Genomic DNA, 43705 nt, shown 5'->3' on the forward strand with positions numbered 1-43705 from the left:
GGCAATCCGCGTCTCGGCGTGATGTTGCCGACGAGCCCGCTGCATCACCTGCTGCTCGCGGCGGTGGATTTTCCCCTGGTGGCGACGAGCGGCAACCTCTCCGGCGAGCCGATCGCGATCGACGACGACGAAGCGCTGGATCGGCTCGGCGGCGAGAGCGGCATCGCCGATCTCTTCCTGCTGCACGACCGGCCGATCGCCCGCCATGTCGACGACAGCGTCGCGTGGCTCCTCGACGGCGGGCCGCAACTGCTGCGCCGGGCCCGCGGCTACGCACCACTGCCGGTTCTCGCGGCGGAGGAGCTCCCCTGCCTCGTCGCCACCGGCGCGCATCAGAAGACGACCGCCGCGGTGAGCGTCGGCAAGCAGATCTTCCTGTCGCAGCACCTGGGCGACATGGAGACGCCCGAGGCCCATGCCGCCTTCGAGCGCGTGATCCTCGACTTTCTCGACCTCTACGGGGCGACGCCGACGGCGATCGTGCACGATCTGCATCCCGACTATCCGACCACCCACTGGGCGGCGCTCGCCTGCCGCGCCGAGGGTGGTCTGCTCGAGCGCGCCGGGAGAGAGCCGCGCGCGCTGCGACGGATCGCGGTGCAGCATCATCACGCCCATCTCGCCGCCTGCCTCGCCGAGCACCGCGCCGACAGCAGAGTGCTCGGACCGGCGCTCGGACTCTGCTTCGACGGCACCGGCTACGGACCCGACGGCACCGTATGGGGCGGCGAGGCCCTGGTCACTGCCCTGGCCGCCACGCAGGTACCCCGGGAGGCCCGCGCGGAGGGCTCCGTCCCGGCGCCGGCCGGGGAGTTCTTCCGCCTCGCCCGCCTGCGCCCGTTCCGCTTGCCCGGCGGCGAGGCGGCGGTGCGCGAGCCGCGGCGTATCGCACTCGCCCTGCTGCACCAGCTCGAAGGTGACGCGGCCATCGAGCGGCGCGACATTCCGGCCCTCGCCACGTTTTCGGCGACCGAGCGGGCGGTGATGCACCGGATGCTCGTGACCGGATGGAACTCCCCCTGGACCTCCTCCATGGGCCGGCTTTTCGATGGCGTCGCGGCGCTGGTCGGCGTCGGCGGGATCGACGGGCTCGGAGCCCGTGTCTCCTTCGAGGCCGAGGCGGCGATGGCGCTCGAGTTCGCCGCGTCGACGGAGGATGGCGGCGGCTACCCGCTGCCGCTCGTCGAAGGCGTCTCGCCCGCCGGCCTCGCGCCCGGCGAGGTCGCCCGCGCCACGCTCCACGAGCTCGACTGGCGACCGCTGGTCGCGGCCCTGCTCGCCGACCGTGCCCGCGGCGAGTCGACCGCCCGGATCGCCGCGCGCTTCCACCAGGCGGTGGCCGACGGCGCCCTCGCCGTCGCCCGCCTCGCCGGAGAGAGGCGGGGAGGGGGCGTCACTCAGGTGGCGCTCTCCGGCGGCTGCTTCCAGAATCGTCGCCTCAGCGAGAGTCTCGCGGCGGCCCTGCGCGCCGCCGACTTCACCGTCCTCCTGCAGCGCGCCGTGCCGCCCAATGACGGCGGCATTGCGCTCGGACAGATCGCGGTCGCCGCAGCGCGGCTCGCGGCACACTGAACTCGGAAAGACCAGAGGAGAGAAGCCCATGTGTCTCGGAGTTCCAGGTCAGGTCATCGAAGTGATACCGAACGAGATCGGCATTCCGATGGGCAGAGTCGACTTCTCCGGTGTCGTGAAGGAGGTCTGCCTCGCCTACACGCCCGAAGTCGAGGCCGGGCAGTGGGTGGTCGTCCATGTCGGCTTCGCGATCAGCCGGATCGACGAAGCGGAGGCCCGGAAGGTCTTCCAGTATCTCGAGGAGATCGGCGAGCTGCTCGAGATCCAGGACGAAGCCGCCGCGAAAGCCAGAGGGAACTGAGACCATGCGCTTCGTCGACGAGTACCGCGGCGAGCCCGAGGCCCAGGCGCTCTTCGCCGCCCTGCGCCGCGATACCCACCAGAGCTGGAAGCTCATGGAGGTCTGCGGCGGGCAGACCCACACGCTCATGCGTTCGGGCATCGATCGCATGCTTCCCGGGTCGGTCGGGCTGATTCACGGCCCCGGCTGTCCGGTCTGCGTCACCCCGCTCGAGCTCATCGACCAGGCGCTCGCTGTCGCGCGGCGCCCCGAGGTCATCTTCACCTCGTTCGGCGACATGCTGCGGGTGCCCGGCTCGACCACCGACCTGCTGGCCGTCAAGTCCGCCGGCGGCGACGTGCGCATGGTCTATTCGCCGCTCGACGCGGTGAAGCTGGCGCGCGACAACCCCGACCGCGAGGTGGTCTTTTTCGCGGTCGGCTTCGAGACCACGGCGCCGCCGAACGCCATGGCGGTATGGCAGGCGAAGCGGCTCGGCCTGGGCAACTTCTCGATCCTCACCTCGCATGTGCTCGTACCTCCGGCAATGGAAGCGATCCTCTCCTCGCCGGACTGCCGGGTGAACGGTTTCCTCGCCGCCGGCCATGTCTGTGCGGTGATGGGCTATTGGGAATACGAGCCGATCGCCGAGAAGTACCGCGTACCGATCGTCGTCACCGGCTTCGAGCCGCTCGACCTGCTGCAGGGGATCCACATGGCCGTCAAGGCGCTGGAGGCCGGGCGCTGGGGGGTGGAGAACCAGTACGTGCGCGCCGTCACGCGCGACGGCAACCCGGCAGCACAGAAGCTGGTGACGGAGGTCTTCGAGGTCTGCGATCGCAAGTGGCGCGGCATCGGGACGATTCCGCGCAGCGGCCTCCGCCTGCGCGAGGCGTTTCGGGATCACGACGCCGAGAGGAAGTTCGGCGTCTCCGGGATCGTCGCCGAGGAGTCGCCGCTGTGTATCGCCGGCGAGGTGCTGCAGGGGATCCGCAAGCCTTCCGAGTGCCCGGCGTTCGGAAAGCAGTGCAACCCGGAGCGGCCGCTCGGGGCGCCGATGGTCTCCTCCGAGGGGGCCTGCTCCGCCTACTACCGCTACGCGAGGCTCGCGTGAGCGGGCCGCGCCGCGGGGCGCCCGAAGCCGCCGGCGATCTCTCCCTGGGCCCCGTCTGTCCGGTGCCGATCTCCGACTACCCCACCGTGCAGATGGCGCACGGCGGCGGCGGTCGCCTGACCCAGCAGCTCATCGAGCGCATGTTCGTCCCCAGCTTCTCGAATCCCGAGCTCGAGCGGATGCACGACGGCGCGGTGCTTGCGGGCGGCAGTGAGCGCCTCGCGTTCTCGACCGATTCCTACGTCGTGCGGCCGCTCTTCTTTCCCGGCGGCGACATCGGCTCGCTCGCCGTCCACGGCACGGTCAACGATCTCGCGATGTGCGGTGCGCGGCCGGTGGCGCTCACCTGCGCCCTGATTCTCGAAGAGGGCCTGCCGATGGCGACCCTCTGGCGGATCGTCTCTTCGATGAAGGAGGCCGCGGCTGTGGTCGGCGTTCCGATCGTGACCGGCGACACCAAGGTGGTCGATCGCGGCAAGGGCGACGGGGTGTACATCAACACCGCCGGCATCGGGAGGATCCCGGACGGCATCGACATCTCCCCCCGGCGCGCCCGCCCCGGCGACAAGGTCCTGCTCTCGGGTGCGATCGCCGAGCACGGCATCGCGATTCTCTCGGTGCGCGAGGGCCTGGCGTTCGAAGCCCCGATCGTGAGCGACTCGGCGGCGCTGCACGGGCTCGTCGGCCCTCTGCTCGCGGCGCTCGGCGAGCGGGTCCATGTCCTGCGCGATCCGACGCGCGGCGGCGTCGCTTCGGCGCTCAACGAGATCGCCAGTGCCGCCGGCGTCGCCATCCGTCTCGACGAAGCGACGCTGCCCGTGGCTCCTGCGGTGCGTGGTGCCTGCGAGATCCTCGGCCTCGATCCGCTCTACGTGGCGAACGAAGGCAAGGCGATCGCCATCGTCGCCCGCGAAGCGGCGGACGAGGCCCTCGCCATCTGGCGCCGGCACCCGTTGGGACGCCAGGCGGTCGTGATCGGCGAGGTGGGCGAGGGACCGGCCGGGCTGGTCACGCTGCGGAGCTCGATCGGCGGCAGCCGCATCGTCGACCTGCTCACCGGCGAGCAGCTGCCACGGATCTGCTGAAATTCACTCCGGCGGGTCGTCCGGGACCGGCGACGCCTCGGGGATCGTCACCGACGGCGTCATCAACAACTGCAGCTTGGCGCGGCGCGGCAGCGCCTTGATGCGGGCCTCTTCGACGAGGGCGGCGCTCCAGGTCGCGACTTCGCAGACCCAGGCGAGCTCCACCGGCAGGCGCGATCGCGTATAGCGCGATGCCTTGCCGGCCAGGTGCTCGCGAAGGCGACGTTCGATATCGACCGCAGCGCCGGTGTAGAGCGAACCGTCGCGGCAGCGCAGGAGGTAGACGTAGGGCATGTGGACGACCGCGTGCGCCGGGCCGCCGGCGCACGCGCCGGCCGTCAGTTCGTAGAGGGCGTGACCTCGTTCGAGGCCTTCGAGGCGACGCTCGTGCCAACGAGGTTCGTCGCCGTCACGGTGAAGGTGTAGGGGGTGCCGTTGACGAGTCCGGAGATGTTATGGATGAGCCCGGTCGTGCCGGCGTCGTCATCGATGCCGCCGGCGGGATCCGAGGTCACGGTATAGCCGGTGATCGGGCTGCCCCCGTCGGAGAGCGGGGCCACGAACGTCACCGTCGCCGAGGTGTCGCCGCCTACGGCGACGGGCGCGAGCGGCGCGGTCGGCACGGTCGGCAGTGCGACGCTGTTCGACGGCGCCGAGGCCGGACCCGTCCCGAAGGAGTTGGCCGCCGTCACCGTGAAGGTGTAGGGGGTGCCGCTCGCGAGACCCGTGATGACGTGCGAGAGCGCGAGGCTGCCGGCATCGCTGTCCACTCCACCCGCCGGCAGCGAGGTCACCGTGTAGCCGGTGATGGCACTGCCGCCGCTGTCCGTCGGCGCCACGAAGGTCACGATCACCGTGGAGATGCCGGCGCTCGCCGCGGCGCCCGTGGGCGCGCCCGGCGGGTTGGCCGTGAGGCTCCAGCTCGTTGTGTCGCTCGACTCGACCCCGTCGCAGAAGACGTTCGCGGAGACCTCGGTCTCGCAGCCCGGCACGACCGAGGTCGAGGGCACCGAGGCCAGGCTCGATCCGACATTGTTCACGGCCACGACCGTAAAGGTATATCCGACGCCGTTGGTCAGGCCCGAGACGAGGTGATTCAGGCTGAGGGTGCCCTGCTCGAGATCGATACCTCCGGGCGGATTGGAGACCACCGTGTAACCGGTGATCGCGTTGCCGCCGTCGCTCGCCGGGGCGGTGAATGCGACGTCTGCGGAGTGGTTGCGTGGAATCGCGACGGCCCCGGTCGGCGCGCCCGGCACGGTCGCCGGCGTCACGCTGGGAGACGGCGCCGAGGGCGCGCTCGTACCGAAGGAGTTCGTGGCGGTGACGGTGAACGTGTAGGGCGTGCCGTTCACCAGTCCGGTCACGACATGCGCGAGCCCGGTACTGCCGGCGTTGGAGTCGGTGCCCCCCGGCGGATTCGAGGTCACCGTGTAACCGAGGATGGGGCTGCCGCCGGTGGAGGTGGGCGGCGCGAAGCTGACCGTCGCCTGGGCGTTGCCGGCCGCGGCGACGACCGCCGTCGGCGGGTTCGGCGTACCGGCGATGCTCGCGGTGTAGAGCTCGATCTGGTCGTTCGTGGTCTCGTCGGCGGGATAGAGCACGTCGAGGCCGTTCGAAGAGATGTCGAAGAGCACGGTCTGCACGAACTTGAGCGAAACGTCGCCCCCGATGACCAGCGGACCGTTCAGATCCTGGACCGCGCCACCGGTGATCTGCACGGCGAGCAACTCGTCGAGGGTGTCGGCGTCCTGGTCGGCGCCGTAGACCACCCAGGCGCTGTTCGGGCTGATCTTGAAGGCCTGCACGTCGCCGCCGACGGTCAGCGTCCGGTTGAGCTTCGAAACCAGGCCGCCGGCGATCGGAACGCTCCAGAGCTCGTTCAACGTGTCGACCGCCTGGTCGGCCATGTAGACGACGCGGGCACTGTCGGCGCTGATCACTGGGTCCTGACTGAGCGGTGCGAGGCTCGCGCCGAGAACGTCGCCGCCGGCGACCAGCGCGCTGTTGAGCCGGGTCGGTGTGCCACCGGCAAGCGGCACGCTCCAGAGGTCGATGACGTCGTCCACGTCTTCGTCCGAGCGGTAGACGACCCGGCTGCCGTTGGGGCTGATCGAGAAGCCCGGCTCGACATCCTCGTTGGTCCCGAGGGTGCCGTTCAGGCGAACGACTGTGCCGCCGGCGACCGGGACGCTGAAGAGCTCGAACTTCTGGCTCGTCGGCGTCGCGCCGCGGAAGACGACCCGCGAGCCCCCGGGGCTGATCAGAAAGCTCGGCTCGATCGAATAGTTGGCGGCAATACCCGTGCTGATCTTCATCAGTTCGGTCCCGTCGAGCTTCACGGAGAAGAGGTCGAAGCTCCCGGGGAACGTCGCATCGTCCAGCAGGAGCACGCGGCTGCTGTCCGGGGTGATCTGGAAGTAGATCTTGGCGCCGTCGCCGCTGATGATGAACGGCTCACCGCCGGTCGCCGGCACGCTCCAGAGCCGCCAGAGTCCGGTCGTGTTTCGCCCCTGACGGTAGATCACGGTCTCGCCGTCCGGGCTGACCTGGAAGCCGTCGACGTCGTGCTCTCCCGGCAACGGATCGTTCAGCTGTACCGAGGCGCTGCCGGGGCCGTCGATGGGAACGCTGTAGAGGTCGTACTCCGTCCAGTCGAAGTCGTCGGAGTAGTAGAAGACCCGGTCGCTCGTCGGCGAAATCTTGAAGCCGATGACGTCGCGGTCGGCGCCCATGTTCGTGCTGATCCGGGTCACCGGGCCGCCGTCGATCGGCACGCTGTAGAGCTCCGTCTTGCCGGTCGTATCCTGGTCGACGGCGTAGACGACACGGGAGCTGTCGGGGCTGATCTCGAAGGTCAGGAACTGGCCTTGCGTCGCGGTCAGCGGATCCGAGAGGCGCACCGGCGCGCTGCTGCCGTCCATCCGGACGCTCCAGAGGTCGAAGGCGCCATCGGTCACCGCGTCCTGCCGGTAGACGGCGAACTGGCCGTCGGGACTGATCTGGGGACGCGTGGTCGTGAAGCTGACGTCGCTGAACGGCAACCCCTCGCTCAGCTGCGTCGAGGCCTGCGTCTCGGCCAGGGCGGGAGCGGCCAGGAGGCCGAGAGCCAGCGCACCGAGGGTGAGGCCTCTCTTCCAGACACGACCCGCGGTCGACCGGGTCGCTGCAACAGTTCGAGTGCTCAGAGCGGGGGAGAGACGAGTCACAGATGGGCTCTTGAAGCATTGCAGCATGTCTGGATCCTTTCGTTGCCGGGCGCAGTGCTCGCTCGCCCGCGGAATTACCCACTTCGACCCGCCAGCCCCCTCTCGGAGCAGGCAGGCCGCCTGGTCGAAACAGCCGTCATGAAAAACGGTTCAATTCGCCCGTTCTATCTGATTATAAAGCGTATCCCGCTCGACCGGTGTGAAACCTGCTGCTCGGACCACCCGTTCGAGCTCGCTCGTCGGCATCATCTGTGCCGTTTCGGCACCCGCCATGTGGTAGATGGTCTCCCGCACCACCGTTCCGTCGAGATCGTCTGCACCGAACGAAAGGGCCACCTGCGCCAGTTTGGGCGTCACCATGACCCAGTAGGCCTTGACGTGCGCGATGTTGTCTAGCACGAGGCGTGCCGTCGCAATATGGCGCAGGTCGTCGAGCCCGGTCGTGTGGTACTTCAACCCCAGGTAGTTGTTCTCGGGGTGGTAGGCGAGGGGTATGAAGGCGTTGAACCCGCCGTTCTCGTCCTGCAGGGCCCGCAGACGCAGCAGGTGGTCCACCTTGTGGTGGCTCTTCTCGACGTGGCCGTAGAGCATGGTGCAGTTGCTCTTGATCCCCATGCGATGGGCGACCCGGTGAACTTCGATCCACTCGTCGGCGTCGAGCTTGCCGTCACAGATGATCTCGCGCACCTCGGGGTGGAAGATCTCGGCCCCCCCTCCCGGCAGCGAACCCAGGCCGGCGGCGGTCAGACGCGCCAGGACCTCCTCGATCGTGAGCTTCTCGCGCCGGGCGAACCAGCCGATCTCGATGGCGGTGAAGGCCTTGAGGTGCGCCTTCGGGAAGCGCGCCTTGAGACCGCGCAGCATCTCTTCGTACCAGGCCATGTCGATGTCGGGATGCAGCCCCCCGACGATATGGAACTCGGTGACGTCGTTGCCCCCCTGGTCGGCCGCCTGGCGGTAGATCTCGTCGTGGGACATCTGCCAGGCGTGGGGCTCGCCTTTCATCGCCGCGTAGCTGCAGAACTTGCAGTTGTAGGTGTAGACGCAGACGTTGGTCGGGTTGATGTGGCGGTTGATGTTGTAGAACACGGTCGTGCCATGCATCCGGCGCCGCACGGCGTTCGCCAGCCGGCCGAGAGCCAGGACATGGGGAGTCTCGAAGCAGAGCAGGGCGTCCTCGGCGGAGAGCCGCACGCCGTCTCGGACTTTGGCCGCCAGCGAGCGCAATTCGGGCGGAAAGGACTCGGGGGAAAGGGTCGTCGTCACCGCCGAATCCTAACACCCCGGGCCGGACCGCCCCAATGCCGACCGGGGCCACGCCGCACTCGATCCCCCGCGGTCCGGCGAGCTCTCGTCCGGATTCAGCCACTCGATGATCGCCGCATGTCCCTGGCTCTCCTCGTCGTTGCGCAGGTAGCCGGCGACCACTGCCAGCACCCGGAACCCCTCGCTCAACTGGAACGAGAGCGTCGGGTCGCGAATCTCGCCCCGGACCACGCGCTCGACGTACCCCTCGGGCGAGAGCTCCGCAGCCCGGGCGCCGTAGCCCCGCAGCCTTGCGGCGGCCCGGATGCGCCGCAGGCCGAGCCGGCGAGCCAGGTCGGCGCGCGCCCGGTAGAGGAGCCTACCGACCCCCTGGCGTTGCCGCGCCGGAGCGACCATGACCTCGGCACCGTAGAGCGTCCTGCCGCCGGCGGGATCGTGGTTCGTGAAGTACCCGCCGGCCGTCCACTCGCGCCACTCGGCATCGAAGGCGTAGTCGTCCCAGCGCACGATGAGCGACGAGGCGAAGCCGAGCAGCTCGCCGGACTCGCGGTCCTCAGCGACCAGCTGTCCTTCGGGAAAAACCCGGAGGTGGCTCGCCAGCTGTTCTTCGAGCCACGGCCTGGAAGTCGGATAGACGCGCCGGCAGACCGCAATCATGGTCTCGAAGTCGGTCGCTTCGAGGCACCGCACCACGAGTCTCGACTCTCCGGCGGGGGCCCCTCCCCCAAATGCGGATCGACGCGCCTCCGGCATCAGGACGACATGATCCAGAACAGGGCGCCGGCCGCGAGGACTGCGATCAGGAGGAACATGAGCATCTTCTGCCGCCGCTCGCGCGCGACGGAGGCTTGGGCCTGCGGGTCGGTTCCGAACATGGCGCCGCTCCAAGAGAGGCCACCGGGAACGGGCGCCGAACGGGCCGTGGCTGCACTGCCGCGGCCGCAGGCGTCGAGTTCGACGCGGCGGCGGATTCCAGGTGGCGGCCCGACCACCCGTCTGCCCCTTCAGCGATCCCCCCGGATCCCTGAACCCTTGGAACTCGTGCGTTACGCCGGTCTTCTTCCGGCTCCCGCGCGGCGGTTGGCGGCACCGCCGATTCCGAGAATTGCCGATTCGCGTTCGGCTGTCAATCCTCGCGAGCGCCTATAGCCGACCCTCGCTACACGCCGGCGAGGGCGAGTGTGATCGACTTCCCCACCGGAGGCCGTCTTCATGAGCGAGCGCCTGCGTGTCGGAGCCCTGCAGTACTTCATCCGCCCGGTCACGGGCTTCGAGCAGTTCGCCGATCAGGTCGAGGGCCTCGTCGCCACGGCGGCCGACTACGGCGTGCACCTTCTGGTCTTTCCCGAATACTTCACGCTGCAACTCCTGACTCTCGGGAATACCCGCCGGCCGCTCCCCGAGCAGGCGCTCGACCTCGCCCACCAGGTGCCACGGTTCCAGGAGCTCATGCGGGAGCTCGCGGTGCGTTACGGTCTCCACGTCGTCGCCGGCTCCATTCCGTCGGTGGGCGATTCCGGCGCGCTCCACAACGACTGCTTCATCTTCGGACCCGACGGCCGCACCTCCTGGCAGGGGAAGCTCCACATGACCCGCTGGGAGCGCGAGGAGTGGGGGATCCAGCCGCGACGGCGGCTGCGGATCTTCTCGGCGCCGTTCGGGCGGTTCGCGGTCTCGATCTGCTACGACGCCGAGTTTCCCGAACTGGCGCGGGCCGCGGCGCGGCGCGGCGCGGATATCCTGGTCGTTCCCAGCTGCACGGACGACCGCCAGGGCTTTCTCCGGGTGCGCTACTGCGCGCAGGCGCGGGCGATCGAAAACCAGATGTTCGTCGTTCATGCCTGTACCGTGGGGTCGCTTCCCATGGTTCCGGCGGTGTCGCTCAACTATGGCCAGGCGTCGGTGCTGACTCCGAGCGACTTCGCCTTTGCCCGCGACGGCATCCGCGCCGAGGGCGCCGTCAACCAGGAGATGATGGTCGTCGCCGAGCTCGACCTCGACGACCTTCGCCGGTCGCGGGAGAGCGGAACGGTGTTGCCCCTGCGCGACAGCGCGACCACCAGCGAGGTCCTCGCCGACCTCGAGGAGATCTCGATCTAAGACCGCTTCCGAAGCCTCTCGGAAGCGCCACGCAGGACCGGAACCCGGGGTGAGCTCCATGCGTCGCGCGATCGCCTTGCTCCTCATGTTCTCCCTCGCCTTCCCGCTGGCGCCGACGCTCGCCGCCCAGGAAGACGGCCCGGCCGATCCGCTCGTCGAGCTGCTGGACGCCCGCGAGCTCAAGAACACGAAGAACCCGGTGGTGGCGAGCTTCCTCGCTGGCGAAGGTGCCGCGCTCCTGCCCGAGGAGCTCCGCGAACGCGCCCTGCAGCAGTTGCGCGGCGCGCTCAAGGGGCAGACCAGCTTCATGGGCCTCATGCTCGCCGGCATGGGCGGCGTGATGGGCAGCGACGCGATGAAGAAGCAGCAGCAGGCTGCAAACCAGCTCTCGCCGGGGAAGCTCATGGCGGGGGCCGCTCTCGGGATCTCTCCCGTCACCGGCCCGGCACCTTCGGGCGACGAGATGCAGCGCGCGATGCAGCAGGCGCTGACCGATCCCTGGGTGCGCGGTATCGAGGCCGCCGCGGCGCTCGATCGTCTGGGCGATGGCAACGCCGCGGCGCGCTTCTACGTCCAGTGTCTCGCCTTTCTGCCTCAGGACTGGGTGCCTGCCGCGTGCCTCGAAGGGATCCTGGACCTGGGTCCCGAGCGCGCCGAGAGGCTCCTCTCCTGGATGCTCGCCGAGGCCGAGTCGATCACCGAGTCGTCACCCGGCGAAGCCGGCGCCGGCCTCGGGCCTGGCGGAGTCCCGAGCCTCGAGTCGGGGTCGGCCGGCAAGAAGGCGCGCAAGGGGGATCCGCTGCCGGGAACCGTCCAGGTCCGCAACGCTGCGCTCGCCGGCCTCGGCTTCCTGATCGGCGGCGGCGGCCTCGCAGCCGAGCCCGCCGGCGCCGCCTTCCAGTCGCTGCTCTCGTACAGCCAGGGGAAGTCGAACGAGCCGTACTATCGGGGCGCGGCGGCCGGGCTCGGGCGGTCGCGCGACGCGCGCGCCGTGGAGCCGCTGCGGCGGCTCGCCAAATGGCGCAGAGACCCGGACACCAAACAGACCGCCCTGCGTGCGCTCGCCGTCGGGTTCGCCGACGAGGCGGCGAAGCGCCAGCTGCGCCAGGAGTTGGACGACGCCGACCCGGAGGAGCAGCTGCGCGCCGCACAGGCGCTCTACGAGACCGGCGACGCAGCGGCTTTCGCCTGGGCGGTCGACGTCATCACGCAGCGACGCTCGACCGATACCAGGAAGCAGGACATCCGCGCCCAGGTGGTGCGCGACCTCGTCGAGCTCGGCGGCGCGCCGGCGAGAGCGGCGCTCGCCCGCGCCCTCGCCGAAGGCCCGGGGAACGACTGGCTCGTCGCCTGGACGCAGGTGGCTCTCCTCGAGCTCGGCGATCTCTCGCGGCTGCCGGACGTCGAGGCGGCCCTCGCCAGGGACGATTGGCGCCTCGACCCGCGCGGCTTCCGCTCCATCTGGCGGGCGATCTCGCCGTTCGTGCAGGCGGCGGCCGGCATCCTGCTCTCCGGCGGCCTCGGGGCGATGACCGCCGTGCAGCAGATCCAGAAGGCGGTGCAGCTCGTCGGCAACTTCGCCGCCGGCGAACGCGGCCGCTTCCTGGCCAGGTCCGACGCGCAGCAGGGGGCGACCGCCCAACTGCGCTGGCAGGCGGCCGAGGCGTTCGCGGCCGCGCAACCCAGGAACGCCCTACCCCTGCTCGAGAGGCTCCTCGAGGACGACGCCGCGCCGGTGCGGATGAGTGCTGCGCTCGCCCTCGCCCAACTCTCCGAGCCGAAGGCGCTCGACAGCCTGGTGCGCGCCTTCGCCCTCGACTTCGGCACCGAGAACGGCGTCTCCCGCTCTCCCGAAGTGCGCGCCGCATTGCTGCGCGCCGCCTGGCTTCGCGATGCGCGCGCCCCGGCGACCCGTGAAATGGCTCGCCTCGCCTCGACCGACCCCGACGGCGCCCTGCGTTTCATCGGCATCGCCATTCTCCGCCCGACGGTCTGAAGCGAGAGACTCCCGCGCCGTCTTCACGGCGGCACCCGGGAGGGTGTGGCCCCTGCCGGGACGCCGACCTGGCCCTCGTCTTCGCTGCTCTGCGCATCCAACTGAGAGGACCCGCCGTCGGGATCCTCTTCGAACGCGGAGAGAACCATGGCCAGCATCGGCAGCAAGAGAACCTGGAAGCGCTTTTCGACCACGCTCGCCCTCCTGCTGCTCGGCACGCTCCCCGCGGAGGCGGTCAAACGGCGCGCCTTCGTGACGTCGGTGTCGGGGACCGGCGACCTCGGCAGCTGGCCCGATGCCGGCAGCGCCACCGGGCTCGCCGCCGGCAACGCGATCTGCCGGGCGCGCGCCACGGCCGCGGGGCTCCCCAACGCCAACACCTACCGCGCCTGGCTCTCGACCGAGACCACCGACGCCTACTGTCATCTGCGCGGCCAGACCGGAGAGAAGTTCTCCTGCGCAGGTGGCTCGCCGCTCGCCGCCGGTCCCTGGTTTCTGGTCAACGGAGTCACGAACTTCACCGGCACTCTCGATGAGCTCGTCTCCAACAGTCCGAAGATCTATCGCCCCGTGCTCCTCGACGAGTTCGGCGACGATCTCCCCGAGGCGATCGAGGACCGGACCTACTGGACCGGCACGGGCACGGACGGCAAGCAGTTCAACGGCGGACCGTTCCATTGCTCCGGCTGGACGTCGGGAGTCGACGGCAGCTCGGCAGCACGCGGCGACGGGCTCGCCACCTCGGCGGTCTGGACCCAGGGCGGCTTTGCGCCCTCCTGCTCGACCTCGATGCGGTTGCTCTGCTTCGAGCCGGGCGAGAGCGAGACCACGACGCTGCGCTGGGGCGCCGGCAGCCCGGTCTTCATCACCTCGGCGATCGGTTCCGGCGATCTCTCGACCTGGGCCGGGGCGGCCGGCGAGAGCGGGCTCGAGGCCGGCGACGCGATCTGCGCGAGCGCCGCCGCGGCAGCCCATCTGCCCGACCCGGACTCGTTCGTCGCCTGGCTCTCGACCTCGAGTCTCGACGCCCGCGACCGCGTCACTTCGGACGGCCCGTTTCGCCGCCTCGACGCCTACATCGTCGCCAACAACGAGGCCGACCTGACCGACGGCTCGCTCGATACGAGCATTCACGTGGACGAGCACGGCAACTACCTGAACGGCACGCCGGAGGTCGCGACCGGAACGCTCGCCGACGGCACCGCCTCGGGAATCGACTGCCTGAACTGGACGAGCGCCGCCATCAGTGAAGACCACACCGGCGGTCGCCCGAACTTCGCCCGCCTCCCGGAGTGGACCGAGTTTTCCCTGGCCGTCGGCTGCAACAACACCCGGCGGCTCTACTGCATCTCCAACCGGATCGTTCTCTTCTGGGACGGCTTCGAACGCGGCGGCGACACCAGCCACTGGTCGTCGACCGTGCCCTGAACCGGAGTCGGATGCTACGCTCCGCGGTCGAGGAGCGACCCATGCTTCGACTTCCCTGCGCCCTGCTGCTCGGCGCGCTGCTCGCCAGAGGCGCCGCGCTCCACGCCGATGCCGTCGACGACTATCTCGCGCGCGAGATGGCACTGCGCAAGATCCCCGGCCTCGGACTTGCCGTAGCGCGTGACGGCGAGGTCGTCCGGGTCTCGACCTACGGCCTGGCCAACGTCGAGACCGGCACTCCGGTCGCCGCCGAGTCGGTCTTCGCGATCGCCTCGCTCGACAAGCAGGTGACCGCCGCGGCGCTGGTGAAAGCGGCGGAGCTCGGCAAGCTCGGGCTCGATGATCCGGTTTCGCAGTGGGTGGACATCGTCCTGACCGGCGCGACGCTGCGGCAGCTGGTCTCCCACCTCTCGGGCCTGCCCGACGACACCGTGCCGTCCTTCGAGGGTCGCTACCTGACCGACTACACGAGCGAGCAGCTCCTCCGCCAGGCGCAGGGTCTCGTTCCGGTCGCCCCGCCCGGGCGACGCTTCCTCTACTCCGACACCGGTCTCCTCCTCGCCCAGCTCGCGACCGAGAAGGCGGTGGGCGAGCCGTGGTGGGATTTCGTCCGCCGGACCCTCTTCGTTCCGGCCGGCATGGCGACCCCGGTCTCGATGACCCCGGCGCTCCTGCTGCCGCATCGGGTCTCGGCCTACACACTGGACGGCAGCGGTGAGCTCGTGCGCGACCGGCGCCTGGATACCGATTTCGGGCCGCTCTACTCCGACCTCGGGATGACGGTCGCGGACTTCGCGCGCTTCCTCGCCGCTCAGGACGGCGAGCGCCTGCTCTCACGCGGTGGCGTGGCGGAGCTCACGACGCCGTCGCGGCTCGCCGACGGTTCACCCGCGGGAGAGATCTTCCAGTGGAGCCGTTACGGCCTCGGTGTCGGCCTCGACGATCTTCTCGGCGAACCGGTGACACTGCATTCCGGACACAGCGGTGTCGGATTCGTGCGGCTGCCGCGGCGCCGGCTTACGGTGGTGGTCTTCACCAACCTGGAGCATCCCGCCGGGAGCGACCCCGTCGGCCTCGCGATCGGTGTCGCCGGCTGGCTCGAGCCGGTGCTCGCGCTCTCGGCGCTCGCGCCCCTTCAACCGCCGCCCGACCCCGCTCTCGCGCGCCGTCTGCGCTCCGACTACGAGGACTTTCTGACCGGCCAGGCCGCCCTCGAGCGCTATGCGCCGGCTCTCGTGCTGCCAGCCTGGGAAGGCTCTCCAGGTCTCGCTGGACGCCTGCCCCGGCTGGGGGAGTTGCAGGCGTTCGAGGTCTTGCGCGACGCCCCCCTCGACGGCGAGCGAACACTCCTCTGCCGCGCCCGGCACGCAAGCGGCACGATCTACTGGCGGGTGAGCCTCGACCCGCGCGGCGAGCGCATCACCCGCCTCGTCTGGTGGCACGTCTAGGTGGCGAGGGCCTCCAGCAGGCGGCGAGCGAAGGCGACCGCCTCCGGATGTACGGAGTGTGGAAAACCCGGATAGCGTCGCAGGGTGACTTCAGCGTTCTGCCGAGCGAAAGCCGCGGCGCTCTCCTCCACCCGCGGCCAGGGAATGTGCGGATCGGGGTCGCCGCAGCCCAGGTAGACCGGCGTGCCCGCGAGATCGCCCGGATCCTCGAACTCCATGCCCTGCGGGCCGATGCGCCCGCCGACCGCGGCGACGAGGCCGCCCCACCGCCGCGGATGACGCGCCACGAACTCGCTCGCCAGGCAGGCCCCTTGGGAGAAGCCGAGCCAGACGATCCGGTCGTCCGCAATTCCCGCGGCGGCGAGACCGTCGCGCAGGGTCGCGAGCTTGCCGAGCGCCGAGGAGAGCCAGGGCTCGTTCACCGCCAGCGGGGCGAGGAAGCGCTGCGGATACCAGGTGTGGTCGGCCGCCTGCGGCGCGAGGAAAGCCACTCCCGGCTGCGCCAGCGGACCGGCGAAGCCGAGAATGTCCTCCGCCGTAGCGCCGCGGCCATGCACGAGGACGACTGCGGCGGAGGCCTCGGCGAGCGGCGCCCCGGCGGTGAGCACCGGCATCTCCGCGTGCGGATCGGCAAGCCTCATCGCACCGACTCGGTCGTCACCGGCTGGACCAGGGGCGGGAGACCGGCGGCGATCGCGGCGCGCTGCGACTCGAGCCAGGGCGGCAGGACGAGGCTTTGCCCGAGTCTCTCGGGGGCTTCGTCGACGGCGAAGCCCGGACCGTCCGTCGCCAGTTCGAACAGCACGCCACCCGGCTCCTTGAAGTAGACCGACTTGAACCAGAACCGGTCGATGACCGGAGTCGGGTGCGGACCGCTGTCGGCGACCGCGGCGCGCAGCGCGAGCTCGTGCGCCTCGTCGTCGACCCGCCAGGCGAGATGGTGGACGGCCCCCGTTCCCCACATGCCGCGCGGGGTCTCCGGGCGATGCGAGAGGTCGAGGCGGGTGCCGGACGGACCGGCGCCGTCCCTCGCGTCGCCGGGGATCGCCCAGCGGATCCAGCCGCCCTCCTCTGCCATTCGCGTGAAACCCATCGGTGCGGCGAGCAGCGCTTCGGTGGGCGCCAGGTCCCGCAGCGAAAGGCGCGCGCCGTCGAGGCCGCGAATCTGGCGGGCGACGGGCACCGGGCCTTCCTCCCAGGGCGTGAACGGGCGACGGGCGGCGCTCGCGCTCTCGACCAGCGCGAGGCGCAGGCCGTGCGGATCGGCGAGCGGCAGAACGCGATCGCCGAACCGACTCTCGAGCGAGCCTACCGGCGCGCCGTAGCTCTCCAGCCGCGCGCCCCAGTATTCGAGGCTGTCGGGAGCCACGGCCAGCGCGACTTCCGTGGCGAGGCCGTGCCCGGGTCGCGACGGCGCCATCTGGGCCCAGGGGAAGAAGGTGAGGTCGGTCCCCGGGCGTCCTTCGGCGTCGGCATAGAAGAGGTGGTAGGTGCCGGGATCGTCCTGGTTGACGCTCTTCTTGACCAGCTTCATGCCGAGCACTCCGGCATAGAAGTCGAGGTTCTCCTGCGCCGGACCGGCGATCGCCGTGACGTGATGCAAGCCGCGTGTACCTGGAACTGCAACTCCTTGGGACATCGTTCTCCTCCTTCTGGCGGGCCTTTCGAGGCGGCGTCGCGTGCCGCCCGTCGGTCAGCTAACTATCAAACATTGATTAGTCAAGCATTATTCCCGCCGATCGTCAAGCACTCCCGGGAAGGGGGGGATCGGCGGCGGAACCCGCCAGACACACGAACGGGGAAGCGGAACCGCTTCCCCGTCCCAGGCTCGAATACTCGTCAGCATTCGGCGTCTGGCTGCGACAGTCTGGAGGGCCGGCTGGGTGGTGGGACCGTCAAGGTCCGGGCTTCGCACCTGTCACCCGAGGCGACTCGCGAAGCGACAGCGTCAGGCAGCCCGTCGAGGACTCCGCGCCGTGCCCCCGAGGTCGTCGTCCGTCGCGGTGGGCGCGGCGGCCGGCCTCGGGGCTCCTGGTTGGTCCGGTGGCGTCATTCCGTGACCTCCTTGAATCGTTCCCGACTGCCGTTGCGTCCGGTGCCTGCGATTCGAATCGTCGGCTCGAACGACGGCTTTCCTTCGCGAACTACGGGCACCGTACGCCCGCTACGGCAGCCTGTCAAGGGGCGATTTCGCCCCACGAACGGTGCAAGCAGATCGCATGCCGGACTGTCGTCGCGGCGTCGGGCGACGCTTCCCTCAGCCCGCGGGGTCGGATAGCCTTGCGACCGACTTGGAGAACCCCTGATGACCCTGACGCTTCCCCTCAAGCCGCTCGTCTTCGGCACCCCGACAGCGCCCCACCAGGGCCTGGGCGAGATGGTGTCGTCCCTCGTCGGCTCGGAGATCCTGCGCATCGCCGGCGAGGTCCGGGCCCTCGCGGAAAAGGGTCAGCCGGTCCTCAACCTGACCGTGGGCGACTTCTCGCCCAAGCAGTTCCGGATTCCGCGCGAGCTCGAACAGGGGATCGCCCGGGCGCTCGCTGCCGGCCAGACCAACTATCCGCCTTCCGACGGCGTGCCGGAATTGAAGCGCGCGGTGACCGACTTCTATCGCGAGGCGCTCGCCCTCGACTACCCGCAGGACGGTGTCCTCATTGCCGGCGGGGCGCGGCCGCTCATCTATGCGCTCTTCCGCGCGGTGCTCGATCCCGGCGACAAGGTGGTCTACCCGGTCCCGTCGTGGAACAACAACCACTACTGCCACCTCGCGGCAGCGCGCGATGTCGCCGTCGAGACCTCGGCCGCGAACGGCTTCCAGCCGACCGCCTCCGAGCTCGCGCCGCATCTAGCCGACGCCCGCCTGCTGGCGCTCAACAGCCCGTTGAACCCTGCGGGCACCGGCTTCTCGCGCGACCAGCTCCAGGCGATCGCGCAGCTCGTCGTCGACGAGAATCGCCGTCGCGGACCGGGTGCCAAGCCCCTTTTCCTGCTCTACGATCAGATCTACTGGCTGCTCGCCGCGAGTTCCGCACCGCACACGACGCCGGTCGAGCTCGTGCCGGAGGTGGCGCCCTACACGCTGATGATCGACGGCATCAGCAAGGCCTTCGCCGCCACGGGGCTGCGCGTCGGCTGGGCGGTCGGCCCACCGTTCCTGATTTCGCGCATGAAGGACTTCCTGGGCCACGTCGGCGCCTGGGCTCCCCGCCCGGAGCAGATCGCGACGGCGGAGCTCTTCGCCGACGCGGCGCTCGTCGAGAAACTCTCCGGCGCCATCCGCGACGGCATCAACGTCCGCCTGGCGGCGCTCGATCGCGGCCTCACGCGGCTCGCCGCGAAGGGCTACCCGGTACGGCACCTGCCGCCGACCGGCGCGCTCTACCTCTCGGTGCACTTCGACCTCATCCGGGAGGGCGGACGCTTCGAGAACAACCGCGCCGTCCGCCAGTACCTGCTCGAACAGGCCGGCTTCGCGGTCGTTCCGTTCCATGCCTTCGGAACCCGGGCCGACAACGGCTGGTTCCGCCTCTCGGTCGGCGCCGTCGGGGTCGACGAGATCGCCCCGGCGATCGATCGCGTCGAAGCGGCTCTGGCCGCCTGTCTCGCCTGAGTCGCTGGCGGGCTAGGGTCGCGGCAGCGCCGTCAAGAGCTTCTTCGGCGCGACGAGCCGCCAGCCGGCGGTGAGCATCTCTGCAACCATCGTCCAGTTGACCCGGCGGTCGAGCTGGACCCCGACCCAGCCGGAGGGGCCGACGTAGGGCGGCCGGAAGAAGCGGTCGGGGTCGGCCGCGATGCGCAGCTCCTGCTCCCCGTCCTCCGCCTTGATCCAGACCGCCGGGCGCCCGGCGCCGTGATGGTTCTCGGCCGCGGCGTACATCGCGAACAGCTTGTTCTTGACGCGGAACGTCGGCTCGCCCCAGGCCACGACTTCGTGCGCCTCGGGAAGCGCCAGGCAGAGTTTCCGCAGTCTTGCCAACGGATCGGACTTGGTCGCCACGCATGCGATTCTAGTGCGCGCGCTGACTCGGCGACGTCCGGAGTCGCCGTTGCGAGGTTGCCTTCGGTGCTCGGTCGGCATCCCGGATATCGGATTTTCTTGCTTGAGGACGGGTCCCACCTCCCTGCGCGCCGAAGGCAACCTCGCAACGCCGACTCCGCCCTTCATCGGAGAAGGACGCGAGGGACAGCACTGCACGACAGGTAGGGGGGCGGTGGCGTTTTCGCGGGGGCCTCGGCGCGCAGGGAGGTGGGACCCGTCCTCCAGAGAAAAATGTCGGATATCCGGGATGCCGACCGAGCACCGAGGCTTCCGCGAAAACGCCGCCGCCCCCCGGCGAGTTCGAGACGACGCAGCCGGTACCAAAAAGACGAGGGACACATCGCACAGAAAGCGATGTGTCCCCGAAGAGACGACGGCTGTGGAGCGGCGACTCAGCGCTTCTTGACGAACCCCATGACGACCCAGCTGCCCGAACGCTCGTCCTTGCGCAGCTTGAGGAGGCCGTTTCTCTCGGCGTCCTGGAGGAGCTCGGAGAAGGTCGAATAGCCGTAGTAGCCCTCGTTGAACGACGGCTTCTTCCTCTTCATGGTCTGCTTGATCATCGAGCCCCAGAGGACGTCCTTGTTCTCGCGCTGGAGAGCGAGGATCGACTCGGTGAGCATCTGGAAGACCTCGGACTTCTTCTTCGTCAGGCCGGTGAGCGCGGGTCCCTTCTGCTGGTCGCGCCAGACGTCCTCGTAGAAGATGAACTCGTCGCAGTTGTCGATCAGCAGGTTCGAGGACGAGTTCTTCACCCCGATGCCGATGACGTACTTGTTGTTCTCCTTGAGCTTGGAGACCAGCGGCGAGAAGTCGGAATCGCCCGAGAGCAGGACGAAGGTGTCCAGATGCTCCTTCGAGTACGACAGGTCCATCGCGTCGACGACCATCTTGATGTCGGCCGAGTTCTTGCCGGTGTAGCGCCGCTGCGGGATGTCGATGAGCTCGATCGCCGCCTCGTGGAACGGGATCTTGAACTCGCTGTAGCGCTCCCAGTCGGCGTAGGCCCGCTTGACGATGATCTTGCCCTTCTCGACCAGACGCTCGAGGACCAGGTTGATGTCGAACTTCTTGCTCTCCGAGTCGCGCACGCCGAGCGCCACGTTCTCGAGGTCGCAGAAGAGAGCGATCTTCCTCTCCTCCTCCTGGACCTGACGCTGGGACGAGACGGCGACCGGCATCGACATGATGAGTTGACGCGCCAGATCCTCGTCGTCGTCCTCTTCGTCGTCCTCTTCTTCCCACTCGCGCGGCGATTCCTTCGCGGCGCCGGAGCGCGCGTCGGCCTCGCCGGCGCTCGCGGGCGCGGCGGCGACCCCGCCGCGGCTGCGGCCGCGGCCACCCCGACGGCGGCGCCGGCGGCTGGTGCGTTCGGCAGGCTCGCCGGATTCGGCGGTATCGGCACCATCGGCGCCATCGGCGGCTTCAGCGGTGTCGGAGGCATCGGAGGCCTCGCCGGCCTCGTTCGGATAACCCTCACCGGCGGCGTCGACATCGACATCGCCATCGAAGTCTGCGACCTCGTCGGCGACGGCGTGCACCTCGAGGGCGCGGCGCGGCGCGAAGAACCCGCCGGTCTCCCGGGCGGGCAGGACAGGGGCGGCGGCCTCCGCTTCGAGCTCGAGAGCGCGCGCTTCGGCAGCTGCCTCGGCTTCGGCTTCCGCCGCGATCGCGGCGCGGCCGCCAACGAGGTCGGCGATCGACGGCACGCCGTCCTCGGCCGGGCGGTCGTGCTCCTTCTTCCCGCGGACGGTCTCAGGCTCGTCCGACTCTTCTCCCGGCGGACGCAACCACCAGGGACTCACAGCGACACTCCAAACGACGAACGGGTTGATTTCACGCGGACTCCTTGGACAAATGGGCAGGTTCCGTGACCCCGAGGGCGCGAGCGGCGAAGGGCTGCACCTCACTGCGGGGCCGGAACGACCTCCAGTCTAGCACCGCGCCTCCGGTCGGCCGCGGGAGCCACCCCCGGCGGTCGCCCCGGAGCGGACGGGCCACGGTGCTCAGGGCTTCGGAAGGCCCATTCGGCTTGCGCCCACGGGAGCTTCAGCGTACGATCCCGGCCGGTTCTCAAACCCCGTTACTCTCCTGGAGACATCCATGGCCGAGGCGCAAGACAAGAAGTTCCAGCCCTATGTTCCGGCGTCGACGGTCATGCCGGAGTTCACCCTCAAGGCGATCCTCCTGGGGTCGGTTTTCGGGCTGATCTTCGGCGCGGCGACGGTCTATCTCGCGCTCACCGCCGGGTTGACCGTTTCGGCCTCGATCCCGATCGCCGTGCTGGCGATCGGCGTCTTCAAGTACATCGGCAAGTCGACGATCCTCGAGAACAACATCGTCCAGACCATCGGTTCGGCCGGCGAGTCGATCGCCGCCGGCGTCGCCTTCACCATTCCGGCGCTGATCTTCCTCTCGAACGGCGAGTCGTATTTCAACTACTTCAACATCTTCACGCTGTCGCTGGTGGGCGGCATCCTCGGCGTGCTCTTCATGATTCCGCTGCGCCGGGCGCTCATCGTCAAGGAGCACGGTGTGCTCCCCTACCCGGAGGGGACGGCCTGCGCCGACGTGCTGATCGCCGGCGAAAAGGGCGGCTCGCTCGCCAACATGGTCTTCAAGGGGCTCGGGATCGCGACCCTCTACAAGGTGTCGATGGAGATCCTCGGTTTGTGGAAGGCGACGCCGATCTACTCGGCCGCCCGGGACTCCGCCTTCCCTCGGGCGACCGTCAACTGCGACATCACGCCGGAGTATCTGGGCGTCGGCTACATCATCGGACCGAGGATCGCCGGCGTCCTGGTGGCCGGCGGCATCCTGTCGCAGCTGGTCCTCGTGCCACTGATCGCGATCCTCGGCGACGCCATGGCCGCGGCGCTCCCCCCGGGGACCATCCCGATAGGCGAGATGAACTTCAACCAGATCCGCCTCTCCTACGTGCGCTTCATCGGCGCCGGAGCCGTCGCCGCCGCCGGTCTCATCACCCTGATCAAGACGCTGCCGACGATCGCCGCCGCCTTCCGCGAGAGCTTCAAGAGCCTGCGCGAGAAGAAGGGAAGCGGCGGGCCGGTGCCGCGCACCGAACAGGACCTGCCGATCACCTGGGTGATCTTCGGGTCGATCATTCTGGTCGGCGTCATCGCCCTGATGCCGCAGCTGCCCGGTAGCGGTTTCGGCTCGAAGCTGCTCATGGGCATCCTGGTGGTGATCTTCGGCTTTTTCTTCGTCACCGTCTCGTCGCGCATCGTCGGCATCATCGGCACCTCGTCCAACCCGGTTTCGGGAATGACGATCGCGACCCTCATGGGGACCTGCCTGCTGTTCGTCGCCCTCGGCTGGACCGGTGACGCCTATCAGGCGGTCGCGCTCTGCGTCGGCGCCATGGTCTGTATCGCGGCTTCGAACGCCGGCAACACCTCGCAGGACCTGAAGACCGGCTTCCTCATCGGCGCCACCCCGAAGTGGCAGCAGTGGGGGTTGATTATCGGTGTCATCGTTTCGGTCTTCGCGGTCGGCGGAACGATCATGCTGATCGACAACGCCCAGGTTGCCGATCCGATCGTCCAGGGCCACGCCATCGGCTCCTCGGACTATCCGGCGCCGCAGGCGAACCTCATGGCGACGATCATTCGCGGCCTGCTGGCGCAGGACCTGCCCTGGGGTCTGGTCTTCGCCGGCATGGCGATCGCGGTGGTGATCGAGCTCTGCGGCATCAAGTCGCTGTCGTTCGCGGTCGGCCTCTACCTGCCGCTCTCGACCACGATGCCGATCGCCATCGGAGGCATGCTGCGCGGCCTGATGGACCGCAAGTCGGGCAAGGGCCACGACGAGTCGGAGATCTCTTCGGGCATGCTCTACGCCACCGGCCTGGTGGCGGGCGGCGCGCTCACCGGCGTCCTGATCGCGGGCCTGCAGGGCTGGCGCACCGGACCGCAGCGGAGCATCGCCCAGGACATCCTGGACAAGGTCGGGATCCACGGCTGGGAGAGCTACGGCGCGACCGCCGACATCATCAGCCTGGTGATGTTCTCCGGTCTCTGCTTCCTTCTCCTGCGCGCCGCGCAGAAGAAGCTCACCTGATCCCGCTGGCGTCTTGGCAGCAGACGAGGCCGGCCACCCCCCAGGGGTGAGCCGGCTTCGCTGCTTCAGGGGACGCTCGCCGACCAGCGGGTGGTGTTCTGGGACTCGAAGCCGTCGCGGAAGATCCCACCGAGGTTCGAGAAGCAATAGAGCCGGTAGGGACTCGAGCACGACGACTGCAGCGAGGAGGTCGTCCAGTAGCCCCGCGTATCCTGGACATAGCCGAAGGTCGCATCGATCCCGGCGCTCGCGCTCGTCCAGCCGTTGCAGTCTTCGAGCGTCGCGCGGCCGAGACTGGTGCTGCCGGTGTAGGCGTTGTGCCCGAGATAGGTACCGCCTTCGTCCACCACCAGTGCGCTCGGCAGAGTCTGCAGGGAAGGGCTCGCGGTCAGGAGCGCGGCCCGGTTCGCCGCGATCTCGACCCCGTCGAGCCGTTTCCACGGCCCATCCGCGCTCAGCCGGTCGACTGCATCGACGCTGGCCGTCGAGAGCCAGGCGACGAAGCTCTGCGGCGCTGGCAGACCTGCGCTGGTGGCGAGGCTCTGGCAGATGGCGTCGCCGGCGGCGAGGCCCACGGCGCTCCCCGCCTCGGGCCAGCTGCCGAGGTCGCCGGGGCCGGTGACAGAGGTGACGAAAGCCAGCAGCCCGGGGCCCTCCCAGGCCGGCAGTGCGTCGCCGCTCCCGGACTCGAAACAAAGCAGCCGCCCGCTGGCGCCGCAACTGCCGAGGCCGGAGGAGGTCCACCAGAACCCGCCGGCGGCGGTCAGCCCATAGCGACCGTTGCCGGCGCTCCCCGACGTCCAGCCGGAACAGTCGCCGCCGGCGTAGGCGGCTCCCGTGGCGTTCGATCCGGTGAGCAGGGACGAAGCCTGCAGCAGTTCCCCGGTCTCGTCGACCGCCGGCGGATGGAGAAGCGCCAAGTCCGAGGTCAACTCCGACAGGCTGTTCGCGAACGGCCGGCCGTCTATCCGCTGCCAGGGACCGGCGTCGGGAAGCCCCAACTGCCCGCAGTCATCGACCTTCAGCCCGTCGAACCCGGCGACCCGGCAGTAGGCATCTTCGGACAAAGTCGACAGCCAGGCGCGGAAGTCCTGCCAGGAAGGCAGCCCGGCGTCGTCGTGCGCCAGGGTCTGACAGATCGCATCGCCGGCCGCGAGACCGCTCAGTCCCTGCGCCTGGGGCCAGGTCGAGAGGTTCGTCGAGCCGGCGACCGAAGTCACGAACATCTTCTTCACCGCCGCCGCAGCGGGGGCGGCGATGGCGACGACCAGAAGGAATGTCGGCACCGTGCGCCGGAGGGCGTTGCGTTGCGGCGTTCCGAATCGAGCCATGGTCGCGGTCTCCAGAGGTGTCCTGCCTCCTCTACCGCGAATCTGTCGGCTCAGGGGACAGGCGGGTTGCGTTCCTCCACTTCGACGCCCCGCAGGGCGAAGCTCCGTTTGCGGAACCACCAGATGCCGAGGAGATCGACCGCCGGCTTCCAGAGGAACGCGACGAAGCCGTAGCTCGACGTTCCTCCCTGGCGCGGGCGGTGGTTCACCGGCACCTCGGCGAGCCGGAAGCCGCCGGCTTTGGCCATCGCCGGCATGAAGGAGTAGAGCGTTTTCAACGGCAGCAGAACGGGCACGACCTCGCGCCGGAAGACCTTGAGGGCGCAGCCGCTGTCCTGCATCCGGTCGTCGAGCAGGCGACCGCGAATCGCGTTGGCGAACTTCGACATGGCGCGCCGCAGCCACGAATCGCGCCGCCCGGCGCGGATCCCGACCACCATGTCGGCGGCATCGGAGCCAGCGAGGAGCGGCAGGAGGGCCGGAATGTCGGCCGGATCGTTCTGGCCGTCGCCGTCCATGGTGACGACGAAGCGGCCGCGGGCGCGATGCAGGCCGACGCCCAGGGCCGCAGCCTGGCCGCGGTTCTTCGGCAACCGGAGGTGGCGGTAGTGTGCGTGCGCGGCGGCCGCCTGCTGCAGGATCTCGCCGGTCGCGTCGCGGCTACCGTCGTTCACCATCAGCAGCTCCCAAGGTTCGCCCAGGGTAGCCATGGCGCGTTCGATCTCGGCGATGAGGGTCGCGGCGTTCGCGGCCTCGTTGTAGAACGGCACGACGACCGAATAGACAGGCGCAGCAGACTTCGGCAGGGCGCTCACCCGGAGACTCTACCGGCTTCCCCGGCCGGCGGTGCTGGCGGTGGCGGCGATGGCGGCGATGGCGGCGCGCCGGAGGAGAGCGCCTCTCCGGAGGCGCAGGGGCCGAAGAGATCCACGTCACGCCCGCCATCGCGCTGCGGACGGCCGGCGGCCACGAGCTCGCGGCGCAGCGCCTCGTTCTTCTGCCGGACGAGAAAGGCGCGGGGCGTTCCGCAGTCGCCCACGGCACCCTCCAGCCACGCCGGAGAACGCATCGGCCCGGCCTCGCCCACCATCTGCGAATAGCGGCGCAGGATGTAGTTGCTACGCAGCCAGAGGCCGTCCGCCGTCACCAGGACCAGCGGCCGTTCGAGATAGAAGGGGAGCGACGCCGGAAAGGTCTCGACGGCGACGATCTCGATCCCTTCGCCGAAGGTACCGTCGATCGATTGCGCGAGGCTGCGTGCCGAGCGCCGCTCGCCGACGGCCTCGACCAGCGGCGCCGTCGCGAGGAGGAGCGCGAGCGGCGGCAACGCCAGCGTGATCAGGGCTGCGAGCGGCGAACGACTGGCGAGAAAGGCCGCCACACCCGCGAGCAACCAGATCGTCCCCAGCGCCGCCGCCACCCCGGCGACCGTCGCGCCGTCGGCACCCTCGACCCGCGAAAGAAGCTTCGGGGCGGCGCCCAGCCCGAGCGCGAGAACCGTGCCTCCGAGCACGGCCCACAGCATCGCCGCGAAACGCACGCCGGGCAACCGGGCGCCGTTCGGCGTCTCGACCCAGAGCCAGATCGAGAGCAGCACGAGCGCCGGCACGAGCGGCAGAATGTAGTGGATGCGCTTCGAGTGCAGGATCGAGAACAGCACGAACGGCACCACGAACCAGCTGGCCAGGAAGCGAATCCGGGACTCGCGCGCCCGGAAGGCGGCGGCGACCCGGCGCGCGCCGGCGAGAGGCACGACCGACCAGGGCAGCGCCCCGAGAAGCGCCACCGGCAGGTAGTACCAGGACGGGGCGTCGCGCTTGAGCTCGTTGCTGGTCAGGCGACTCCAGGTCTCGGTGACCAGGGCGTAGTGGAGGAAATCGGGATCGGCCCGGCTGACGACCCAGAGCCAGGGTCCGATCAGGACGGCGAGCACCAGCGGTGCGCCGCGCTCGACCAGGCGCCCTGCCCGGCGCCGCCAGAGCGCCCAGGGAAGAACCGCCGCGAGCGGCACCAGCAGCGCCACCGGGCCCTTGGTGAGAACGCCGAGGCCCATGGCCGCCCAGGCGACGACGCTCCAATAGCGGAAGGCGCTACCGTCTCCGTTTTCCGCATCGCGCTCGACAGCGAGGTAGAACGCCCCGACGGCGGCGCAGATCCAGAGCGTCAGCATGGCGTCGAAGATCACGATCTGGGTGTAGACGAGCGGCAGCGGCGTCGCCGCCGCCGCGAGACCGGCGAGCGCCCCCGCCCGATCGCCCCACCAGCGCCGCGCCAGGGCGCCGACGCCGAAGGCGAGCGCCAACGTGCAGAGGACGGCCGGCAGACGCGCCGCGAGCTCCGTGGCACCGAGCGCCTTCATCGCCAGCCCGCCGGCGGCGTAGTAGAGGAACGGCTTGTCGAGGAAGAGCAGGTCGTTCAAGCGCGGGACGAAATAGTCGCCGGAGACGCTCATCTCGCGCATCACCTCGGCGTTCCTCCCCTCGTCGGGCTCGAAGAGCGCCCGGCTGCCGAGCTGGAAAGCGATCGCCAGACCGAGGAGGAGCGCCCAGAGGACGAGGCAGAGTCGCTCCCGTCGCGAGAGGTCCCTACTCCGGCGGTCGGCTGGGTCCACGAGGGAAAACGATAGCGCATGCACCGTCAGGCGGGTGCCGCCCGTTTGGCCGGTTTCCGCCGCCGCACACGACTCGTCCGGGTTCCCCGCCCGGCCCTTTCTGTAGACTCGACGCACGCCATGAAGATCGCCCTCCTCGTCTCCGGCGCCTCGGGAATGCTCCTGCCGCGCCACCTCCTCGGCGCGCTCACGCGCCGGACGGACGTCTCCCGCCTCCATCTCGTGGTCTCCAAAGGGGCCAGCCAGGTGCTCTTCCATGAGCTCGGACGCGACCGCACCGGCGCCGAGGCGCTGGTCGAGTCGGCGGCACTTCCCGAGTCCGCGCGCGCCAAGGTCGTCGTCCATCGCGACAACGAGCTCGACGCGCCGATCTCCTCGGGCTCCTACCGGCTGGCGGGGACGCTCGTTCTGCCGTGCAGCTCGGGGACGCTCGGAGCGCTCGCGACCGGCTCCGCCACGACCCTCCTGCACCGCGCCGGCGCGGTGGCGCTCAAGGAGCGCTGGCCGCTGGTCCTGGGCTTCCGCGAGACGCCGCTCAATCTGGTGCACGTCGAGAACCTGCGCACCATGGTCTGGGCGGGCGCCATCGTCGCGCCGCCGATCCCGGCGTTCTATCTCGGCGGCGAGACCCCCGAGCAGTTTCTCGACGCCTACGCCCTGCGCCTGATGGATCACCTGGGGCTGCCCGGCGGCGACGAGGAGCTGCGCTGGCACGGCGGCGAGCGTGGCGCGCGCGGAGCGGGTGGACCTGGATGATCGGGAGAGGGCGCTGGCGGGGCGGATGCGTCCTGACGCCGCTCCTGGGTCTACTGCTGGCCGTCGCGCTCGCCTGCGCGAGCGGCCCGCCGCAGGAGCACGGAGAATTCCGCACTCCCGAGCTCGTCGAGCTCACGCTGCTCGATCCGGCGCTGACGCTCGACATCCGCTACGCCACCGCCGACAACTTCGTCGGCCGCCCGGTCTATACCGAAGCCCGCGCCTTCCTGCAGCGCCCGGCCGCCGAGGCGCTCGCGCGCGCCCGCCGGCGACTCGAGCCGCAGGGCTACGGCCTGCGGATCTTCGACGGCTACCGCCCCTGGTCGGTGACCAAGGTTTTCTGGGACGCGACGCCGGCCGACAAGAAGGCGTTCGTGGCCGATCCGAAACAGGGCTCGCGGCACAACCGCGGCTGTGCCGTCGATCTGACGCTCTTCGACCTCGCGACCGGCCGTGAGGTCGAGATGCCGTCGCCCTACGACGACTTCAGCGAGCGCGCCCATCCCGATTTCACCGGCGGCAGCCCCGAGGCGCGCGCCCACCGCGACCTCTTGCGCGCCGCGATGGAGGCCGAGGGCTTCACCGTCTACGAGCACGAGTGGTGGCACTTCGACTACCGTGACTGGCGGAGCTACCCGATCCAGAACCTCGCCTTCGCGGAGATCCGCCCGGCAGACTAGGTCAGGGCACCTCCACCGACCAGCCGCTGCCCGTCCCGTTTTCGAAGGAGTGGAAGAAGACGTGGTCGGGGTCGACAACTCCCGTGGCGCCAGCGTTGTTGCCCGGATTCGGCGTCGTCGGGTCGAAGTCGGCGGCGGAGTCGTCGGTGTCGTCCATGTCGACGGTGCAGTCCAGCGTCGACGTGCCGCCGTCGATCGAGAGGTCGCGCTGAACGGCGCTGCCGGGAGGCAGGCCGATGGCAGTATCGTAGGGCGTTCCGGTGGTCGGATCCGCCACGTTGTAATTTCCCCAGCCGAAACAGTCGACCGGGCTCTCGTCGAAGCAGAGCTTGCCCCCGGCCGGAGAAATCCTCGCCGGCATCCGCAGGTTGGCGGTGAGCCCGAAGAGCGCCTCGGCGCTGCTCGTTGCGACGAGCACGCGCGCCTGGCTCGCAGCGTTGGCGACCGAGCCCGGGAAGACCACCGGCGAACCGATCGCCGCGCCGTCCGAGTCGAAGAAGCCGACCCCGTGTCCACCGAGGAGGTTCTGCCCGGCGGTGCACATCTGCAGCACGACGTATTGCGCTTCCGGGTGCGTCACGTCGCCGGCATAGACCTGGACGATGCGCATGTTGTGGAAGGTGGCCGCGGCCGGAGCGGCGGAAACGACGAGACTGGCGGCGACCAGCGCCGCGGCGAGCTGCCTGTGGCCCATGAGTGACTCTCCTGAATTCGGCGGAGTCTAGACCACGAGGTCGCCGGACGGGTGTGAAACAGCCAACGGCAGCAGCGGCACCCGCGCGGGGCCTTCTGCCGGAGAGGCGTACAATCGGCGCCTCAACCCCGATCCGGGCCCGGAGGCCGTTCGCTCATGCGCAGCCAGTTTCGCTCCGCACTCCTTCCCATCGCGCTCGCCTGTGGGCTGAGCCACGACACTCTCACCGCCCAACCGGCCTACATGGTGGCGGATCTGGGCGAGACGACGCCCTACGGCTATTCCCTCTGGTACGGACCGCTCTCGGACCAGCTGTCCGTCGGCGGCAGGTTCTATTTCTTCGAAGACGACGGCATCCACGGCCGTGAGCTCTGGCGCAGCGACGGCACGGCGCTCGGGACCTATCTGATCCGCGACCTCTGTCCGGGCTCCTGCGGCACCCGATTCCCATTCTGGAGCTCCTTGGCCGCGCTCGGCGATGACCTGCTGTTCGCTGCCGACGACGGTGTCCACGGAGTCGAGCTCTGGATCACCGATGGCACCGCGCTGGGGACGCGCATGGTGCTCGATCTCCAGCCGGGATACGGATCCTCGGCCATCCAGAATCTGACGACCGCCGGGGATCAGGCCTTCTTCGTCGCACAGAGCGACGGCCAGCATTCCGCACTCTGGCGGACCGACGGTACGGCGAAGGGCACCTATGCCATCACGCCGCCAGGGCCGATGGAGAGCTTCGCACCGAGCTCGATTCACCCCGGGCCCGGCTTTCTCTATCTGTGCAACGCCGTCTGGGGCGGACAGGCGGGCCTCTGGCGAAGTGACGGAACCTCGCCCGGAACCACCTTCGTCGCCCCCGTCGGTTGCTGGCAGAACTCGATCGGCAAGCGGGGCACGATGATCGTGAGCCCGGAGGGCGTGCTCTATTTTCAGGGCCAGGCGGGCACGCCCGGGCCGGTCGACCCCGAGCTCTGGCGCTCCGACGGCACGCAACTCGGAACCTGGCGCGTGAAGGACATCTTTCCTGGTGGCAACGGCTCCTGGCCCTCGGGGCTCGTCTTCCTGGGAAGCGAGCTCCTGTTCACGGCCGACGGATCTTCCGGCAGCGGGCTCTGGCGGACCGATGGCACAGAAGCCGGGACCGTGCCGATCCCGCTCGCCGATGACGCTCAGCCGCTCACGTTCTGGGGAGAATGGACGGTCGCCGGAGGGAGCTACTTCTTCGCCGCGACCGATCCCGATCACGGCACCGAGCCTTGGGTCTACGACGGCGTCACCGCTTCGCGAATCGTCGACCTCGTGCCCGGAGCCGACTCGTCGATCGTTTCCGACTTCCCCTATTCGGCGCGTGCGGTCTTCGAAAGCTTCGGCGCTGAGGCGATCTTCACCGCCGCCGGCGATGCCTTCGGTCTGGAGGTCTGGCGCACCGACGGTTCCGCCGCCGGAACGGTGCGCATCTCCGACATCGCCCCCGGCGCCGAAGGCCTGCGTCTGCCGGTCTTCTGGCCGCTCCATGAGGCTTCCCTCGGCGGCAGGCCGCTGCTCTTCGAGAGCCAGCCGGCGACCGGGGAACGCCTCTGGCGCCTCGATCCCTCCGGCAGCGCCATGCAACTGGTCGATGTCCTGAACGCGCAGACACCGCTGTTCGAGCCGCGCGGCACCGACCGCCTTTCGCTCTTCGAACCGGAGCGCGGGAGCGACTGCTTCGAGGGGACCGGCGCCCACCTGTTCTTCGAGAATCGCCTGAGCGAGCCTCCCGTGATCGACCTCTTCCGCACCGACGGTGCGCTCTCGGGACCGGAGCCGATCTTCGCCGCGCTCCCGCCGCGCGACGGCGCGTGCGGTCACCAGGGCTCTCGCCTGCTCTATGTCCGGGAAACTGATCCACCCAACGGAGATGCGGAGCTGCTCGCGATCGACGCGGCCTCGGGCCAGAGCGAGACGCTCCTCGCCTCGGGGGTCGAGCTCCGAAGCCAGCCACCCTTTTTCGACCTCGGCGACCATCAAGTCTTCGGATCGGGATTGGCGCTGTTCCGGACCGATGGCACCCCAGCGGGAACGACCCTGCTCGCGAACGAACTGGTCGGGTATGGATCGCGCATCGATCGGTTCCTCGGCGAGATCGTCATCGCCGAGTCGGTACTCTGGATCACCGACGCGAAAGAGCCGACCGGCGCGCGCCTCCTGCTCGATGGCGACAGCGTCAGCCTCTATGTCGCGCCCGAGCTCGCCCCGCTGGGGACGACCCTGGTCTTCCTCGTCTGGGACGAAGCGCACGGCGGGGAGATCTGGACGTCGGACGGCACCGCCGAGGGCACCGCGCTCCTGGTCGATGCCGTGCCCGGCCCCGGGTCGCTCTTTCGCGGCGTTTCGATCGACCGCTACGCCGAATACCACGACGCGGAGCTCGTCGGAGCCGACACGTTCGCCGTTCTCGCCGGCGCAACTCCTGCCGCCGGCGAGGAGCTCTGGGTCACCGACGGGACGGCGCTCGGGACGGGTCTGCTGCGCGACATCTACCCCGGCGACTACCCGTCGACGCCGCGGCAGTTCACCCGGCTCGGCAACCGCATCGTCTTCTCGGCCGAGGACGAGGCGCACGGGCTCGAGCTCTGGGTGACCGACGGGACCTATCCGGGGACGACGCTCCTCAAGGATGTCGCGCCCGGTCTCGCCTCCTCGGTGCCCGACGACCTCGTCGTCCGCGATGGCGTCCTCTACTTCTCCGCCTGGTCGCCCAGCTACGGCCGCGAGGCGTGGAAGAGCGACGGCACGGCCGCCGGCACGGTGCGCATCTCCGACGTCGCCCCGGGGCCGCTCTCCTCCTCGCCGCAGCGCTTCGCCCGCGCCGGGAACCGCCTCTACTTCTCGGCGACCGACCAGGTCCGCGGCTATGAGCTCTGGGCGATCTCCGACGACGGTACAATCCCCCTTTTCCTCGACGGCTTCGAAAACGAATCGACCAGCCGCTGGTCGGGGGCGATCCCATGAAGGCACCTCGAGCGCAGACTGCCATCGGCGTGAGCCTGCTCCTCGCACTCGGCGTCGCCACCTCCGGCACCTTCGCCCAACCTGAATACCAGGTGGCGGACATCGGCCCCGCGGTCGCGTTCCACTACGACGACTGGAACGAGACCAACGCGATCGTCGAAGCGAACGGGCTGATGTTCTTCTTCCAGAGCGACGGCGCGAACGGTCGCGAGCTCTGGCGCAGCGACGGCACCACCCTCGGCACTTACATGCTGCGCGACCTCTGTCCGGGCTCCTGCGGCAGCCGCAACTGGTTTCGCGGTCCGCTGGCTGCGGTGGGCGAGCGCCTCTTCTTCGCTGCCAACGACGGCGTCCACGGCCTCGAGCTCTGGGTCACCGACGGCACGGCGCTCGGCACCACGCTGGTGCTCGACCTCCAGCCCGGCTGGGAGTCCTCGTACCCCGCACTCCTGACGGCAGCGTCCGGACAGCTGTTCTTCACCGCCCGCGGCGCGGATGACGTCACCGCCCTCTGGCGGAGCGACGGGACGGCGAAGGGCACCTATCGGGTCTCTCCCGAGGGCGTCTCGTTCGCGAACCTGAGCGCCATCCATCCGGGTCCGGGGTTTCTCTATCTCTGTAACGGCGGCTCGGGTGGAGAGGGCGGCCTGTGGCGGTCCGACGGCTCGCCGGGCGGCACCTACTTCCTCGCCCCGCTGAGCTGCTTCGATCCGTACTTCGATCGCGATCCCCACGCCGCCCTGCTTCCGAACGGGGACCTGCTGGTCTCCGCGGCGGGCCCGCTCGGCGGAGAGGAGCTCTGGCGGTCCGACGGCACTCCGGGCGGAACCACTCTGGTCGCCGATCTGCGACCGGGCGGCATCGGCTCCCAGCCGATGCACTTCGCCCGCCTCGGAGCTGAGGTCGTCTTCACCGCGGGTACCGGGGCCGGCGAGGCGGCCCTCTTCCGCAGCGACGGCACCCCTGCGGGGACCCTCGCGGTGCCGCTCCCGCCGGGCTCCGCTCCCGCCCACCTTCCCGGCCAATGGGCTTCCGATGGCGCGCGCTACTACTTCGGCGGCAAGGACGCGGCCCACGGTCTCGAGCCCTGGGTGTTCGACGGCGTCACCGCGCAGCTCGTGGCGGATGTCGTCCCGGGGCCTACCTCGTCGCTCGACGAGGATGTCTTCAATCGCTCGTTCTTCGCGATCGTCGGCGATGCGCTCGTTTTCGCGGCGGACGACGCGGTGAACGGCGAGGAGATCTGGCGCAGCGACGGCACCGGCCCGGGCACCTACCGACTCTCCGATCTCGGTCCCGGTCCCGACCCGATGGCGATTGTCATGTGGGACGGCTGGCACCGGCCCTCGGTGATCGCCGATCAACTCTACTTCTTCGAAGAGCAGTCGGCGGACGGCTATCGCTTCTCGCGCACCGACGGCACGACGGTCGGGCCGACGGTCCTCCGGTCGATCGACAACCAGGCTTCGGCCTTCCAGCCGGTGGCGCGCGATCGCGGATCGCTCCTCGAGTACAACCTCGGGCACAACTGCTTCGCCGCCGCCGGGTGGCGCGTGTACTTCGAGCTGCAGCGCGAAACGACCTACGAACCGGACCTCTGGACCACCGATGGCACGCTCGCGGGCACCCAGGTCGCACACGCCGGATTCGACTCCGGGTACGGTTTCACGCCCTGCGCGGGTGCCGGGGACCGACTGCTCTTCTTCGATACGCAGGAGAACCAGCAGGCGTTGCGGGCGCTGACGCCGGATGCGGCCACGCCCGAAGAGCTCCTCGCGGGGTATGGCGGATCGACCCTGCCGCCCTTCCTCCCCTCGGGATCCGGGCTCGTCTTCGCAATGACCGACGGTCTCTTCCGTTCCGACGGCACCTCCGCCGGAACCTCGATGATCGCGGCGACGGCCTACGCGACCTGGCTCGCACCCTGGGGCGATCAGGTGTTGTTCGGTGCGGAAGGACTCTTCGCCACCCAGGCCGCGAGTATCGTGCCCCTCGAGCTGACGCCGCCGGCAAGCGTCATCGCCGTCAGCGAGATCGTCGCCCTCGGTTCGCGGATCGTGTTCGTGGCCGAATCCAACACCGCCGGTTCCGAGCTCTGGGTGAGCCACGGCCTCCCCGGCGATGCCACGTTGCTCGCCGACCTCGTGCCCGGCAGCGCGGGCGCGCTCGTGCGCGTCGGCGGCCTCGACGGGATGATGGACGTCCGCGCGCCGCAGCTCGTGGCGCTCGACGATGTCGCAGTCTTCGTGGCACTCACTCCAGCGCTCGGACGCGAGCTCTGGGTCACCGACGGCACCGCGCCCGGCACCGGCCTGATGCGCGATATCTATCCCGGGGACTATCCCTCGACGCCGCGCAATCTCACGCGGGTGGGCAGCCGGATCGTCTTCTCGGCCGAGGACGACGAGCACGGAATCGAGCTCTGGGCGACCGACGGCACCTTCGAGGGGACCGTCCTGGTGAAGGACATCGCTTCCGGCGGTGCCTCTTCGCGTCCCGACGATCTCGTCGTCCGGGATGGCGTCCTCTACTTCTCCGCCTGGTCGCCCAGCTACGGCCGCGAGGCGTGGAAGAGCGACGGCACGACCGCCGGCACGATGCGGATCTCCGACGTCGCCCCGGGACCGCTCTCCTCCTCGCCGCAGCGCTTCGCTCGCGCCGGCAACCGTCTCTACTTCTCCGCCACCGACCAGATCCACGGCTTCGAGCTCTGGGCGATCTCCGACGATGGCTCCGTGCCGCTCTTCCTCGACGGCTTCGAGTCGAGCGGCACGGAGCGCTGGTCGGCGAGCGCGCCGTGAGCCGGGCGGCTGGCGACCGCTAGCCCCGTCGCTCGACCACGACTTCGAGGTACTCGGACGGCAGCACCAGCGTCTCGTCCCCCGAGCGGTTGCCGCGCTCGAGCAGCGCGAAGAGGTCCTCCGTGAACGCCGCCCGCTGCGCCGGCGCGAGCGCCTCGAAAGCGCGCTTCATCGGCCCGTAATAGCTGCGGAAGACGTGCACCCAATGCAGCGGGGAGCGGTAGCGGAAGACGAACTTGCGGCGCGTCGACCGGATGGCCGTGGCGTGCTCTCCGAAGAGCTCCTGCAGGCGCGCCCGGGTGCCCCAGAGCGCTGGCGAGCGGACGCCCGCCGGCGGCGGAAGATAGGTGCCGATGGTCCGGAAGAGCTGTCCGATGAAGCTCTCGGGGGTCCAATTGGCGAGGCCGATCCGGCCGCCCGGACGGCAGACGCGGACGAGCTCAGCGGCAGCGCGGTCCTGGTCCGGCGTGAACATCACGCCGAAGGTCGAAAGCACCACGTCGAACAATCCGTCGCCGAAAGGGAGGTTCTCGGCGTCGGCCTCCTCGAAGCGGATCGTCTGTCCCTCGGCCTCGGCGCGCCGGCGGCCGCTCTCGAGCAGTGCCGGAACGTAGTCGGTGGAGGTGACGTCGCAGTTGCGCCGCGCCGCGGCGAGAGTGGCGTTACCGTTGCCGGCGGCGACGTCGAGGACGCGCTCTCCAGCGCGCAGATCGAGCGTCTCGCAGAGCTGCTCCCCGACGAGCTGCAGCGTGGTGCCCACGACGGCGTAGTTGCCCGTCGACCATACGCCCTGTTGACGTGACTTGATGGCGGGGAAATCGATGGCGGATTCTGTCTTCATGGTTCGATACCTCATGTGGCCGATTCGATGAACGGAGGAAGCGTCAGTTCACGGAGGAAGACCAGCCGTCTCGGTTGCCCGATTCGAAACCGTCGAGAAAGAGGTGGCTGTAGAGGACGAGCGCGGCGCCGTCGTCCGCCGCGACGGTGTCGCGGCTCCACTCGCCGAGCACGAGATCGGACTGGCCGTTGCCGTCGAAGTCGCCGACGCCGAAGTTCGCCCCGAAGCCGAAGGCGGACTGCGCGTCGAGGGGCCCGGGAACCCCCCCGCTGCGCGGCACGAATCGGCGATAGCGCGTGTCGATGAGCCCGGGATTGCCGGCGAGCACGTGCACGGCGCCGTCGTCCTCGGTGAAGGAGTCGTTGCCCGGCGTCCCGACGACGAGATCGTCGTAGCCGTCGGCATCGAAGTCGCCGGTCGTGAGCGCGCCAGCGAAGCGATCCAGGGTGTGACTGATGCCACCCAACAGAGACTCCCACCACCACTGCCAGGCAGCGAGGTTGAGACCGCCTCCGCCGCCCAGCGGGGAGCCCGGGGCGCCGTAGACGAGGCCCAGCATGCCCATGTCGACCTCACCGTCGTTGCCGTCCTCGTCGGGCACGCCGATGACGAGGTCGTCGAACTGATCGCCGTTCAGGTCGCCGGCCGCGAGGGTCGCGGCAAAGTGGTCGCCGCTTTCACAGTTGCCGCCGTGGCCCGCCTCCCCCAGCCAGTGGTTGTTGGCGAAGATCAGTCCGTTCGGGCTGCCGAAGAGCACCAGCACTGCGCCGCAGTCGTCCTCGTTGGGCGCGCCGATCGCCAGGTCGTCGCAGCCGTCGCCGTTGAAGTCGCCGGCGGCGACCGCGGCGCCGAAGCGGTCCCCGATCTCCGCCTCGTCCGGAAGCCCCTCTTCGCCCTCCTTGATCCGGTAGCCGTCGAACGGCATCAAGCCGCCGTTGCCGCCGTTCGCGACCAGCACCGAGCCCGCGTGCGCTCGGGTGCCCGCCGGCCCGGCGTGCGCGTCCCCTGGAAAGCCGACCGCGAGGTCGTCGAAGAGGTCGCAGTTGAAATTCCCCACGGCGAGGGCATTGCCGAAGCCGGAGGTGTTTCCTGGCCCCGGCGCGGGAAGGCCTGCCGCGCCCGGCGCGAGGACGTGATCGGCGACCAGCTCGATGCCGTTCGGATAGCCATAGTAGGCCGACACGCTTCCGGTCTCGCCTGGAGAGCCGTTGCCGGGCTCGCCGACCGCAAGGTCGGCATGGCCGTCGCCGTTGAAATCGCCGGCCGCGAGCGCATAGCCGGCGCGATCGTTCGCCTCGGCCGGCGCGGGCGTGCCCGAGTTCTCCGGCGACAGGACGAAGACGGCCGAGGTCAATCCGAGCCCCGGCAGTCCCATGCGGACCTGGACCGCGCCACAGTTGTCGAGGGCGAGGCCGTCGCCGCAGTCGTTGCCGGGGATTCCGGTCGCGAGATCGTCCGCGCCGTCGGCGTTGAAGTCGCCGCTGGCGAGGGCTCCGCCGAAATAGTCGAGCGCGAACGGACCGTGCAGCCCCTGGATCTCTTCCGTCAGGAGCTGCGCGCGAGCGGGCGAGACGCCCACCCAGGGAATCGGCCGGGCCCGGCCTGGAGCGGCGAGGACCAGGGTCGAGGTGAGGACCACGAGGAGTGGAAACAGGGTCGACTTCGGACGTGAATGCGAGTTTTCGTTTCTCATGTCCATTACGCGCCGATCGCCCTCTCCACCCGCCATCGGCCGCCAGGGAGCGTGGCGCGGGCAGGGCCCGGCTCGGCATAGACTGCGCGCCATGGCGCGGCGAGCCGCCGATCCGGAGGGGGTCACCGAGCTGCTCCAGGGCTGGCGCGAAGGCGACGAGCACGCCTCGGCGCTGCTCCTCGAGAAGGTCTACGCGACGCTCAAGCGGATCGCCCTCGGCCAGCTGCGCGGCGAGCGCTCCGACCACACCCTGCAGCCGACGGCGCTCGTGCACGAGGCCTATCTCCGGATCCTCGGCCAACGCGAGCTCCCCTGGCGCGATCGCGCCCACTTCTTCGGTCTCGCCGCAGTCACGATGCGGCGTGTCCTGGTCGACCATGCGCGGCGCCGGAGCGCCAGGAAGCGCGACGCCGAGCAGCTGCGGCCGATCACTATCACCGCGGGCGCCGACGGCGATGTCGACCTGCTCGATCTCGACCGCGCCCTGACACGCTTCGCCGAGGAGTTTCCGCGCCCCGCGCGGGTGGTCGAGATGCGCTACTTCTCGGGCCTCGAGCTCGCGGAGGTCGCGACGGCGCTCGACATCTCCCTGCGCACGGCGGAGCGTGACTGGCGGTTCGCTCGCGCTTGGCTGCGCGACGCACTCGCCGCTCCCGCGTGACCGGAGATCCCCGCCTCCGCGACCTTTACCTCGAGGCGGTCGAACTCGACGACGTCGCGCGGGAGGAGCTGCTCGGCCGTCTCCGCGCGGCGGAGCCGGCGCTCGCCGCCGCGCTCGCGAGGCTGCTCGCACGGCCGGAATCCGAGGCCTCACCCATCGACCGCCTGCCGGCTCTCGGCGCCCCGTCGCGCGATCCGGCCACAGTGCCCACGCGCGTCGGGCCGTATCGCATCCTCCGCGAGATCGGCCGGGGCGGCATGGGACGGGTCTTCCTCGCCGAACAGGAAACGCCCGATTTCAGGCGCACCGTCGCCCTCAAGCTCATCGACCGCCACGCGGAGGACGACGAGGCGGTGCGCCGTTTCCGCGACGAGGTTCGGATCCTCGCCGCTCTCGACCATCCCGGCATCGCGCGCTTCCTCGACGGCGGGCGAAGCCCGGAGGGGATCTGGTTCCTGGCCCTCGAATACGTCGAGGGCGTCGATCTGCTCAGCCACGCGCGTCAACTCAAGCTGGACATCCCGGCCCGCGTCCGCCTGTTCCTCGCGGTCGTTGACGCGGTCGCCTTCGCGCACGAACGCGGGGTCGTGCATCGGGATCTCAAACCGGGCAACGTGCTGGTCGGCCGTGACGGTTCTCCCCGGCTGCTCGACTTCGGCATCTCGAAACTGCTGGATCCCGAGGAGGGGGCGGGCCTCACCACGACTCGGCAAGCAGGCCGCCCGCTCACTCCCGCCTACGCCAGTCCGGAGCAGCTCGAAGGCGGCGCCGTGACCACCGCTTCCGACAGCTACTCGCTGGCCGTGATGCTCTACGAGCTGCTCACGGGCGCACGCCCGAGCACCACTTCCGCGCGCTCCGGCACCGCTCCTGAGCCGCCGAGCGCTCTGGTCCGGCGGGCTTCCAGCTCGGCGCAGGAGGGCTCCACGACGGCGCGTCGATCGCCCGCCAGGCGGTTGCGCCGACGCCCCATCTCGCGCGATCTCGACGCCATCTGCCTGTTCGCGCTGCGTGCCGACCCTGCTGCGCGATATCCCGGCGCCGCCGAGCTCGCAGCGGATCTTCGGCGGTATCTCGAGGGCTCGCCGGTCATGGCGCGGCTGCGGTCAGGGCGCAGCCCGACTCGCGAGCTCCTGGCGAGGCATCGGACCGCTGCAGTGCTCACCGCCGCCCTGCTGCTCGCGGCCCTCCTGTTCGGACTGTCCTCGCTCCTTCGTGTGCAGGCCGATGGAGCGGTCCGGACAGCTCTCCGGGCTCGGTCGTTTCCTCTGGACGCCACGCGGCTCCCCACCCTGGAGGACGCGCAGCGACGATGGTCGGAGGCGCCGAGCGACACGGCCGCTGGCGCCGTGGTAGCCATGGTTCTCGTCGAGCAACGGCGATTCGAAGAGGCGCGATTCGCCATTCAGCGCATCCGCCAGATCCCTGGGCGGGAGCTCGACCCGCTTGCCGACTACGCGGAAGCGGCCAGCGCGGTGGCGCTCGGCGAGCATCAACGCGCGCTCGTCCTGTTCACCCGCGGCCTCGAGACTGCGGTGCGTGAGCAGCGCAGCGATCTCGTCGGAGGTCTGCGCCTCGCCCGCGGCACGACGCTGCTCCGCCTCGGCGAGCGCACTGCAGCGCGGAGCGAGCTCGAGGCGGCCTGTGGCGAGCTCGAAAGGGCCGGCGATCACAAGACCCTGGTGCGGGCGTGGAACGCGGTAGCGCTCGAGGATCTCCGACGTGGCGACCTCGCGGCGAGCCAGCAGGCCTTCGAGGAAGCACTCGCCGCCGCTGGGCGCGCCGGAAGCCGAGCCCTGGTGACGCGCTCGAACTTCGCGCAGCTCGACCTGCTGCGTGGACGCCCCGACCTGGCCGAGGCCAAGCTCGCGGAGATCGCGGAGGCGCGGCGGCGCGAGCCGAATCCAGTGCGTGAGGGCCAGGCGCGCCTCCAGCTCGCCATCGCGCTCCGCGACCTCGGGCGCGCAGAGGAAGCTGCTGCGGCGTTGGACCGCGCGATTGCACTCTTGCGGACGGCAGGCGCGGAGCCCAGCCTGGGTGCGGCACTGCACGAGCGCGCGCTGGCCGCCCTGGCGGGCGGCCGCCTGTCCGAGGTGGACGCCCTCGCGGCAGAGCTCGAGGCGATCTCGAGCACGACCCTGAACCGCCGCCCGCTCGGCTTCGCCAGCACGCTGCGCGCCCGCAGCGCCGCTCTCACGGCCGACCTCGCCGCCGCGAGGGCTGGATTCGCCGAGGCCCGACGGCTGCTGCTCGCCAACGGCGACCTCGACCTCGCTGCCGCTTCCGATCTCGCCTGGGTGGAGTGCGAATGGCACGCTGGCGACCTCGTCGAGGCGGAGCGAATTCTGGCGGAGGCCCTGCGCCCCCTCGAGCATCCCGAGGCGACGCTGCCGGGCTTCTTCGGCGCCCTCCTGCAGATCCGGCTCGACCTCGCGGCGGGTCGGTCGGCGGAGGGCGCGCGCCGCCTGGCCCACCTGGGCAACTCCTGGGCGACCTCGTCGAGTGTGGGTCGCCGGCTCTCTTTCCTGGCGGCGCGCGCCGCCCTCGCAGCGAGCGAGCGTCGACCGGTAGAGGCTGCGACAGATCTCGACGCTGCGGTCGCTCTTGCGGCAGTCTCCCGCAACCGGGTCGCCGAGCTCGAGCTGCGGCTCGAGCTCGCCGCGGTGCGACCACGTCCTGGAGTCGTGGACGGCATCGAGCGCGAGGCGCGTGCGCTCGGCCTCCTCGCCCTCGCGGAGCAGGCGCGACGCGCTGGAGCCGAGCGTTCCCTGCCGTAAGCACCCCCGGGCACTTCGAGCCCTTGACACTTGCGGAACTGCGTCACTAGACTTAACGCTGTTAAGTTTCGGAGATCTGTTCATGGGACTCAAGGAACGGCGGGTGCGGGAGAAGGAAGAGGTGCGGGGGAAGATCCTCGACGCGGCGCGGGAGCTCTTCGTCGCCGAGGGCTACGAGGCGGTGACGATGCGGAAGATCGCGCAGGCGATCGAGTATTCGCCGACCGCGATCTACCTCCACTTCCGCGACAAGGAAGCGGTCATCAACGCGATCTGCGACACCGACTTCCTCAAGCTCGCGAGCCGCTTCCGCAAGATCGCCGAGGTCGCCGATCCGATCGCGCGCCTGCGTGCCGCGGGGCTCGCCTACGCCGACTTCGCGCTGCGTCACCCGAATCACTACCGGCTCATGTTCATGACGCCGCATCCGCCGCACACCCCGGAGGAGAGCGTCATCGAGGTCGGCAACCGCGACCAGGATGCCTACGCCTTCGTGCTCTGGACGGCGGGCGAGGCGATCGAGCAGGGGCTTCTCCGGCCAGAGCTCGACGACGCCCAGCTCGTCGCCCAGGTCGTCTGGTCGGCGATCCACGGCTGGGTCTCTCTGCGGATGACCAAGTGCAACGAACCGTGGGTCGACTGGCGGCCGCAGAAGCGCTCGATCGAGGCGGTCATCGACGTCTCGATCCGCGGCATCCTGCGCGCCGAGGCACCGGCCGCGAAGCGGCAGCGCCCGAGCGCCAAGGCCTGAGCCGTGCCCAATCTCGCGCTCAAGAACCTACTGCACGACAAGCTGCGCTCGGCGATGACGATCGCCGGCGTCGCCTTCGCCGTGACCCTCGTCTTCGTCCAGGTGGGTCTTTTCCTGGGGATCCTCGACAACGCCTCGGTCACCATCGATCACATCCAGGCCGACCTCTGGGTGACCTCGCGCAACACCCCGAACGTCGACTTCGCACACGGTTTCCCGCAGGGGCTCGTGCAGCGCGTGCGCTCGGTGCCCGGCGTCGAGCGCGCCGACAACCTGCTCGTCCAGTTCCTGAACCTCTCGCTGCCCAATGGCGCCGAGGAGGGCATGCTGGTCTATGGGCTCGAGGACTTCTCGCGCTGGGGGATGCCTTGGAACATCGAATCCGGCGACGTCCGCGACCTGCGCCGCGGCGCCTACATGTTCCTCGACGCCTCGGCCGAGCGGCGCTTCGGGAAGTTCGCGGTCGGCGACTATCGCGAAGTCATGGGCCGGCGGGTGAAGATCATCGGCCGCAGCCGCGAGGCGGTGTCGTTCACCACTTCGCCGATCGCCTTCCTCACCTACGACCTCGTGCAGGAGCTCTCCGGCGGGCGCATGGACGGGCGTACGACCTACATCCTGGTGAAGCTCGCGCCGGATGCCGACGCCAGCGCCGTCGCCGCCGAGCTCCGCCGCCGGATGCCGCACAACGACGTCTACACCAGGGCGGCGTGGGCGAAGCGCTCGCGCAGCTACTGGGTCGCCTCGACCGGTATCGGACTCAACATGTACCTGACGGTCTTCCTGGGCTGTCTGGTCGGCGTCGTGGTCGTGACCCAGACGCTCTACACCTCGACCATGGAGCACATCAAGGAGTTCGGCACCGTCAAGGCGATCGGCGGCTCGAACGCCGACATCTACCGCATCCTCGGCGCCCAGGCGGCGATCGCCGCCGTGATCGGCTTCCTGGCGGGCCGGCTCATGGCGGCGTTGCTCGCCCCGGCGATGGCCGGGATCCGCCTCAAGCTGATCATCCCGCACGACTTCGCCGCCATCGTCTTCGCCGGCACGCTGGTGCTCTGCCTCGTCGCCGCCCTGGTCTCTTTCCGCAAGGTCGCGAAGATCGACCCTGCCCTCGTCTTCCGCGGCTGAACGGAGCCACCCATGCCCAACGCGATGCCCAGCGACAGGTCCGGCGCCATGCCGACCGTCCACCCGACCCACCCGCCGATGAACCCCGGCGCCGCCCGCCCCGTCCTCGAGGCGACCGCGGTGACGAAGATCTTCCGCGAAGGCCGTGAGGAGGTTTCGGTGCTGAACGGCGTCGACCTCGCCCTGGCCGCCGGCGAGATCGTCGCGCTCGAGGGGCCGTCGGGCTCGGGCAAGACGACCTTTCTTTCGATTCTCGGCTGCATCCTGACCCCGACCTCCGGTCGGGTGGTGGTCGACGGCGAGGCGATCGATCCGCGGCGTCCCGACCGGCTGCCGGCGATCCGCAAGCGCTCGATCGGCTTCATCTTCCAGC

General features: G+C 69.8%; 33 protein-coding genes. 19 read left to right on the plus strand and 14 right to left on the minus strand.

Going from position 1 to position 43705, the window contains the following annotated elements:
* From KBI44_12940 to hypE, 4 genes are all read left to right on the plus strand, one after another.
* Positions 1-1572 (plus strand): carbamoyltransferase HypF (locus KBI44_12940; protein MBP9145385.1); only part of this gene is annotated, 1572 nt, incomplete at its 5' end.
* 28 nt (positions 1573-1600) lie between these two features.
* Positions 1601-1873 carry a HypC/HybG/HupF family hydrogenase formation chaperone gene (locus tag KBI44_12945; protein MBP9145386.1) on the plus strand — a complete coding sequence of 91 codons (273 nt, stop codon included), beginning with the start codon at positions 1601-1603 and terminating at the stop codon, positions 1871-1873.
* A 4-nt stretch (positions 1874-1877) separates the two neighbouring features.
* Positions 1878-2966: a hydrogenase formation protein HypD gene (gene hypD, locus KBI44_12950; protein ID MBP9145387.1), complete on the plus strand. Its 1089-nt coding sequence runs from the start codon at positions 1878-1880 to the stop codon at positions 2964-2966.
* 92 nt (positions 2967-3058) lie between these two features.
* Positions 3059-4051, plus strand: coding sequence for a hydrogenase expression/formation protein HypE (hypE, locus tag KBI44_12955; protein MBP9145388.1), 993 nt, complete (start codon positions 3059-3061; stop codon positions 4049-4051).
* A 3-nt stretch (positions 4052-4054) separates the two neighbouring features.
* Here hypE and KBI44_12960 read toward each other — a convergent pair whose 3' ends face one another.
* The 4 genes from KBI44_12960 to KBI44_12975 all read right to left on the minus strand — a co-directional run bounded on the left by KBI44_12960 (position 4055) and on the right by KBI44_12975 (position 9219).
* Positions 4055-4345, minus strand: a complete 291-nt coding sequence (locus tag KBI44_12960; protein MBP9145389.1) for a GIY-YIG nuclease family protein — start codon at positions 4343-4345, stop codon at positions 4055-4057.
* A gap of 44 nt (positions 4346-4389) precedes the next feature.
* Positions 4390-7260, minus strand: coding sequence for a fibronectin type III domain-containing protein (locus tag KBI44_12965; GenBank protein MBP9145390.1), 2871 nt, complete (start codon positions 7258-7260; stop codon positions 4390-4392).
* Between the two features lie 150 nt (positions 7261-7410).
* Positions 7411-8526: an aminofutalosine synthase MqnE gene (gene mqnE / locus KBI44_12970; GenBank protein MBP9145391.1), complete on the minus strand. Its 1116-nt coding sequence runs from the start codon at positions 8524-8526 to the stop codon at positions 7411-7413.
* A 9-nt stretch (positions 8527-8535) separates the two neighbouring features.
* Positions 8536-9219 carry a GNAT family N-acetyltransferase gene (locus KBI44_12975; GenBank protein ID MBP9145392.1) on the minus strand — a complete coding sequence of 228 codons (684 nt, stop codon included), beginning with the start codon at positions 9217-9219 and terminating at the stop codon, positions 8536-8538.
* Between the two features lie 519 nt (positions 9220-9738).
* On the opposite strand from KBI44_12975, the gene KBI44_12980 reads away from it, so the two are divergent.
* The 4 genes from KBI44_12980 (at position 9739) to KBI44_12995 (ending at position 15498) form a co-directional block, all read left to right on the plus strand.
* On the plus strand, positions 9739-10626 hold the full coding sequence (locus KBI44_12980; GenBank protein MBP9145393.1) for a carbon-nitrogen hydrolase family protein: 888 nt from the start codon (positions 9739-9741) through the stop codon (positions 10624-10626).
* A gap of 49 nt (positions 10627-10675) precedes the next feature.
* Positions 10676-12622 (plus strand): HEAT repeat domain-containing protein, encoded by a 1947-nt coding sequence (locus KBI44_12985; GenBank protein ID MBP9145394.1) that lies wholly within the window; start codon positions 10676-10678, stop codon positions 12620-12622.
* 147 nt (positions 12623-12769) lie between these two features.
* A complete protein-coding gene (locus KBI44_12990) occupies positions 12770-14050 on the plus strand; it encodes a hypothetical protein (GenBank protein ID MBP9145395.1) in 1281 nt (426 codons plus the stop codon).
* A gap of 41 nt (positions 14051-14091) precedes the next feature.
* A complete protein-coding gene (locus KBI44_12995) occupies positions 14092-15498 on the plus strand; it encodes a beta-lactamase family protein (protein ID MBP9145396.1) in 1407 nt (468 codons plus the stop codon).
* Here the strand turns inward: KBI44_12995 and KBI44_13000 are convergent.
* Positions 15495-16139 (minus strand): dienelactone hydrolase family protein, encoded by a 645-nt coding sequence (locus KBI44_13000; protein ID MBP9145397.1) that lies wholly within the window; start codon positions 16137-16139, stop codon positions 15495-15497. The two genes, KBI44_12995 and KBI44_13000, sit on opposite strands and share 4 nt — an antisense overlap.
* A complete protein-coding gene (locus KBI44_13005) occupies positions 16136-17137 on the minus strand; it encodes a ring-cleaving dioxygenase (GenBank protein ID MBP9145398.1) in 1002 nt (333 codons plus the stop codon). The genes KBI44_13000 and KBI44_13005 overlap by 4 nt, the downstream gene beginning before the upstream one ends.
* Positions 17138-17875: 738 nt before the next feature.
* Between KBI44_13005 and KBI44_13010 the strand changes: the two genes are divergently transcribed.
* Positions 17876-19108, plus strand: coding sequence for an aminotransferase class I/II-fold pyridoxal phosphate-dependent enzyme (locus tag KBI44_13010; protein MBP9145399.1), 1233 nt, complete (start codon positions 17876-17878; stop codon positions 19106-19108).
* A gap of 12 nt (positions 19109-19120) precedes the next feature.
* On the opposite strand, the gene KBI44_13015 is transcribed toward KBI44_13010, so the two are convergent.
* Together KBI44_13015 and KBI44_13020 are read right to left on the minus strand one after the other, a co-directional pair.
* Positions 19121-19576, minus strand: a complete 456-nt coding sequence (locus tag KBI44_13015) for an MmcQ/YjbR family DNA-binding protein (GenBank protein ID MBP9145400.1) — start codon at positions 19574-19576, stop codon at positions 19121-19123.
* A gap of 353 nt (positions 19577-19929) precedes the next feature.
* Positions 19930-20718 carry an NYN domain-containing protein gene (locus KBI44_13020; GenBank protein ID MBP9145401.1) on the minus strand — a complete coding sequence of 263 codons (789 nt, stop codon included), beginning with the start codon at positions 20716-20718 and terminating at the stop codon, positions 19930-19932.
* Between the two features lie 922 nt (positions 20719-21640).
* Here KBI44_13020 and KBI44_13025 point away from each other — a divergent pair.
* On the plus strand, positions 21641-23617 hold the full coding sequence (locus tag KBI44_13025) for an oligopeptide transporter, OPT family (GenBank protein ID MBP9145402.1): 1977 nt from the start codon (positions 21641-21643) through the stop codon (positions 23615-23617).
* A gap of 65 nt (positions 23618-23682) precedes the next feature.
* Here KBI44_13025 and KBI44_13030 read toward each other — a convergent pair whose 3' ends face one another.
* From KBI44_13030 to KBI44_13040, 3 genes are read right to left on the minus strand one after another with little or no spacing between them, the layout of a single operon-like run.
* A complete protein-coding gene (locus KBI44_13030; GenBank protein ID MBP9145403.1) occupies positions 23683-24948 on the minus strand; it encodes a hypothetical protein in 1266 nt (421 codons plus the stop codon).
* Positions 24949-24998: 50 nt separating this feature from the next.
* Complete coding sequence (locus tag KBI44_13035; GenBank protein ID MBP9145404.1) at positions 24999-25763, minus strand: glycosyltransferase family 2 protein; 765 nt, start codon at positions 25761-25763, stop codon at positions 24999-25001.
* A complete protein-coding gene (locus tag KBI44_13040) occupies positions 25760-27676 on the minus strand; it encodes a glycosyltransferase family 39 protein (GenBank protein ID MBP9145405.1) in 1917 nt (638 codons plus the stop codon). The genes KBI44_13035 and KBI44_13040 overlap by 4 nt, the downstream gene beginning before the upstream one ends.
* A gap of 3 nt (positions 27677-27679) precedes the next feature.
* On the opposite strand from KBI44_13040, the gene KBI44_13045 reads away from it, so the two are divergent.
* Together KBI44_13045 and KBI44_13050 are read left to right on the plus strand one after the other, a co-directional pair.
* A complete protein-coding gene (locus KBI44_13045; GenBank protein MBP9145406.1) occupies positions 27680-28315 on the plus strand; it encodes a UbiX family flavin prenyltransferase in 636 nt (211 codons plus the stop codon).
* Positions 28312-28995, plus strand: coding sequence for a M15 family metallopeptidase (locus KBI44_13050; GenBank protein MBP9145407.1), 684 nt, complete (start codon positions 28312-28314; stop codon positions 28993-28995). The genes KBI44_13045 and KBI44_13050 overlap by 4 nt, the downstream gene beginning before the upstream one ends.
* A gap of 1 nt (position 28996) precedes the next feature.
* Here the strand turns inward: KBI44_13050 and KBI44_13055 are convergent, their stop codons facing one another.
* Entirely contained in the window at positions 28997-29689 is a 693-nt protein-coding gene (locus KBI44_13055; protein ID MBP9145408.1) for a hypothetical protein, read from the minus strand.
* A 156-nt stretch (positions 29690-29845) separates the two neighbouring features.
* Here KBI44_13055 and KBI44_13060 point away from each other — a divergent pair, with 156 nt between their 5' ends.
* Both KBI44_13060 and KBI44_13065 read left to right on the plus strand, forming a co-directional pair.
* A complete protein-coding gene (locus tag KBI44_13060) occupies positions 29846-32677 on the plus strand; it encodes a hypothetical protein (GenBank protein MBP9145409.1) in 2832 nt (943 codons plus the stop codon).
* Complete coding sequence (locus KBI44_13065) at positions 32674-35478, plus strand: hypothetical protein (protein MBP9145410.1); 2805 nt, start codon at positions 32674-32676, stop codon at positions 35476-35478. Before KBI44_13060 ends, KBI44_13065 begins: the two co-directional genes overlap by 4 nt.
* A 19-nt stretch (positions 35479-35497) precedes the next feature.
* On the opposite strand, the gene KBI44_13070 is transcribed toward KBI44_13065, so the two are convergent.
* Positions 35498-36334, minus strand: a complete 837-nt coding sequence (locus KBI44_13070) for a methyltransferase domain-containing protein (protein ID MBP9145411.1) — start codon at positions 36332-36334, stop codon at positions 35498-35500.
* A 28-nt stretch (positions 36335-36362) separates the two neighbouring features.
* The gene (locus tag KBI44_13075; GenBank protein MBP9145412.1) at positions 36363-38012 is read right to left on the minus strand and encodes an FG-GAP repeat protein; all 1650 of its coding nucleotides are present in this window, start codon (positions 38010-38012) and stop codon (positions 36363-36365) included.
* Positions 38013-38103: 91 nt separating this feature from the next.
* Here KBI44_13075 and KBI44_13080 point away from each other — a divergent pair, with 91 nt between their 5' ends.
* The 5 genes from KBI44_13080 to KBI44_13100 all read left to right on the plus strand — a co-directional run.
* Positions 38104-38673: a sigma-70 family RNA polymerase sigma factor gene (locus KBI44_13080; protein MBP9145413.1), complete on the plus strand. Its 570-nt coding sequence runs from the start codon at positions 38104-38106 to the stop codon at positions 38671-38673.
* Positions 38670-41450 carry a serine/threonine protein kinase gene (locus tag KBI44_13085; GenBank protein MBP9145414.1) on the plus strand — a complete coding sequence of 927 codons (2781 nt, stop codon included), beginning with the start codon at positions 38670-38672 and terminating at the stop codon, positions 41448-41450. The genes KBI44_13080 and KBI44_13085 overlap by 4 nt, the downstream gene beginning before the upstream one ends.
* Before the next feature lie 82 nt (positions 41451-41532).
* A complete protein-coding gene (locus tag KBI44_13090; protein ID MBP9145415.1) occupies positions 41533-42201 on the plus strand; it encodes a TetR/AcrR family transcriptional regulator in 669 nt (222 codons plus the stop codon).
* 3 nt (positions 42202-42204) lie between these two features.
* Complete coding sequence (locus KBI44_13095; GenBank protein MBP9145416.1) at positions 42205-43332, plus strand: ABC transporter permease; 1128 nt, start codon at positions 42205-42207, stop codon at positions 43330-43332.
* A 12-nt stretch (positions 43333-43344) separates the two neighbouring features.
* Positions 43345-43705, plus strand: a 361-nt coding sequence (locus KBI44_13100; protein ID MBP9145417.1) for an ATP-binding cassette domain-containing protein, incomplete at its 3' end; no start/stop codon positions are given.

The sequence above is a fragment of the Thermoanaerobaculia bacterium genome (genome assembly GCA_018057705.1).
Taxonomy (GTDB): domain Bacteria; phylum Acidobacteriota; class Thermoanaerobaculia; order Multivoradales; family JAGPDF01; genus JAGPDF01.

Coding starts and splice junctions, on each gene's coding strand:
- KBI44_12945 (MBP9145386.1), top strand. CDS start 1,601: ATGTGTCTCGGAGTTCCAGGTCAGGTCATCGAAGTGATACCGAACGAG.
- KBI44_13030 (MBP9145403.1), bottom strand. CDS start 24,948: ATGGCTCGATTCGGAACGCCGCAACGCAACGCCCTCCGGCGCACGGTG.
- KBI44_13000 (MBP9145397.1), bottom strand. CDS start 16,139: ATGAGGCTTGCCGATCCGCACGCGGAGATGCCGGTGCTCACCGCCGGG.
- KBI44_13005 (MBP9145398.1), bottom strand. CDS start 17,137: ATGTCCCAAGGAGTTGCAGTTCCAGGTACACGCGGCTTGCATCACGTC.
- KBI44_13015 (MBP9145400.1), bottom strand. CDS start 19,576: ATGCCGACCGAGCACCGAAGGCAACCTCGCAACGGCGACTCCGGACGT.
- KBI44_13070 (MBP9145411.1), bottom strand. CDS start 36,334: ATGAGGTATCGAACCATGAAGACAGAATCCGCCATCGATTTCCCCGCC.
- hypE (MBP9145388.1), top strand. CDS start 3,059: ATGGCGCACGGCGGCGGCGGTCGCCTGACCCAGCAGCTCATCGAGCGC.
- KBI44_12980 (MBP9145393.1), top strand. CDS start 9,739: ATGAGCGAGCGCCTGCGTGTCGGAGCCCTGCAGTACTTCATCCGCCCG.
- KBI44_13025 (MBP9145402.1), top strand. CDS start 21,641: ATGGCCGAGGCGCAAGACAAGAAGTTCCAGCCCTATGTTCCGGCGTCG.
- KBI44_12960 (MBP9145389.1), bottom strand. CDS start 4,345: ATGCCCTACGTCTACCTCCTGCGCTGCCGCGACGGTTCGCTCTACACC.
- KBI44_13050 (MBP9145407.1), top strand. CDS start 28,312: ATGATCGGGAGAGGGCGCTGGCGGGGCGGATGCGTCCTGACGCCGCTC.
- KBI44_13010 (MBP9145399.1), top strand. CDS start 17,876: ATGGTGTCGTCCCTCGTCGGCTCGGAGATCCTGCGCATCGCCGGCGAG.
- hypD (MBP9145387.1), top strand. CDS start 1,878: ATGCGCTTCGTCGACGAGTACCGCGGCGAGCCCGAGGCCCAGGCGCTC.
- KBI44_13045 (MBP9145406.1), top strand. CDS start 27,680: ATGAAGATCGCCCTCCTCGTCTCCGGCGCCTCGGGAATGCTCCTGCCG.
- KBI44_13065 (MBP9145410.1), top strand. CDS start 32,674: ATGAAGGCACCTCGAGCGCAGACTGCCATCGGCGTGAGCCTGCTCCTC.
- KBI44_13020 (MBP9145401.1), bottom strand. CDS start 20,718: ATGCCGGTCGCCGTCTCGTCCCAGCGTCAGGTCCAGGAGGAGGAGAGG.
- KBI44_13060 (MBP9145409.1), top strand. CDS start 29,846: ATGCGCAGCCAGTTTCGCTCCGCACTCCTTCCCATCGCGCTCGCCTGT.
- KBI44_12990 (MBP9145395.1), top strand. CDS start 12,770: ATGGCCAGCATCGGCAGCAAGAGAACCTGGAAGCGCTTTTCGACCACG.
- KBI44_13055 (MBP9145408.1), bottom strand. CDS start 29,689: ATGGGCCACAGGCAGCTCGCCGCGGCGCTGGTCGCCGCCAGTCTCGTC.
- KBI44_13080 (MBP9145413.1), top strand. CDS start 38,104: ATGGCGCGGCGAGCCGCCGATCCGGAGGGGGTCACCGAGCTGCTCCAG.
- KBI44_12995 (MBP9145396.1), top strand. CDS start 14,092: ATGCTTCGACTTCCCTGCGCCCTGCTGCTCGGCGCGCTGCTCGCCAGA.
- KBI44_13075 (MBP9145412.1), bottom strand. CDS start 38,012: ATGAGAAACGAAAACTCGCATTCACGTCCGAAGTCGACCCTGTTTCCA.
- KBI44_13090 (MBP9145415.1), top strand. CDS start 41,533: ATGGGACTCAAGGAACGGCGGGTGCGGGAGAAGGAAGAGGTGCGGGGG.